This is a genomic window from Marisediminitalea lipolytica (genome assembly GCF_001758465.1).
Classification (GTDB): Bacteria; Pseudomonadota; Gammaproteobacteria; order Enterobacterales; family Alteromonadaceae; genus Alteromonas; species Alteromonas lipolytica.
The window spans coordinates 1-57,671 of the sequence record NZ_MJIC01000015.1 but is presented as its reverse complement, the minus strand read 5'-3'; the positions used below and the strand labels follow the sequence as shown (position 1 = coordinate 57,671).

53 protein-coding genes and 1 rRNA gene (1 of these 54 running past the window's edge) are annotated in these 57,671 nt (G+C 47.2%); 19 read left to right on the top strand and 35 right to left on the bottom strand.

The genetic code is table 11. From position 1 onward, the window contains the following. The 13 genes from BFC17_RS14755 to rpmH all read right to left on the bottom strand — a co-directional run. On the bottom strand, positions 1–769 hold the 5' portion of the coding sequence (locus BFC17_RS14755; protein ID WP_070177265.1) for a ParB/RepB/Spo0J family partition protein. Its footprint begins 107 nt before the window's first position; only the first 769 of its 876 coding nucleotides appear in the window; the start codon lies at positions 767–769; its stop codon lies beyond the left edge, outside the window. Between the two features lie 30 nt (positions 770–799). Beyond that, positions 800–1,594, bottom strand: coding sequence for a ParA family protein (locus BFC17_RS14750; RefSeq protein ID WP_070177940.1), 795 nt, complete (start codon positions 1,592–1,594; stop codon positions 800–802). Positions 1,595–1,606: 12 nt separating this feature from the next. After that, the gene (gene rsmG, locus BFC17_RS14745) at positions 1,607–2,245 is read right to left on the bottom strand and encodes a 16S rRNA (guanine(527)-N(7))-methyltransferase RsmG (protein ID WP_070177264.1); all 639 of its coding nucleotides are present in this window, start codon (positions 2,243–2,245) and stop codon (positions 1,607–1,609) included. Further along, a complete protein-coding gene (gene mnmG, locus BFC17_RS14740; protein WP_070177263.1) occupies positions 2,246–4,147 on the bottom strand; it encodes a tRNA uridine-5-carboxymethylaminomethyl(34) synthesis enzyme MnmG in 1,902 nt (633 codons plus the stop codon). It abuts the gene before it with no gap. Between the two features lie 697 nt (positions 4,148–4,844). Further along, on the bottom strand, positions 4,845–5,666 hold the full coding sequence (locus BFC17_RS14735; protein WP_070177262.1) for an ATP-binding protein: 822 nt from the start codon (positions 5,664–5,666) through the stop codon (positions 4,845–4,847). 2 nt (positions 5,667–5,668) lie between these two features. Next, complete coding sequence (locus tag BFC17_RS14730) at positions 5,669–6,328, bottom strand: DnaT-like ssDNA-binding domain-containing protein (protein ID WP_070177261.1); 660 nt, start codon at positions 6,326–6,328, stop codon at positions 5,669–5,671. Next, entirely contained in the window at positions 6,329–6,769 is a 441-nt protein-coding gene (gene mioC, locus BFC17_RS14725) for an FMN-binding protein MioC (protein ID WP_070177260.1), read from the bottom strand. A gap of 105 nt (positions 6,770–6,874) precedes the next feature. Continuing rightward, positions 6,875–8,257: a tRNA uridine-5-carboxymethylaminomethyl(34) synthesis GTPase MnmE gene (gene mnmE, locus BFC17_RS14720; RefSeq protein ID WP_139142094.1), complete on the bottom strand. Its 1,383-nt coding sequence runs from the start codon at positions 8,255–8,257 to the stop codon at positions 6,875–6,877. 17 nt (positions 8,258–8,274) lie between these two features. Continuing rightward, on the bottom strand, positions 8,275–8,757 hold the full coding sequence (locus tag BFC17_RS14715) for a YajQ family cyclic di-GMP-binding protein (protein WP_070177259.1): 483 nt from the start codon (positions 8,755–8,757) through the stop codon (positions 8,275–8,277). 69 nt (positions 8,758–8,826) lie between these two features. Further along, positions 8,827–10,491, bottom strand: coding sequence for a membrane protein insertase YidC (yidC, locus tag BFC17_RS14710; RefSeq protein WP_070177258.1), 1,665 nt, complete (start codon positions 10,489–10,491; stop codon positions 8,827–8,829). Between the two features lie 11 nt (positions 10,492–10,502). Next, a complete protein-coding gene (gene yidD, locus BFC17_RS22310) occupies positions 10,503–10,775 on the bottom strand; it encodes a membrane protein insertion efficiency factor YidD (RefSeq protein WP_083271762.1) in 273 nt (90 codons plus the stop codon). After that, the gene (gene rnpA / locus BFC17_RS14705; protein WP_070177257.1) at positions 10,739–11,098 is read right to left on the bottom strand and encodes a ribonuclease P protein component; all 360 of its coding nucleotides are present in this window, start codon (positions 11,096–11,098) and stop codon (positions 10,739–10,741) included. The genes yidD and rnpA overlap by 37 nt, the downstream gene beginning before the upstream one ends. 15 nt (positions 11,099–11,113) lie before the next feature. Continuing rightward, positions 11,114–11,248 (bottom strand): 50S ribosomal protein L34, encoded by a 135-nt coding sequence (gene rpmH / locus BFC17_RS22305; RefSeq protein WP_014290886.1) that lies wholly within the window; start codon positions 11,246–11,248, stop codon positions 11,114–11,116. Between the two features lie 569 nt (positions 11,249–11,817). On the opposite strand from rpmH, the gene dnaA reads away from it, so the two are divergent. From dnaA to gyrB, 4 genes are all read left to right on the top strand, one after another. Next, positions 11,818–13,326 (top strand): chromosomal replication initiator protein DnaA, encoded by a 1,509-nt coding sequence (dnaA, locus tag BFC17_RS14700; protein ID WP_070177256.1) that lies wholly within the window; start codon positions 11,818–11,820, stop codon positions 13,324–13,326. 31 nt (positions 13,327–13,357) lie between these two features. Then, positions 13,358–14,461: a DNA polymerase III subunit beta gene (dnaN, locus tag BFC17_RS14695; protein ID WP_070177255.1), complete on the top strand. Its 1,104-nt coding sequence runs from the start codon at positions 13,358–13,360 to the stop codon at positions 14,459–14,461. A 109-nt stretch (positions 14,462–14,570) separates the two neighbouring features. After that, the gene (gene recF, locus BFC17_RS14690; protein WP_070177254.1) at positions 14,571–15,662 is read left to right on the top strand and encodes a DNA replication/repair protein RecF; all 1,092 of its coding nucleotides are present in this window, start codon (positions 14,571–14,573) and stop codon (positions 15,660–15,662) included. 6 nt (positions 15,663–15,668) lie between these two features. After that, on the top strand, positions 15,669–18,089 hold the full coding sequence (gene gyrB / locus BFC17_RS14685; protein ID WP_070177253.1) for a DNA topoisomerase (ATP-hydrolyzing) subunit B: 2,421 nt from the start codon (positions 15,669–15,671) through the stop codon (positions 18,087–18,089). A gap of 88 nt (positions 18,090–18,177) precedes the next feature. Here the strand turns inward: gyrB and BFC17_RS14680 are convergent, their stop codons facing one another. After that, a complete protein-coding gene (locus tag BFC17_RS14680; protein ID WP_175439579.1) occupies positions 18,178–18,525 on the bottom strand; it encodes a PilZ domain-containing protein in 348 nt (115 codons plus the stop codon). 72 nt (positions 18,526–18,597) lie between these two features. Next, the gene (locus BFC17_RS22595) at positions 18,598–18,894 is read right to left on the bottom strand and encodes a flagellar brake domain-containing protein (protein WP_070177251.1); all 297 of its coding nucleotides are present in this window, start codon (positions 18,892–18,894) and stop codon (positions 18,598–18,600) included. 273 nt (positions 18,895–19,167) lie between these two features. Between BFC17_RS22595 and BFC17_RS14670 the strand changes: the two genes are divergently transcribed. Continuing rightward, positions 19,168–21,876, top strand: a complete 2,709-nt coding sequence (locus BFC17_RS14670) for a M14 family metallopeptidase (RefSeq protein WP_308421365.1) — start codon at positions 19,168–19,170, stop codon at positions 21,874–21,876. 83 nt (positions 21,877–21,959) lie between these two features. Here BFC17_RS14670 and BFC17_RS14665 read toward each other — a convergent pair whose 3' ends face one another. From BFC17_RS14665 to glyQ, 3 genes are all read right to left on the bottom strand, one after another. Further along, a complete protein-coding gene (locus BFC17_RS14665; protein ID WP_070177249.1) occupies positions 21,960–22,400 on the bottom strand; it encodes an early set domain-containing protein in 441 nt (146 codons plus the stop codon). A 67-nt stretch (positions 22,401–22,467) separates the two neighbouring features. Further along, entirely contained in the window at positions 22,468–24,537 is a 2,070-nt protein-coding gene (glyS, locus tag BFC17_RS14660) for a glycine--tRNA ligase subunit beta (protein ID WP_070177248.1), read from the bottom strand. Between the two features lie 3 nt (positions 24,538–24,540). Continuing rightward, positions 24,541–25,446 carry a glycine--tRNA ligase subunit alpha gene (glyQ, locus tag BFC17_RS14655; protein ID WP_070177247.1) on the bottom strand — a complete coding sequence of 302 codons (906 nt, stop codon included), beginning with the start codon at positions 25,444–25,446 and terminating at the stop codon, positions 24,541–24,543. Positions 25,447–25,631: 185 nt separating this feature from the next. Between glyQ and BFC17_RS14650 the strand changes: the two genes are divergently transcribed. Continuing rightward, the gene (locus tag BFC17_RS14650) at positions 25,632–26,213 is read left to right on the top strand and encodes a DNA-3-methyladenine glycosylase I (protein ID WP_070177246.1); all 582 of its coding nucleotides are present in this window, start codon (positions 25,632–25,634) and stop codon (positions 26,211–26,213) included. On the opposite strand, the gene BFC17_RS14645 is transcribed toward BFC17_RS14650, so the two are convergent. The 4 genes from BFC17_RS14645 to BFC17_RS14630 form a co-directional block, all read right to left on the bottom strand. After that, on the bottom strand, positions 26,183–26,662 hold the full coding sequence (locus tag BFC17_RS14645; protein ID WP_070177245.1) for a DUF2489 domain-containing protein: 480 nt from the start codon (positions 26,660–26,662) through the stop codon (positions 26,183–26,185). The two genes, BFC17_RS14650 and BFC17_RS14645, sit on opposite strands and share 31 nt — an antisense overlap. 2 nt (positions 26,663–26,664) lie before the next feature. Then, a complete protein-coding gene (gene yihI, locus BFC17_RS14640; protein ID WP_070177244.1) occupies positions 26,665–27,156 on the bottom strand; it encodes a Der GTPase-activating protein YihI in 492 nt (163 codons plus the stop codon). A 64-nt stretch (positions 27,157–27,220) separates the two neighbouring features. Next, positions 27,221–27,763: a class I SAM-dependent methyltransferase gene (locus BFC17_RS14635; RefSeq protein ID WP_229680934.1), complete on the bottom strand. Its 543-nt coding sequence runs from the start codon at positions 27,761–27,763 to the stop codon at positions 27,221–27,223. A 428-nt stretch (positions 27,764–28,191) separates the two neighbouring features. Then, complete coding sequence (locus tag BFC17_RS14630; RefSeq protein WP_070177242.1) at positions 28,192–28,815, bottom strand: c-type cytochrome; 624 nt, start codon at positions 28,813–28,815, stop codon at positions 28,192–28,194. Positions 28,816–28,986: 171 nt separating this feature from the next. Here BFC17_RS14630 and yihA point away from each other — a divergent pair, with 171 nt between their 5' ends. Continuing rightward, positions 28,987–29,619: a ribosome biogenesis GTP-binding protein YihA/YsxC gene (gene yihA, locus BFC17_RS14625; RefSeq protein WP_070177241.1), complete on the top strand. Its 633-nt coding sequence runs from the start codon at positions 28,987–28,989 to the stop codon at positions 29,617–29,619. 456 nt (positions 29,620–30,075) lie between these two features. On the opposite strand, the gene polA is transcribed toward yihA, so the two are convergent. Next, the gene (polA, locus tag BFC17_RS14620; RefSeq protein ID WP_070177240.1) at positions 30,076–32,856 is read right to left on the bottom strand and encodes a DNA polymerase I; all 2,781 of its coding nucleotides are present in this window, start codon (positions 32,854–32,856) and stop codon (positions 30,076–30,078) included. A gap of 394 nt (positions 32,857–33,250) precedes the next feature. Here polA and elbB point away from each other — a divergent pair, with 394 nt between their 5' ends. Both elbB and BFC17_RS14610 read left to right on the top strand, forming a co-directional pair. Further along, positions 33,251–33,904 (top strand): isoprenoid biosynthesis glyoxalase ElbB, encoded by a 654-nt coding sequence (gene elbB / locus BFC17_RS14615; protein ID WP_070177938.1) that lies wholly within the window; start codon positions 33,251–33,253, stop codon positions 33,902–33,904. 93 nt (positions 33,905–33,997) lie between these two features. Beyond that, positions 33,998–35,449, top strand: a complete 1,452-nt coding sequence (locus tag BFC17_RS14610; protein ID WP_070177239.1) for a TrkH family potassium uptake protein — start codon at positions 33,998–34,000, stop codon at positions 35,447–35,449. A 21-nt stretch (positions 35,450–35,470) separates the two neighbouring features. Here the strand turns inward: BFC17_RS14610 and BFC17_RS22295 are convergent, their stop codons facing one another. From BFC17_RS22295 to def, 10 genes are all read right to left on the bottom strand, one after another. After that, the gene (locus tag BFC17_RS22295; protein WP_083271758.1) at positions 35,471–37,003 is read right to left on the bottom strand and encodes a C1 family peptidase; all 1,533 of its coding nucleotides are present in this window, start codon (positions 37,001–37,003) and stop codon (positions 35,471–35,473) included. A 41-nt stretch (positions 37,004–37,044) separates the two neighbouring features. After that, the gene (locus BFC17_RS14600; RefSeq protein ID WP_083271757.1) at positions 37,045–38,391 is read right to left on the bottom strand and encodes a transglycosylase SLT domain-containing protein; all 1,347 of its coding nucleotides are present in this window, start codon (positions 38,389–38,391) and stop codon (positions 37,045–37,047) included. 20 nt (positions 38,392–38,411) lie between these two features. Then, positions 38,412–38,999 (bottom strand): LPP20 family lipoprotein, encoded by a 588-nt coding sequence (locus tag BFC17_RS14595; protein WP_070177237.1) that lies wholly within the window; start codon positions 38,997–38,999, stop codon positions 38,412–38,414. Positions 39,000–39,020: 21 nt separating this feature from the next. Then, positions 39,021–40,037, bottom strand: coding sequence for a hypothetical protein (locus tag BFC17_RS14590; protein ID WP_070177236.1), 1,017 nt, complete (start codon positions 40,035–40,037; stop codon positions 39,021–39,023). A gap of 90 nt (positions 40,038–40,127) precedes the next feature. After that, positions 40,128–41,090, bottom strand: a complete 963-nt coding sequence (locus tag BFC17_RS14585) for an LPP20 family lipoprotein (RefSeq protein WP_070177235.1) — start codon at positions 41,088–41,090, stop codon at positions 40,128–40,130. Continuing rightward, entirely contained in the window at positions 41,083–41,868 is a 786-nt protein-coding gene (locus BFC17_RS14580; protein ID WP_070177234.1) for an ETEC_3214 domain-containing protein, read from the bottom strand. The genes BFC17_RS14585 and BFC17_RS14580 overlap by 8 nt, the downstream gene beginning before the upstream one ends. 172 nt (positions 41,869–42,040) lie before the next feature. Beyond that, positions 42,041–43,420: a Trk system potassium transporter TrkA gene (gene trkA, locus BFC17_RS14575; protein ID WP_070177233.1), complete on the bottom strand. Its 1,380-nt coding sequence runs from the start codon at positions 43,418–43,420 to the stop codon at positions 42,041–42,043. Positions 43,421–43,453: 33 nt separating this feature from the next. Next, positions 43,454–44,758: a 16S rRNA (cytosine(967)-C(5))-methyltransferase RsmB gene (rsmB, locus tag BFC17_RS14570; protein WP_070177232.1), complete on the bottom strand. Its 1,305-nt coding sequence runs from the start codon at positions 44,756–44,758 to the stop codon at positions 43,454–43,456. 2 nt (positions 44,759–44,760) lie between these two features. Further along, positions 44,761–45,720: a methionyl-tRNA formyltransferase gene (gene fmt / locus BFC17_RS14565; RefSeq protein ID WP_070177231.1), complete on the bottom strand. Its 960-nt coding sequence runs from the start codon at positions 45,718–45,720 to the stop codon at positions 44,761–44,763. Positions 45,721–45,732: 12 nt separating this feature from the next. Then, on the bottom strand, positions 45,733–46,242 hold the full coding sequence (def, locus tag BFC17_RS14560; RefSeq protein ID WP_070177230.1) for a peptide deformylase: 510 nt from the start codon (positions 46,240–46,242) through the stop codon (positions 45,733–45,735). Positions 46,243–46,437: 195 nt separating this feature from the next. On the opposite strand from def, the gene BFC17_RS14555 reads away from it, so the two are divergent. From BFC17_RS14555 to BFC17_RS14525, 7 genes are all read left to right on the top strand, one after another. Then, the gene (locus BFC17_RS14555) at positions 46,438–47,523 is read left to right on the top strand and encodes a LysM peptidoglycan-binding domain-containing protein (protein WP_070177229.1); all 1,086 of its coding nucleotides are present in this window, start codon (positions 46,438–46,440) and stop codon (positions 47,521–47,523) included. A 44-nt stretch (positions 47,524–47,567) separates the two neighbouring features. Beyond that, the gene (gene dprA, locus BFC17_RS14550; RefSeq protein WP_070177228.1) at positions 47,568–48,659 is read left to right on the top strand and encodes a DNA-processing protein DprA; all 1,092 of its coding nucleotides are present in this window, start codon (positions 47,568–47,570) and stop codon (positions 48,657–48,659) included. A gap of 281 nt (positions 48,660–48,940) precedes the next feature. Next, on the top strand, positions 48,941–49,417 hold the full coding sequence (locus BFC17_RS14545; protein WP_070177227.1) for a DUF494 family protein: 477 nt from the start codon (positions 48,941–48,943) through the stop codon (positions 49,415–49,417). A 26-nt stretch (positions 49,418–49,443) separates the two neighbouring features. Then, entirely contained in the window at positions 49,444–50,010 is a 567-nt protein-coding gene (locus BFC17_RS14540; RefSeq protein WP_070177226.1) for a DNA topoisomerase family protein, read from the top strand. Positions 50,011–50,020: 10 nt separating this feature from the next. Further along, positions 50,021–50,584 (top strand): L-threonylcarbamoyladenylate synthase type 1 TsaC, encoded by a 564-nt coding sequence (tsaC, locus tag BFC17_RS14535; RefSeq protein WP_070177225.1) that lies wholly within the window; start codon positions 50,021–50,023, stop codon positions 50,582–50,584. Between the two features lie 2 nt (positions 50,585–50,586). Beyond that, positions 50,587–51,510 (top strand): oxygen-dependent coproporphyrinogen oxidase, encoded by a 924-nt coding sequence (gene hemF, locus BFC17_RS14530; RefSeq protein ID WP_070177224.1) that lies wholly within the window; start codon positions 50,587–50,589, stop codon positions 51,508–51,510. 151 nt (positions 51,511–51,661) lie between these two features. Beyond that, a complete protein-coding gene (locus BFC17_RS14525) occupies positions 51,662–52,345 on the top strand; it encodes an OmpW/AlkL family protein (RefSeq protein ID WP_070177223.1) in 684 nt (227 codons plus the stop codon). A 78-nt stretch (positions 52,346–52,423) separates the two neighbouring features. On the opposite strand, the gene BFC17_RS14520 is transcribed toward BFC17_RS14525, so the two are convergent. Next, the gene (locus BFC17_RS14520) at positions 52,424–52,876 is read right to left on the bottom strand and encodes a group II truncated hemoglobin (RefSeq protein ID WP_070177222.1); all 453 of its coding nucleotides are present in this window, start codon (positions 52,874–52,876) and stop codon (positions 52,424–52,426) included. On the opposite strand from BFC17_RS14520, the gene aroE reads away from it, so the two are divergent. Further along, entirely contained in the window at positions 52,875–53,690 is an 816-nt protein-coding gene (gene aroE / locus BFC17_RS14515) for a shikimate dehydrogenase (RefSeq protein WP_070177221.1), read from the top strand. The genes BFC17_RS14520 and aroE overlap by 2 nt on opposite strands. Before the next feature lie 15 nt (positions 53,691–53,705). Here aroE and BFC17_RS14510 read toward each other — a convergent pair whose 3' ends face one another. Then, on the bottom strand, positions 53,706–54,248 hold the full coding sequence (locus tag BFC17_RS14510; protein WP_070177937.1) for a gamma carbonic anhydrase family protein: 543 nt from the start codon (positions 54,246–54,248) through the stop codon (positions 53,706–53,708). 288 nt (positions 54,249–54,536) lie between these two features. Here BFC17_RS14510 and BFC17_RS14505 point away from each other — a divergent pair, with 288 nt between their 5' ends. Continuing rightward, a complete protein-coding gene (locus BFC17_RS14505) occupies positions 54,537–55,577 on the top strand; it encodes a UDP-N-acetylglucosamine 2-epimerase (RefSeq protein WP_070177220.1) in 1,041 nt (346 codons plus the stop codon). A gap of 509 nt (positions 55,578–56,086) precedes the next feature. Further along, positions 56,087–57,619 (top strand): 16S ribosomal RNA (locus BFC17_RS14500). The last annotated feature ends 52 nt before the right edge of the window (positions 57,620–57,671 follow it).

Here is a 57,671-nt window from a genome sequence, read left to right as displayed (position 1 = left end):
GATTGTCAGACAGTTTATTTACCAGACTTTTCACATCAGGATCGATTTCTTTGGCAGGTTTGGGTTCGGCAGGCTCGAGAATTTTACGCACCAGTTTTTCGGTATCACGAACGGTCAGCGCCTTGCCAGACACAATTTGTGCAGCATCAGACTGAGATTCACCTTCCAGTGCAAGCAGGGCACGCGCATGACCCATTTCGATATCACCGTGTTCAACCAGTAGTTTTACGTCCTCGTTGAGGTTATTCAATCGCAACAGATTGGTTACCGTTGTCCGTGACTTACCTACGGCTTCAGCGACTTCCTGATGGGTCAGTTCGAATTCGTTCATCAGACGGTCAAGTGCCTGAGCCTCTTCCATTGCATTGAGATCTTCGCGCTGAATGTTTTCGATTAACGCTATCGCCACCGCGGCTTCATCGGCCACTTCTTTAATCAGACAGGGCACAATATCAAGCTGCGCCAGTTGAGCCGCGCGCCAGCGACGTTCACCAGCAATGATTTCGTATTTGTCAGCACTTACTGACCTGACAACAATTGGCTGAATTACTCCCTGAGAACGAATAGAAGACGCAAGTTCCTCTAACGCTTCGGGTGACATGTCTTTACGCGGTTGATACTTACCAGGCTGCAAAAATTCGATTGGGAGTTTTTTTAATTCACTGTTTTGTGAAGTTGTGGCGTCGCCATCGTCGTTGCGGGAGGCAGACTGACTGGTAGCTAACAGCGCATCCAATCCACGTCCTAATCCTCTTCTTTTTGCTGACATAATATCCTCAATGCCTGAATGTTCTTTTTATTAACTTGCCTTGGCGGGCATTTCTGATGTTTTGTCCCGGCGACGTAAAATCTCACCGGCCAGTGCCAAATAAGCTTTGGCGCCGGTAGAGGATTTATCGTAATACATCGCAGGCGCTCCAAAGCTGGGCGCTTCGGCAAGGCGCACATTGCGCGGAATAACCGTACGGTAAACCTGTTCGCCAAAATGACGTTTTAACTGCTCAGAAACATCATTGGCCAGACGATTGCGAGGATCATACATTGTCCGCAGCACGCCTTCTATTTTTAATTGTGGATTTACCACCGACGCCAGCTTCTGGATAGTATCCATCAGTGCAGTTAAGCCCTCCAATGCATAATATTCACACTGCATAGGCACTAAAATCGAATCGGCGGCCGCCAGTGCATTCACCGTCAGCAGGTTTAACGATGGCGGACAATCAATAAAGATAAAATCGTAATAATCGCGCACCGATTGCAACGCATTACGTAACCGCACCTCACGGGCAAACTGCTCCATTAGCTTAATTTCAGCCGCTGTCACATCACCATTTGCCGCGATCAGGTCATATTTGCCTGAGGTATTTTTGATGATGACTTCATCAACCGGCTTGTCTTCAATCAGCATTTCATAGCTGGTTGCATCTACTTCGTACTTGTCGACACCACTCCCCATGGTGGCGTTGCCCTGGGGATCCAGGTCAATCAGCAACACTTTACGCTTAGTGGCAGCCATTGACGCAGATACGTTTACCGCCGTTGTAGTTTTACCCACACCGCCCTTTTGATTTGCGATTGCAATTACTTTAGCCACGTTTGATCCCAACTATGATTTTTGAACCGTCAGCAGATGACGTTCGCCCTCGAGGCCCGGTACAAATAACTCTACAGATGATTCCAGAGTAAAGGTATCAGGAATTGCAGCGATTTCGTCGGTCGGATACTGGCCTTTCAATGCCAGAAACTTACCTTGAGAATCTACCAGATGCTGACACCAGTGCAACATATCTTTTAGCGACGCAAAAGCACGACTCAATACTGCATCATAGTACTGCTCAGGGATGTGTTCCTCAACCCGACTCTGAATTGGCGTGACATTCACCAGTTTCATCTCATAGGCACATTGTTTCATAAAACGCACCCGTTTGCCCAAACTATCGAGCAATGTGAATTGTTTATCCGGGCAGGCTATAGCCAGTGGGATCCCCGGTAAACCAGGACCTGTACCAACATCGATATAGCGTTGCCCGGTCAGAAATGGCGCCACAGCCAAAGAGTCCAGGATGTGTTTAACCATCATTTGCTCGGGGTCGCGCACCGAGGTTAAGTTAAACGCCTTGTTCCACTTATGAATGCGTTCAACATAGTCAAGCAACAGTGTTTGTTGTTCCTCAGACAGCACCAATGACATGGCATCAATACCGTCACTCAGGATGGTAGCTAATTTTTCTCGATCAAAACTCATTTAGGCAGACTGCTTTTCGTGTTTGCGTAACATGCCGTGCTTTTTCAGATAAACCAGCAACAGCGAAATTGCCGCCGGCGTAATACCTGAAATACGTGCGGCCTTACCGATTGTCTCCGGACGAGCATCGGTAAGTTTGGCAACCACTTCGTTGGATAGTCCGGATATTTTACTGTAATCAAAGTCAGCAGGTAACAGGGTATTTTCATGACGCTGGGTTTTCGCTATTTCATCTAACTGCCGTGCAATGTAACCCGCATATTTAATTTGGATTTCTACCTGTTCTGCGGCAATCGGATCGGCAAGGCCCGGCCCTAACGACGCAATGCTCATCAGTGACTCGTAGGTCATTTCAGGTCGACGGATCAGCTCTTCCAGTGAATGCTCGCGGCTTACCGGATTCTTGAGCAGCGTATTTAACTCAGCTACCGCTGCATGTTCCGGATGGATCCACTGTCCTCGCAGACGCTGTTGTTCCTGTTCAACCGCTTCCATTTTGGTATTAAACGCCTGCCAGCGTGCATCATCCACCAGCCCGATATCCCGACCAATAGCCGTTAAACGCATATCCGCATTGTCTTCACGCAATAACAGACGATATTCAGCGCGGCTGGTAAACATCCGATAGGGTTCTTTGGTACCCATGGTTGCCAGATCGTCGATCAACACGCCCATGTAGGCCTGATCCCGACGCAGGATCAAAGGATCCTTCTGCTGAATTTGTAACGCCGCATTTGCTCCCGCAATTAAACCTTGGGCTCCCGCTTCTTCGTAACCGGTTGTACCGTTGATTTGCCCGGCAAAAAACAGGCCCTTAATAAACTTGGTTTCCAGAGTTTGTTTCAGGTCGCGCGGGTCAAAGAAATCATACTCTATGGCGTAGCCAGGGCGAATGATATGGGCATTCTCAAAGCCATTAATGGAATGAATCAGCGCTTCCTGAATATCAAAAGGCAGGCTGGTCGATATGCCATTTGGATACACTTCTATGCTATTGAGACCTTCTGGTTCAACAAAGATCTGATGCGAATTTTTATCCGCAAAACGTGTGATCTTATCTTCGATACTTGGGCAATAGCGTGGGCCAACCCCTTCAATCACACCGGTAAACATGGGCGAACGATCCAGCCCGCCGCGGATAATATCGTGGGTCTTTTCATTGGTATGCGTGATATAACACGGGATCTGCCTTGGGTGCATATCACGGCTGCCCATAAACGAAAATACCGGTTCTGGTGTATCACCAGGTTGTGGCTGCATTACATCAAAATTAAGTGAGCGGATATCCAGACGTGCAGGCGTACCGGTTTTTAAGCGATCCACTCTGAATGGCAATGCACGCAAACGCTCGGCTAACGCGATAGACGGCGGATCGCCTGCGCGACCGCCACGGTAGTTTTCCAGACCGATGTGAATAGTGCCACCAAGGAAGGTACCCACAGTCAGAACAACAGATTTAGCCCGGAATTTAAGCCCCATCTGGGTAACTACGCCGCATACCCGATCGTTTTCGACAATCAGATCATCACAGCTTTGCTGGAATAAAGTCAGGTTTGGCTGGTTTTCTACGATATTGCGGATCGCTTGTCGGTACAGACTGCGATCGGCCTGTGCACGAGTAGCTCTTACCGCCGGGCCCTTACTGGAATTAAGGGTTCTGAACTGGATACCGCCCTGATCAATTGCCAGTGCCATGGCACCACCTAAAGCATCGATCTCTTTTACCAGGTGGCCTTTGCCGATCCCACCAATGGCTGGGTTACACGACATCTGACCGATAGTTTCGACATTGTGGGTAAGCAGCAGAGTCCGCACGCCCATGCGCGCAGCAGCAAGTGCAGCTTCAGTGCCAGCGTGACCGCCGCCGACTACAATGACATCATAATCCTGCTGATAAAACATAGTTACCTCACTAATACGAAAGCGTTTAGCCAGTGGAGAAAAAAGGGCGCGTATTTTAGCTGAGTTCTTGGCTAATGAAAATGGTTAAATTTTCTACATTTTACGCCAATGCGGGAAAAGTTGATCGGCTTATTAATATATAGGATCTATGTAGATCTTTTATTTTTATATTTATTAGGGATCGCAAGATCTGTGAGTAAGTCATTTTTCCTTATTTAAAACATCAAATTACGCGATCAATAAGATCTGGATGACCCCGATCATAACCGTTATGGGATCCTGTGTATAAGGCCCTGTTTTATCCACATAGCAATATCGACCGGATCTTATCAAAACAGAGATCAAAGCTTGTACACAGCTACTTCTAAGAGGTTATGCACAGCAGTGATCTAGCTTTGATCTAGCTGGGGATAAGTTGTTTAATAGATCCAGGATCCGATCGGTTGTTACCGCATATTATAAGGCTTATAGCGCTATTTTACTGTGGAAAAGAGTTATTCAGATCGCACGGGGATAAGATCCAGTGATCACATTAGCTAAGTGATCATAAAAATTGAAAAGAGCGTGTGCGAGTACATAAATGATAAAGCGGTCTGCGCTAAGCGGTAAAAAATAGCCGGGATTAGTTACCCGACACAACATACAAAAACGCCGTACAAAGCAGTGTACGGCGTTTCAGACACAAACTGACGTTGTATTAACGTACCTGATTAGGTTGATAGCGTGGCGCTGCTGCGACCTGATCTTCTTCGTCCAGAATAAGTCCTTTACGGCGACTCGGTCCGGAAAACCGCACTTTGTAGGTATCGTATTCTTTGATCGACTCAAAACAATAGCGGCCCAGAGCGATCTCCAGATCGCCAAGGTTATGGTTAGTGATCAGAATACAATTTTTCTTGTTGACCAAACGTTGACGCAGCAGATTACCCAGCCAGCTTTGTGAGTTTTTCTTTAACACGGTCTCGTTTACACAGACTTCGTCGAGAATTAGCATATCGACATCCAGCAATTCCTGATGCGCTTCGCGAAACTTCTGGCCGGCGTTGTCCTGAGAACCGAAGTCATAAGCAGAGTGACGCATTTCCAGCAGTGTCGACAGCTGGCGATAAAGTACAGTTACTTCAAACTGGTCAATAAGCTGATGGGCAATGGCGCCGGCAATATGGGATTTACCACGGCCGTAATCGCCATAAAAGATCATCATGTGAGAACCGGCATCACGCCAGGCTTTGTCCTCGTGCGCAGCGATAAAGGATTGAGCAATGCTTACCGCTTCTACTACATCATCGCTGTCTTCAATGAGGTTAGCGAAGGTCCAGCGAGGATTAAGATCAGAACGGCCATGCAGCATTTCGATTCGCTGCTTTTTGGTTTGTTGCTGTAACTGAGCAATTTCTTTATTGGCCTGGGTTTCATATTGCTTACGTAAGGTCTTGTAATCAATATATTCAGATTCATTAGGTACGGCTTTACCCAGGGTTCTGGCCAGTGAATTGAGTTTATCTTTGAATGAATCCATGATTAATGGTTACCCGGTTTAGTGGCGTATTTAGCAACAAGTTTACGGGCATTATCATCTGCTTCTATGCCAGGTTCAACTTTCACTACCTGATTGCCGACTTTTTTGGTTGCCTGATAGCCCTTGGCAGTACGTCTGTTTTTAAGGGCGTAGGTGAATTTTTGTGTCCACTGGTAATTACTGAATACGGCTTCAGGTCTGCCCAGCCAATAGGCGACAAACTCGCCAATGTCCTGTTCTTCGTAGCTTTTGTCGATCAACCCTATCAGGCTGGCGATATCTTCAAACAGCTGGGATTCTGGCTGCCAGTCGCGGTGCATTGAGTAATGCTGTTGATGAAATGGCTGGTAACTTTTAGCGGTGTTTATTAAGGGTAACAACAGCTGTTTACCGTTTAATGAGCTGTCCAGACTAAGCGATTCAGGTATGGTTACCAGACCCGCCTGGGCCAGTTCGTCTATTAGTGGGTTTATTTCCCTGCCACGGCTAACCGGATTCTGTTGGGGATCGCCGTTTATTAGTGCCATGATTTCTTTATAGAGCAAGGGTTTGGACAACAGCGTGTCCTTATTGGCGTCCGGACGCAGCAGCAGACAATAAATAACCCTTGCCGCGTTGCTTAGGGGCGCGGTAAGGGCATTAAGTTCGGCCTGGGTAAACATTTAGTCCAGCGTATCTAGGATCGGTTCCAGCCATTCTACGGCGCGATCTTCCGGAATAGGGTGGTGTAATACATCAATATGCAATGGTTCAGCCATTAGTTTAGCCCCACCTTTGGTTAACAACGTTTCCATGGCGATAGCACCATAGCAGTAGGTGTCGTAGCTACTGTCGCCAAGACCCACAACAAAAAATTCGATGTCGCTAAGGTCTTCACCTTCGAGCTGTGCAGCAAAGGGCTTAATATTGTCTGGTAACTCACCGGCACCATGGGTTGAGGTGCAAATAAACCAGGTTGAATCTTCGTCAATATCGGCAATGTCTGGCTGGGTGAGAATGGTAGCTTTATAACCACGGGCACGCAGCGTTTCAGCTATGGCGTCAGCGACATATTCACTGGCACCCAGCACAGAACCTACTAGTAACGTAAAGTGACGATCCATATTACTCCGGATAAACCAATTGGCAGTTAAACAAAAGTGGCAGCATTATAGCAATAATCACTGCCGGGTAATATGTTTAGTCTTACTACCGGTTTATAAGATGGGTTATTTACCAATACAGAACGAACAAAAGATGCGCCCCAGCAGATCGTCGGAGGTAAATTCGCCGGTAATCTCCGTAAGTGCCTGATGGGCAAGACGGAGTTCTTCAGCTAATAGTTCGCCGGCGAGGTTGTCGTGCAGTTGTTGCTCGCCAATTTGCAGGTGCTCCAGTGCGGTATCAATAGCATCGATATGACGTCGCCGGGCAATAAACTGACCTTCGGTGGTGGTATCCAGTCCGATACTGGCGGCCAGATGTTCCCGTAATACATCAACACCGGCACCGGTGCTGGCAGACAACGAAATAGTAGTAAAGGTACCGTGGGCGGATGAAACCTGCTGAAGCTGAATATCATCACCGGTTTTATCTGCCTTATTGCGGATCACCGTAACGGGCATACCCGCTGGTAATTGCTGCATAAATTCAGGCCAGATCAGGTAAGGATCGATGGCTTGTGACTCGGTACTGTCAACCACAAACAGCACCCGGTCGGCCTGATTTATAGCCTCCCAGGCGCGGGCGATGCCTATTTGTTCCACCTTATCGGGACTGTCGCGCAGGCCTGCGGTATCGATAATGTGTAATGGCATACCGTTAATGTGGATATGTTCTTTGAGTACATCACGAGTGGTACCGGCGATATCGGTAACAATGGCACTTTCGCGACCGGCCAGTGCGTTCAGCAGACTCGACTTTCCGGCATTAGGCTTACCGGCAATAACTACCTGCATGCCTTCACGGAGTAAGGAGCCTTGTTTAGCCTGACCTCTTACCTTGTTCACCTGAGTGAGAATAGCTGTGAGATCATTACTGACTTTACCGTCGGATAAGAAATCGATCTCTTCATCGGGAAAATCGATAGCAGCTTCAACATACATTCGTAAATGAATAATCGCTTCGCTGAGATAATTTATTTGCGCCGAAAACTCACCTTGCAGTGACCGCAGAGCGCTTTTGGCAGCCTGTTGTGAACTGGCATCAATTAAATCAGCAATGGCTTCGGCCTGGGCCAAATCCAGTTTGTCGTTCAAGAATGCCTGTTCACTAAACTCGCCCGGTCTTGCCAGGCGAACGCCTGGTACAGCCAGGATAGCCTCTAACAGCATGTCGATAATGACCGGTCCACCGTGGCCCTGAAATTCAACGACATCCTCACCCGTAAAAGAATGGGGATTGTTAAAATAGATGGCGATGCCCTGATCGATTATATCGCCCTCGCGATTATAAAAGTCGGTATAAGTTGCCTGGCGTGGTGAAAGCGGAACTCTCAGCAATGACTCAGCCACGGTTAACGCCAGTGGGCCGGAAACCCTCACAATACCAACGCCGCCCCGTCCGGGAGGGGTAGCTTGTGCAACAATGGTGTCGGTGTGGCTGATAGTCATAAATACGGCCTGTGCGATTAATCTCTGAAGTTATTAAACTGGAAAGGTTGGCCGAGTTCGGCTTGTCTTACCAACTGCATGACTTCCTGTAAGTCGTCACGTTTTTTGCCAGTGACACGTAACTGATCGCCCTGAATCGCAGTTTGTACTTTGATTTTGGCGTCTTTTACCAGTTTTACAATTTTCTTGGCCACAGCTTGTTCAATACCTTCTTTAAAGGCAATAACCTGACGGTAGTTCTTCCCTGTTACGGTGTGCGGTTTACAATCAATGGCTGAGGTATCCAGATTGCGTTTTGCACAGGCGCTACGAAACATGGATTCCATCTGTTGTAACTGGAACTCTGCCTGGGCTGCCATCAGTACGGTTTTTTCCTTGTACTCAAAGCTGGCTTCAACACCACGGAAATCAAAACGGGTCGACAGTTCGCGGTTGGCGTTTTCCGTCGCGTTACGGACTTCTTCCATATTTATTTCTGAAACAATATCAAATGAAGGCATGGTTGTGCTCTCCTGTTAACAAAAGCCCGCATGAATGCGGGCTTAAAGACTTGTGTAAATCGTTATTAATTACTTAATGCCGCGCTTTTCCATTGAGGCATAAATCATTTTCGCCTGCACCAGGGTAATCACGTTACTGATAAACCAGTACAGTACCAGACCGGCCGGGAACCAGATGAAAAAGATACTCATTGCTACTGGCATCCATTGCATGATTTTTTGCTGCATCGGGTCGGTCATGGTAGTGGGTTGCAGCTTTTGCAGCATCCACATACTTGCACCTGTTAATACCGGTAATACGAAGTAAGGGTCCATTACCGACAGGTCAGTGATCCACAGAATAAAGTCAGCGTGACGTAATTCCACACTTTCCAGCAGTACCCAGTAAAGGGCCAGGAAGATTGGCATTTGCAGCAGAAGCGGGAAGCAGCCACCCATCGGGTTCACCTTTTCCTTCTTGTAAAGCTCCATCATGGCCTGAGACATTTTTTGACGATCATCGCCAAACCGGTCTTTCAGCTGCTGCATCTTAGGTGCCAGATTACGCATTTTAGCCATTGATTCGTATTGCTTTTTGGTTAGCCAGTACATGGCACCCTTAACAATAATCGTAATCAGGATAATGGCTAAGCCCCAGTTGCCTACCAGACCGTGAAGGAACTTAAGTAAGCCAAACAGCGGCTTGGATATCCACCATAGCACGCCGTAATCAACCGTTAGATCCAAACCGCGAGCCAGTTGTTCCAGCTTATCCTGATCCTTGGGACCCAGATACAGTGTACTGTTTAATTCAATTGCCTTGCCGGATTCTACGCTGGTTGCTTCGCCGGTATAGCCAATAATGGCATACTGACCACCGACTAAGCGGCTATACAGTGAGTTAGTTTCACTTTGTGGCGGTACCCAGGCCGAAATAAAGTAATGCTCCAGCATACTTACCCAGCCACCCACTGTGTTTTCACGCAGCGGATCATCTTCGATATCACCAAAAGAGTATTTATTGTAACGATCATCTGCTGTACCAAATGCCGCACCGCGATAGGTTGGCATAAACATGTTGCCGCCTTTTTGCTCGGCAGTGGTTTGCTTAAGCTGAGCATATTGCTGGAACTGCGCAGTCTGACCAGAGTTGTTAGTAATGGTGTAGCTAACTTTTACATCGTTGTGGTCACGGGTGAAGATAAAGGTTTTGGTAACGCTGATACCGTCATTGCTAGACCAGGTAATTGGCACTTGCAGGGTGTCGCCGGTAAGTTCATAAGAAGATGCCGCGGCCTGATATAACGGACGTCCCTGAGGGCTGCCATCCGGACCGTTTGCACCGACTAAACCACTTTGCGCAACATAAAGACCATTGTTTGCACGTAATAAGCTAAAAGGTTCATCAGAACCCTGAGTCACTGGAAATTTGACCAGGTCCGCATGGATAACGTCACCGCCCACCAGGCTGATAACAACATTCAGCGTATCGGTTTTAACCGAAATACTTTGTTGTGTGTTGTTAGACGCTGTCGCCTGCGGCAATGTGTCACTTACCGCAACAGGGACATCTTCGTCAGTGCCGTTGGCCGTGGTTACCGGGGAGGCTGAAGGTACGCCTGCGGGTACGCTATCAGCCATGTCCTGTGATACAGGCTGCACAGGTTGTGGTCCATAGGCTTCATGCCATTGTTGCCAAAGCAAATAACTAACAAATGCTAAGGCAATAATCAGAATACTTCGTTGCGATTCCATACTGGTCTCTTTTAATTTGAGTGTTTATTGTCTTGTTTATGTTCGGGTACCGGATCGTATCCGCCAGGGTGCAAAGGGTGGCATTTTAATATGCGTTTGATAGATAACCAACCGCCAATTAGCAATCCGTGCGATTTTAATGCATTTAATGCATAAACCGAACAACTTGGATGAAAGCGACAACGCTGGCCGAGCACCGGTGAGATAAATAACCGGTAAAAGTAAATAAGTCCCAGAGGCAGTGCAATTAGCCCGTAGTGCAGCGCTTTTCGAGCTTTTTCCATAACTTTTCCAACGTGACAAAGACTTCTTCATTCGACAGTTTATCGGCGCCGGTTTTACCAACCACGATAATATCGATACTGGGTAGCTGTTGTGCGCGATGTCGAAAGCTTTCGCGAATTAAGCGTTTAATACGGTTGCGCTGGTTCGCTTTGCGAATGCGTTTTTTGGCTAAAGTTATGCCAATACGAGGATGGTTTAGCTGATTATGTCTGGCGAGAACCGTAAAACACGGTGATACTGCAGGAGTAGCGTTATCAAAAACATAGGTAAAGTGGGAGGGAGTAAGAAGCCTTAACTCCCGGGAAAACTGGTTTTCGCCCACTTTTGGTAAATACCATTAAGCAGAAAGGCGAGCACGACCCTTTGCACGGCGAGCGGCTAGTACTTTACGACCGTTTTTAGTCGCCATACGAGCACGGAAACCGTGAGAGCGTTTACGCTTTAGGTTACTCGGTTGAAACGTTCTTTTCATGACCAAAGTCTCACTTTTACGTGGTTAAACATACTTATTGTAACTGCCCAATAATAGACGCGCTACAAAAGGACGCTGAATTCTAGAGATCTCTTAGGGCGATGTCAATGGCAAAGGCATTTAAACCCCTTATAAATATTAAAAATCCGCCAGAACACCGGATTATTTTATTTTGTGCTGTGAATAAATTTTTTCATAAATAATATTTATCCACAGTTTATCGTTGGATCCACCAAAAATTAGCTTTGTCAAGCATATGATCGGTTACTGATCGCCTATACAGGATCCTTGATCACGCTATTGAGATCTCGTTATAGCTTTATGTTTTTTCCTTTATAAACATTATATTAAGGTTTTTTCGATGGGCTTTTTTCGTGATCCCGATTTACTTTGGATCGAATAAGTAAGATAATCCACAAGCTAAATGGTCGATCAGCTGATTACTGTCAATTTACCCATTTTCTGTCGGTTTGTTACCTAAAGCCAGCCGCCGCTTTTTTACTCAATATAAAACAATAACAATAATAATAAAAATAAGGCCTCGAGCCATTACGGAGCATAATAATAAGATGTCTTTATGGAATCAGTGCCTGGAGCGTTTGCGTCAGGAACTCCCTACACAGCAGTTTGTTATGTGGATAAGACCACTAACGTCAGAACAAAATCAGGATGCTGTAACACTTTATGCTCCGAATCGATTCATTTTGGATTGGGTAAGAGAGAAGTACCGCGACAAGATCAATCAACTCTTTGTTGAGTTCAGTGCTGGCCAGCAAGCGCCACAGCTGCGTTTCGAGGTTGTTCAGCGGCGTAGTGCGGCGGTTCATACAAACAGTGTTGCCAGTGATCCCCAATTCGATCCGAACAGAGGATCATTGCGCGGATCCTCACCGGTTTCTACACCGCCACCTGTGGAACAGCAGCCGCCAGCGCCTAATTTCACCAGTCATAGTACACCCGCGGTCGAAAAACCAGCGGTTCGTGCTACTGTCAGTCAGCCGCCGGTGGTCAATCAAACGGTAAATAAGGTGATCCCGATCCCGGAAGGGGTGAGCCATAAAAGCAATATCAATCCGACATACCAGTTTGATAACTTTGTTGAGGGTAAATCTAACCAGTTAGCCCGGGCTGCGGCCAGTCAGGTGGCAAATAATCCCGGTGGCTCATATAACCCACTATTTATTTACGGTGGTACTGGTCTGGGTAAAACGCACTTACTGCATGCAGTGGGTAACGGGATCCTCAATACTAAACAAAACGCTAAGATCATTTATATGCATTCTGAGCGATTTGTTCAGGATATGGTAAAAGCATTGCAGAATAACGCTATTGAGGACTTTAAGCGGTTCTATCGTTCTGTTGATGCCTTACTTATCGATGATATTCAGTTTTTTGCTAATAAAGAACGCTCTCAGGAAGAATTCTTCCATACCTTTAACGCTTTGTTAGAAGGTAATCAGCAGATCATTCTTACCTCGGATCGCTACCCAAAAGAAATAGACGGGGTAGAGGATCGGTTGAAGTCCCGTTTTGGCTGGGGTTTAACTATAGCGATTGAGCCACCGGAATTAGAAACCCGGGTTGCCATTTTAATGCGTAAAGCGGCAGAAAATAATATTCAGTTACCCAACGAGGTTGCCTTCTTTATTGCTAAACGCTTACGGTCTAATGTTCGTGAGCTGGAAGGTGCACTCAATCGCGTTATTGCTAACGCCAACTTTACCGGGCGGCCTATTACTATCGATTTTGTCCGTGAAGCACTACGGGATCTTCTTGCGCTGCAGGAAAAGTTGGTTACCGTAGACAATATTCAAAAAACCGTTGCTGATTATTATAAAATCAAAGTATCTGATATTCTCTCAAAACGCAGGAGTCGTAGCGTAGCTCGGCCTCGTCAGGTTGCCATGGCATTAGCCAAAGAACTGACCAACCATAGTTTGCCGGAATTGGGCAATTTATTTGGTGGCAGAGATCACACGACAGTGCTCCACGCATGCCGTAAAATAGAGCAGCTAAAAGAAGAAAGTCATGATATAAAAGAAGACTATAAGAACTTGATAAGAACACTGTCTTCTTAATAGTAACCAACACAGGTGAGAAAAGAATTCGATGAACTTTACCATCAGCCGGGAAAACTTTTTACAACCACTACAACTCGTATCTGGGGCCGTAGAGAGACGACACACCCTGCCGATATTATCTAACGTTTTAATTAAGGTTAGTGAAGGCGCACTATGGTTAACGGGTACTGATTTAGAGGTAGAACTCATTTCCAGTACTCAATTGGAAGGGGATTTTGCCGAAGGTGAGATTACCGTTCCTGCCAAAAAGTTGTTTGATATCTGTCGTGGTTTATCTGACGGTACTGAAATCAATTTTTCCCTGGACGGCAATAAAGCGGTTATTCGCGCAGGCCGTGGTCGCTACACTTTATCTACGCTTTCTGCCAGCGATTACCCTAATCTCGAAGATTGGGAAGGCGAAGTCGAATTTGAAGTTTCCGGTAGCAATCTCAAGCGTCTGATAGATAGTGTTCATTTTTCTATGGCGCAGCAGGACGTTCGTTATTACCTCAACGGTATGTCTCTGGAAACCGAAGAGAACCTGGTAAGAACTGTCGCAACAGACGGCCATCGTCTGGCCTTGTGTCGACTGGATTACACCGCTGCGGCATTGCCTGCTCGCCAGGTCATTATTCCTCGTAAAGGTGTACTGGAAATTTCTCGTTTAATCGAAGACGACGAAAAGCTACTGAAGATTCAAATTGGTGCTAACCATATCAGAATGTTCTCAAGCGATTTTATTTTTACCAGTAAATTGGTTGATGGCCGTTTCCCTGATTATCGTCGGGTCTTGCCAAAAGACGGTGATAAAGTCATTTTAGCTCGCAAAGATATTTTGAAAGATGCTTTCTCCCGTGCCGCTATTTTGTCTAACGAGAAGTTTCGTGGTGTTCGGTTAAACATCTCTTCGGGCGAGTTAAAAATTACCGCGAATAACCCAGAGCAGGAAGAAGCTGAAGAAATTGTTGATATCGACTATCAGGGCGATTCGCTGGAGATCGGTTTTAACGTTGCTTACCTGATTGATGTGCTCAATTCAATCGGCTCAAATAATGTTAAAATAAATCTGATGGATGCTAATTCCAGCGCTCTGATAGAAGACGCCGATGACAGTGCCGCGCTTTACGTTATTATGCCGATGCGGTTGTAATTTATTTGCCTGCTATTAGACGTTTTCACCAATTGCCGAATACTTGTATTCGGCATTGTTGATTTTAACCCCTGCATTTTTATGTCATTTTGACGTTAAGTTCGCTTTTATGATTTTGAATAAGGTACAGCTGACTAAGTTTCGAAACTTCGAATCTGTACAATTCAGTCCCTCACCATCCCTGAGCATTATCACCGGCAAAAACGGCAGCGGTAAATCGTCTCTCCTCGAGGCGTTGCATTATCTTGGCTACGGCAGGTCATTCAGGACATCTAAACATCAATCTGTGATCAAGCACGATAACGATGCTTTCACTATCTTCGCCAGCTGTAAAAACGATGATGATAAGGAATTCCGAATTGGTTTATCCAGAGGTATCGGCGAACAGTTTAAATGTAGTGTGAATGGCGAACATTTTAAGCGTCTAAGTGATTTAGTTAGCTTACTGCCGATACAGTTATTTACGCCGCAAAGTACCGATTTAGTGATTGGTTCGCCATCTGAGCGAAGACGATTTTGCGATTGGGGGTTGTTCCACGTGGAACAATCTTATTCTGAGTTAATTAAAAACTACAGTAAGGTACTTAAGCATCGCAATGCGCTGCTAAAGGACTATAATGGACAATCAGCTCAACATAATACGGATTACTGGGATCAACAATTAGTCTCGTTAGGGGAGCGTATAGATGCCCTACGCAGCGATTACGTGACGCGGTTAGTGCCAATATTTGAAAGCACTTGTTTGCAATTTCTACCTGAGTTTTCCGTGGAAATTTCGTATTATAGGGGCTGGGAAAAAGACAGTGAATTGTTGCAGGCTCTGCACAAGAAACTGCCTTACGATAGAAAAATTGGATATACCTCTGCGGGACCGCATAAAGCAGATTTGCGTTTTAAGGTGAACAAAAACCAAGCCCAGGAAGTACTATCGCGCGGTCAACTAAGAATGGCCGTGGCAGCATTACAGCTAGCGCAAACCAAACTGTTTACGCTGGAAACCAACAGACACAGTATCTTTTTGCTTGATGATATTGGTGCTGAGTTAGATGCAGAAAAAAGAGAACGATTCATTGATGGTTTGCTCGAAACGCAAACGCAAGTGTTTGTGACAGCCATAGAGCTGGAGCAACTTGAATTCGTAAATAAATATAAAGACAAAAAAATGTTTCACGTGGAACATAGCAGCGTGAACGAGGAGTAAAACTGAATGTCAGAACAGAACAATTATGATTCTTCCAGTATTAAAGTTCTGAAAGGATTGGACGCAGTACGGAAGCGTCCCGGCATGTACATCGGTGATACCGATGATGGAACCGGCTTACACCACATGGTGTTCGAAGTCGTAGATAACTCTATTGACGAAGCGCTAGCAGGTTACTGTTCTGAAATTAATGTTCAAATTCACACCGACGGTTCGGTTTCTGTATCAGATAATGGCCGTGGTATTCCTACTGCTATGCACCCTGAGGAAGGTGTTTCTGCAGCAGAAGTAATCATGACGGTACTGCACGCCGGTGGTAAGTTTGACGACAACTCTTATAAAGTTTCTGGTGGTCTTCACGGCGTAGGTGTATCCGTGGTAAACGCACTGTCACGCAAGTTAAAGTTGACTATCCGGCGTGAAGGTAAGACCCACGAACAAGAGTATCAACACGGTGTACCTCAACAGCCACTAGGTGTAATTGGTGATACTGATAAGACCGGTACTGCAGTACGGTTTTGGCCGAGCACAGATACTTTCTCAGACGTTGAATTCCACTATGAAATTTTGGCTAAACGCCTTCGTGAACTGTCGTTTCTTAACTCTGGGGTGTCGATTAAATTAAAAGATGAGCGCGATGGCAAAGAAGACCACTTTCACTATGAAGGGGGTATTCAAGCCTTTGTTGAGTATCTGAACCGCAACAAAACGCCCATTCATCAAAAGGTATTTCACTTCTCAAGCGAAAGAGAAGATGGCATCTCTGTTGAAGTATCCATGCAATGGAACGATGGTTTCCAGGAAAACATTTACTGCTTTACCAACAATATTCCACAGCGTGATGGTGGTACCCACCTTGCAGGCTTCCGCGGAGCTTTAACCCGTACCCTGAATAACTACATGGAAAAAGAAGGGCTGAACAAAAAGGCCAAAACAGCTACCAGCGGTGACGATGCTCGTGAAGGTCTTACAGCTGTTGTATCGGTAAAAGTGCCTGATCCTAAGTTCTCTTCTCAGACTAAAGACAAGCTGGTTTCCTCAGAAGTACGCCCGGCAGTAGAGTCTGCAATGAACGAAAAACTGGCTGACTATCTTTTAGAGAATCCAACAGAAAGTAAGATTATTGCCAGCAAGATTATTGATGCAGCACGTGCCCGTGAGGCCGCTCGAAAGGCTCGTGAAATGACGCGCCGAAAAGGGGCTCTGGACCTGGCAGGTTTGCCAGGTAAATTGGCTGACTGTCAGGAAAAAGATCCTGCACTAAGCGAGCTGTACATAGTGGAGGGTGACTCTGCGGGTGGTTCAGCCAAGCAGGGTCGTAACCGTAAAAATCAGGCTATCCTGCCACTGAAAGGTAAGATCCTGAACGTTGAGAAAGCACGCTTTGATAAAATGCTGTCTTCTCAGGAAGTAGCGACCCTCATTACGGCATTGGGTTGTGGTATCGGCAGAGACGAGTACGACCCAGAGAAGCTGCGTTACCACAGCATTATTATAATGACGGATGCCGACGTAGACGGCTCACACATTCGTACATTGTTGCTGACTTTCTTTTATCGTCAAATGCCAGAAATCATTGAGCGTGGTTATGTGTATATTGCCCAGCCGCCACTCTATAAAGTGAAAAAAGGTAAGCAAGAACAGTATTTGAAGGACGACGAATCCTTAACAAAATACCTCACTGCAATCGCAATTGACGGGGCAGAGTTGTACACAACAGAAGACGCCTTACCCATTAAAGGGGTAGCGCTGGAAAGTCTGGTACAGCAATATCAGGGAATCGAGAAAATGATTTCTCGTATGTACCGCGTGATGCCTACCAGTCTTTGGTACAAGTTAATCTATACCAAAACGCTGTCTACCGACGATCTCACTGACGAAGCAAAACTGGCTTCATTCGCTACTGAATTTACCACAGCACTGGAAACACAAGAAACAGACGGTGCACTGTATAAGTATGAAATTAAACGTGATGCAGAACGCAGTGAGTACTACATTGCGATTATTATGCGTATGCATGGTATCGACTACGAATACAATCTGGGCCGGGACTTCATTGAGTCGGCAGAATATCAGCGTATTAAAGGCTTAAACGAAGCCATTAATGGCATGATGGAAGAGGACGCTTACATTAAACGTGGTGAGCGTAAAGAGTCTGTTGCTCAGTTTAAAGAAGCTCTGGACTGGTTAATGGGTGAAGCCAAACGTGGTCAGTACATCCAGCGTTATAAAGGACTGGGCGAGATGAACCCTGACCAGCTGTGGGAAACCACCATGGATCCGGAAAGTCGTCGCATGCTACAGGTAACCATCGAAGATGCGATTGCTTGTGACCAGTTGTTTACTACCTTGATGGGTGACCAGGTAGAGCCTCGTCGAGCCTTTATCGAAGCTAACGCACTTAACGTAGAGAACCTCGACGTATAGTCATTGGCTGAATTCCAGCTAGCATATTGAAAGAGAAAAGCCCGCTTAACAAAGCGGGCTTTTTGTTAGGACAAGAAGAAAAGAGGGATTACACAATTGCCAGTGTTGTTAGAAATCGGATTAATACCTCATCTTCTTCGAAAGACAATCCCAGTGAAAATCGACCGTCGTCGATTTGATGTTGATTTCGAATTAGCCCTTTAACAATAGTAGGTTCGTCAAAAGCGGTATTGATTTTAAGATAAACCGGCCCGGCTTTTATACTGGTACCCTGATGTTTTGCATCAACCTCGACCCGGCAACCGCTAGCGGAAATATCCTTGATAAAGCCAGTTAAGTAGGATTTTGATTCAAACACTGCCGTTGCCATCACACTGCTATTACGGTTACCAACACAAACCGGAATCTTGGGTATTACCCGGTTATCCTTGCGCAACGAAATACTCTCTACTCTTTGCGGAAATGAAATATACAGGATGTATCTGGGCCGGGAAGGGCTGGCAATAATCTAACTCTTAAAAGCAATACACTGACCAGCCTCGCCTTCAATTAGCATGCGGGCCACACAAATAGTACCGGATTTTAGTGGTGCTGAATGTTCAACGAACGCGGAAAGTGGCAGGGAAATAATGACAAAATTACTCTCGTCGTATCCAAGTAGTATTGTTTTGAGCCTGATTGGGACGACATCTGGACGAATCTGGAGATCGACTTGGTCTCCGGGCTTGAGGTGCTTAAAAGTGGCTATAACTTCAGCCCGTTGCTTGGCTGCCACATCTTGATCCGATACTTCTTTGGGTGACATCAGGTGTATCCTCGATACACAACACTTAAACCTTGGTTTACAACAACAAAATACCCGGATTTTCATTGTAAAACAATAAATTGGCGGATTTTTGATAAGGCTAAAGATACCCGTTGTGGGATACAGTCTGAATTCACGACTAATAACCAGCCTATTGAGATAATGAACCCTGCCAACCAATAGCACCAACCAGAAAGGCATGCTTTAATAAACATGACAGAGATTGATCAATCCATTTTCAGAATAAGAAAATAACACTACTTGGAAAGCAAAGTGACAACGACTAAAAATAAGAAACGCACGGGCCTTGTGGCGCTCGGATTACTGCTAAGTTTAACTACCACTGTTGCTACAGCCGCAACAGATGAAAATACCTCTGGCCCGGCAATGTGGCCCACCGCGGAATATGCCGCTGGCATTCCAACCGCGAAGGAAGTGCTTGGCTATGACCTGGGGGAACGGATCACCAGTCACGGTGATACGCTTAAGTATTTTTATGCACTTCAGCAAGCCGCACCCAAAAACATAAAGGTCATCGAGTTTGGTAAAACCTGGGAAGGGCGTAAGCTAATTTATGCCGTTATTGGTTCGGCCGAGAACCTGAGCAGACTGGAAGCCTTTGCCGCAGACATGAACAAACTGGCCGACCCGAGAAAAACATCAGCCAGCGAAGCTAAGCAACTCATCGCGAAATTACCTTCCTCAGTTTGGTTAGAGCACGGTGTGCACGGTAATGAAATATCCAGTACTGATGCATCCATGATGACGGCTTATCATTTGTTGGCAGCGACTAATCAACCAATGGTAAGCAATATTCTGCAAAACACCCTGGTGTTTATTGACCCCATGCAAAACCCTGATGGGCGCATGCGTTTTATCAATCAATATTACGCCACTGTCGGTATGGAACACAGTGCTGACAGACTAAGTGCGGAGCATAACGAGCCATGGCCCCGGGGACGTTCTAATCACTATTTGTTTGACATGAACCGTGATTGGCTGGCAATTACTCAGCCAGAAACGAAAGCCCGGGTCAGGGTACTAAACAAATACAAACCAACGGTAGTCATTGACCTGCACGAAATGGGCGGCGATTCCACTTACTTTTTTGTCCCCGCTGCACAGCCTATTAACCCCCATATGCAAAAGGAACAGTTAGACAACAACGTTGCTATTGGGCGCAATAATGCAAAGTACTTTGATGAGTTTGGCTTTAGCTATTACACCAGAGAAGTCTTTGATGCGTTCTATCCGGGTTACGGTGACAGCTGGCCAACTTTCTATGGTGCATCAGCAGCAACCTATGAAGTTGCTTCTTCGCGCGGAGAGCGATTTGAAAAACTGGACGGCAGTATGCTGAATTACCGGGATACTGTACAACGTCATTTTGTTGCTTCCATGGCTACGGCTGAAACTACAGCGGTTAATCGGGAAAAAATCCTGAACGATTTTTACCTGTATCAGCAAAAAGCGATCGCTGCCGGTAAAGATGACGATGATGAGCGGGTATTTATATTGCCAAACGAGCTGGACAGAGCGGCAACGCATCGTTTAGCGACTTTAATGGCCGAACATGGTGTAGAGGTTAAACGCGCCTCAGAGAGCTTTAAAGCCTGTGGTACCAAGTATAACGAAGGCGCCTATATTATCGATACTGCGCAGCCGCGCGGTTTGTTTGTAAAAACCACATTCACCGAACAGGTTGATATGGATAAGGCTTTTGTAACCGAGCAGGAGCGTCGTCGGGCCAATAAACTTAACGACCAGATTTACGATGTAACCGGGTGGTCTCTGCCGCTTATGTTTAACGTCGATACCGACAGTTGCGGACGCGCGGTTTCTGTAAACGGTGAGATGATATCTGCGGATACGCCGTTACAGTCAGAACTGGCTAATGGCGATGCAAAAGTGGCTTATGTTGTGCCCTGGGGCGATATGTCCGCCGGACGATTTTTAACGGCAGCACTACAAGCGGGTATTAAAGTGAAAAGTGCTGACCTGCCTTTTAAAATGGCAAGCGGTAGCTATCCTGCTGGAACCCTGATTATTGAAGTTGCTAATAACCCCAAGGACGTTGCTGATCTGGTTGCAAGCATTGCAACGACTACGGGGGCAAAAGTCGTTGGCGTAGATACCAGTTGGGTCGAGGAAGGCCCAAGTTTTGGCAGTGAAAATACCGTAACCATCTCAGCGCCTAAAATTGCGATGGCCTGGGATGAACCCACCCGATCACTCAGTGCGGGCGCAACCCGCTTTGTTATAGAAAGACAGTTTAACTATCCGGTAACCGCTATCCGGGCGGGGACAATGGCATGGGCTAACCTGAGTGATTACCAGGTTATTATCCTGCCATCGGGAAATTACGCTCGTCATCTTGGAAAAGGCGGTGCTGAAAATTTGCAGGACTGGGTGAAAAAAGGCGGTGTACTGATCACGATAGCCGATGCTACTCAGTGGGCTGCCAGTGAAGCCGCTGGTTTACTCGATGTAAAACGAGAATATGCCTTAAGTAAAGACGGGGTGAAAGCGGCCGGCGACGGCGATGTGGTGGACGGTACCAGCATCAAAGACAAAGCTGGCTTTCTTAATGCTATCGAAAACGAGCAGGACATGCCTGACTATGTTGCGGGTATTCTGACCCGGGTTGAAGTTGATCAGGAACACTGGTTAACGGCAGGGGTAAATCCTGAAGTGGTCGCTATGGTCACCGGTAACGATATCTACAGCCCGATTAAACTAGCTTCTGGTAAAAATGTAGCGTGGTTTAAAGGCAAGGATGATGTCATGGCGAGTGGGTATATCTGGGATGAATTTAAAACTCAGGCTGCTTATAAGCCGTTTCTGATCCATCAGCCTGTGGGTCGTGGCATGGTGATTGGTTTTACTCAGGAACCAGCAGCGCGGGCTTATCTGGACGGACTGAATGTAATGCTAATGAATACTATCTTCCGTGCAGCAGGGCACGCGTATCCATTACGTTAACGTGCAGGCAAAACCTGACTTAAGTTAGTACGTGGCGAGCCTTAACGGCTCGTCGCGCTTCTCTCCAGCCAAATCACTTTCAGCTATAAAGCAGTAATGCTCAGCATTAAACTGCTGTTTGGGCTGCCCTTAACCGCAAATCTATAGGTTGCGGTACGCGGCGGCGTAAAGCGCATATTTTCTGCATTTGCTCCACACAACATAGACATCGACTGTTTAAGGCTAATGGCCAGGCCCTTGTAGCTGGCGCCGCAGGTTTGATCTGTGGTCCAGTTCACATTAGAAAACTTGAAGTCATAGGGCTGACCATCCGCAATCAGTTCAACATCCACATACCAGCGGTCATTTTTCTGTTTTAGCTGATAAGCGGGTTTTGCTTCCCACCAGTTAAACACGCCGCGTAAATACCATTGTGAAAAAACAATTTCTGGTTGCTCTTGCTGCTGTAAAACAAACGAACCAGTCTGTGCACAGCCACTAAGAAACAGCAACAATAACGAAAGTGCGAACCTACGTTTTTGCATGATTGACCCCAAAAATAAAAACAAAAAAGGGCACTTAAAAGTGCCCTGATAAAGATAACATACCTTATTACTTAGCGAGTAATGAGATATCAGCCGTAGTGATAAACAGGCTACGGAGTAACAAGAGCAGCGCCAGACGGTTAGTTTTCACCGCGGCATCGTCAGCCATTACCATCACGTTGTCGAAGAATGCATCGATACTGGGGCGCAAGGTCGCCAGTTTAGTCAGTACTTCGGTGTATTCACGATCGGCTGCAAAGCGATGGATATCATCCTGAATTGCTTTAATATCGTTATACAACGCAATTTCAGCCGCTTCAGACAACAGACCTTCGTTTACGCTCTGATCGCCTTCAACGTTATTTTTAGCCAGAATGTTAGCAACCCGTTTGTTGGCAGCGGCCAGCGCTTCAGCGGCTTCATTTTGCTTAAAGGCTGCAACTGCATTAACCCGCGCCAGATAATCCGTTGGCTGGGTTGGACGGCGAGCTGACACGGCCTGAATAACATCGGTTTCGATATTCTGATCGTGCAGTAATGCGTTAAAACGGCCAAGGACAAAATCCACAACCTGTTCGGCAGTGTCTTTGTTGGTTAACTTATCGCCATAAATAGCCACGGCTTTGCTAACGACATCTTCCAGATCAACTACCAGCGATTTCTCGGTAATTATACGTAACACACCAATCGCAGCGCGACGCAGGGCAAAGGGGTCTTTGTCACCTTTAGGTAGCTGACCAATACCAAAGATACCTACCAGAGTGTCAAACTTATCCGCCAGGGCAACCGCAGCACTTTCTGGTGCTTCTGGTAATACGTCACCGGCGAAACGTGGCAGATATTGCTCATACAACGCGTTAGCGACTGCTGCTGGTTCACCGTCATGGAGAGCATAATATTTACCCATAACACCCTGTACATCAGGGAATTCCATCACCATGTTGGTCATCAAATCGGTCTTAGACAGCAATCCTGCGCGTTCTGCGTAAGCCTTATCGGCACCGATAATGCCCGCTAGGTATCCGGATAGCTCAGCAATACGATCAGATTTATCTTTTAAGGTTCCCAGCTGTTTTTGGAACAATACACTTTCCAGCGACGCTAAACGTGAATCCAGCGTTTGCTTTTTGTCGGTATTAAAGAAGAACTCCGCGTCGGCCAGGCGAGGGCGGATAACCCGCTCGTTACCGTGAATAATCTGGCTCGGATCATGACTTTCGATATTAGTCACAAACAAAAACTTGTTAGACAGGGAGCCGTCTTTATTCAGCAGTGGCACATATTTCTGATCGCCTTTCATGGTGTAGATCAGAGCTTCTTTGGGTACTTCAAGGAAAGCTTCATCAAATCCGGCTTGTAACACTACTGGCCATTCAACTAGAGCTGCAATCTCATTAAGCAAGCTTTCATCGTAGTCTGCTATCAGGCCCAGTTCTTCGGCTTTGGTGTTCAGGCCTTGTGCAATACTGGTTGCGCGACTGGCAAAATCAGCAACAACATAGTGCGCTTTAAGTGCAGTCAAATAGTTATCGGCGTGATCAAGCTCGAAGGTTTTCTCACCATGGAAACGGTGACCCTGAATGGTTCTGGCGCTGGTTAATCCTAACGCAGAAATATTAATAAGTTCGCTGCCATAAAGTGCACACAGAGTGTGTACAGGGCGGATAAACTGCGTGGTGTAATTGCCCCATTTCATTGGTTTGGGGATAGGCAGTTTAGCGATTGCCTGGCTAACAATGTCTTCCAGCAGTTCGCTGATGCTCTGGCCTTTTACTTCGGCCTTGTACATCAACCATTCACCCTTGTCGGTGACCAGGCGGTCAGCTTCTTCAACGGTGATACCATTGCCACGGGCCCAGCCCATGGCTGCTTTAGTCGGGTTACCGTCGGCATCAAATGCCGCCGCAACAGCAGGGCCGCGTTTTTCAACGACCTTATCCTGCTGGGTCTCGGCCAGTTCTGATACATAAACGGCCAGACGACGAGGAGCGGCATACCACTTAATGTCGGTAAAATTAAGTTCCGCTGCGCTCAGCGCATCCCTGATGTTGTCTGCAAAACTCGAACCCAGTTGGATAAGGGCTTTCGGGGGAAGTTCTTCACTACCCAGTTCAACTAATAAATTTTCGCTACGCACCTTTTACTGCTCCTTCTTACACAGCGGGAAGCCGAGCTCTTCGCGGGCTTTGTAGTATGATTCGGCTACGGCCTTGGCAAGGGTTCTTACGCGTAAGATATAACGTTGTCTTTCCGTCACCGAGATAGCATGACGTGCATCCAGCAGGTTAAACGCATGGGATGCTTTCATTACCTGCTCATAGGCAGGTAGTGGCAGATTCTTTTCAATCAGCATCTGGCAGGTTGACTCACATTCATCAAAGGTTCTGAACATAATATCAACGTTGGCATATTCAAAGTTGTAGGTGGATTGCTCCACTTCGTTCTGATGGAACACATCGCCATAGGTAACTTTACCCATTGGACCGTCGGTCCAGACCAGGTCGTAGATGCTGTCGACGCCCTGGATATACATGGCCAGACGTTCAAGACCGTAGGTGATTTCACCGGTGACCGGCTTACATTCAAGGCCGCCTACCTGCTGGAAGTAAGTAAACTGAGTTACTTCCATACCGTTTAGCCAGATTTCCCAGCCCAGACCCCAGGCACCCAGCGTAGGTGACTCCCAGTTGTCTTCCACAAAACGGATATCGTGAACCAGTGGATCAAAGCCCAGCTCTTTCAGTGAGCCTAAGTACAGTTCCTGAAAGTTGTCAGGAGACGGCTTAAGCATTACCTGGAACTGGTAATAATGTTGCAGTCGGTTGGGGTTTTCGCCATAACGACCATCAGTAGGACGGCGGCTGGGTTGCACATAAGCACTGCTGATTGGCTCTGGTCCCAAAGAACGCAGAAACGTCATTGGGTGGAAAGTACCTGCGCCCACTTCCATATCCAGTGGTTGAATAATGACACAACCTTGTCTGGCCCAGTAATCCTGTAAGGCAAGGATCAAGCCCTGAAATGTTTTAATATCGTACTTGTGCATACATTAACGACTATAACTGACTGATGACTAAAAGAGGTGGCTTAGTATACAGTCTGTAGGGCGAAGACTGTAGGCCTAGCGCCGCTTAATTGCCCGTTGTGGACTAAAAAGTCCGGAATAATTTAACAAATAGTGCAATCCCACACGGCTTATCCCGATGACATTGCCAATACAGGAGAAAGTAAATGAGTGAAAAGCGGAACCGCTGTGGCTGGGTGTCGGATGATCCTCTCTATCAGCATTATCATGATACGGTGTGGGGAAGGCCGGAACTCGACTCGCAACAGCTATTTGCTAAATTGTGCCTGGATGGCCAGCAAGCAGGTTTGAGCTGGATTACCATTCTTAAAAAACAAGCTGCGTTTGAAGACGCCTTTTACCATTTTGACCCGGTTAAAATCGCTAAAATGACAGAAGCAGATGTCGAGCGGTTAATGCAGAACGCTGGGATCATCCGTAGCCGCGCTAAGATAAACGCTATTATTACTAACGCCAGAGCTTATCTTAAACTCATCGAAACGCAGTCTTTCAGTGATTTTATCTGGCAGTTTACCGGCCATAAAACCATTGTGAATGAATGGCGTGATTATCGGGATGCACCCACCAGCACGGCTGAATCAAAGGCCATGGCTAAAGCGCTTAAAAAGGCGGGCTTTAAATTTGTTGGGGAAACCATTTGCTATGCGTTTATGCAAGCGGTGGGTATGGTCAACGACCATACCCTGGATTGTCACTGTTATAGCAACGTCTGTGAATTAGCAAAGTGAGGATAACGCTGTTCACAGTAGGCGATAATAGCCGGCAGTTCTTTTAACACGGTTGATTCATGCTGCTCTTCCAGCGCTTCGCGGGCTTTATCTTCAGCATGGCGTTGGCTTTTGCTCAGTGCTTTGCGATCTTCCAGAATCGCAAAACCACTGACCTCGGTAAACAGGGTATGAATGGCCGGATACTGTTCAGCGTAATCCTTCGCTTCTTCAGGAAGGGCTTTAAGCAAACGACAAATCCGGATTGTGCCTTCGGATACATTGCACTGCTGTTGTTGCATGGCTCTGGCAATGGTGTGAATACTTTCAAACATCACCACCAGGCGTTGCTCCCGGGCAGCTTTCTGCCGGGCATTTTGTTGCTGCAACTGAAAAACCAGTTTGCCAGCATAGACGCCCAGTGCAGCAATAATCAGTAAACCGACACTAACCAAAATAATCCACAACATAACTACTTCTCGTAATCGTCGAGTTTTAATGCATCCAGGGCAGCAAAATCGTCGATGTCGTCTTCTTTTTCCTCGTCACTGATACCCATCAGCTCACACAGGATTTTATGGCGGGCCATTTTTGTTTCTACGTACTGCTGCTGTTCTTTACTGATAGCCTTGCCGGCATCAAGCTTGTCCAGCAGGCTGGCTAAACGATCATCCGCCTCAATCGCGGCAAGCTCTTCAGCTGGCGTAGCGTACTTACGCTTTTCGATATTCGTCGTGGCGGCTGCTGCTTTTACTAAAGGCACCGGCTTCTTACTGCCATGACGAGGATCTTTATTAACACTTACCGTTGTTTTGTCCGCCTTTTTTTGCTCGACGTTGTGGCGGCTACCCGGGGCTTTGCCTTTATGTTTTTTTACTCGTCCTGATGACGTGGAATGCACAAAGTCGGGGTCTTTACGGACGCCGATAAGGCCTACCTTTCTGGATTTTCTACTCTTTGCCATATTATCTTATTGAGCTCCTGCGCTCTGGTATGCTTTGACCAATTCCTACCATTATAACGCGTTATTACGCGAGCTTCTGCATCAATACAATGTCACGGTCAGGAAAGATCACATTAAACCGGTACTCGCGTGCCAGCCAGGTAAAGGTTTCAACCGAAAAGAAGCTAACGTGGGTCGGATCGTTTTTGTAATGCCAGTTGGCAAACTTATCCGCACTTAAAACACGCTTGGTCATAATGGCCAGCCAGCCATGGGGATTGAGTAATTCCATCCAGCGCTGCCATTCTTGTTCCGGCTTGTGAAAATGCTCAATGGATTCGGTTGCCGTTATCACATCGTAATGCGCTGCAGAAATTGTAGTGGGACCAAAAAAAGGGTCATAGCAGTCAATGTTAAAACCGGCATTACTGAAAAGGTGCGCTAAGGCCGGGCAGGGACCACTGCCGTAATCCAGTATTTTAGCGTCGGCGCTTAAGTGGGGCGTGATGCATTCGACCAGACGATTCAGATAACTAAGGTAGCCCTCATCCTGCAACGAGTTCTGATGCAGCTGATATTCTGCATGCTCTTGTTCGGGCGTTGGTAAAGCCTCAGGATCGACAAACACTAGCAAACATTCGTTGCAGCGCAGATAAGTCCGTTTTTTATCCTGGTGAAACTGTACGTATTTTCGAGACTGGCAAAGTGGGCAATTGAACATATTTTACTGCAATAAAAAAGGTGATGGTATCGCACCATCACCTTGCTAATTGAGTGTCAGATGACACCTCTCCCGTTAGTGCACTTCTCTGTGCGGCTGGCTTCCTGCAGTGCTCCCCTTATTTTTGTTTTTAACAGAGCATTTTGTTGTTCTGGGTCTTCCTGACAGCTTTATTAATTCTTCCTGAGACTGTTTTTTATTGTTGTTATTTGAGTCGGACTGTTTCACAACAGGTTACGCGACGTTCATCAGCTTACACTAATTGAACTAAAAAACAACTCTGGATGTTACATTTTGTTAACATCCAGGTGTTAAAAACGCTCAGCCAGAGCTAATTAATGCAGACCTGCAATGTAGTTAGCCAGGATTTCGATGTCTTCGTCAGTAAGTTTAGAGGCTACATCGCGCATCATGCCGTTCATGTCATTATGACGCTCACCGGCACGGAAAGCTTTTAACTGTGCAGTGGTGTAGGCTACGTGCTGGCCACTGATATCAGGGAAACCAGCCAGTTGCATGCCGTTGCCGCTAGGACCATGACAAGCGATACAAGCTGTTACACCGCGGTCGGCATCACCACCACGATATAATGCAGCGCCAGCTTCTACGAAGTTTTCAGGGGTTGCACCTGGTTTCGCTTCCTGACTTGAGAAATACGCTGCCAGGTCGGCAATGTCCTGGTCGCTTAAAGGAGCTGCCATACCGTTCATCACGGCGTTATTTCGGCCTTCTGCGCCACCAGTAGAAGAGGCCAGACGGAATTCGGTTAATTGCTTGGCCAGATAGTTTGCATGCTGACCGGCAATTTTGGGGTTCATGTCGATCATACTGTTTCCATCAGGTCCGTGACAGGCAGCACAGACAGCTGATTTTGCTTTACCAGCTTCCGGGTCTCCTTCAGCAGTAACAGAAGCAGTAAACCCAAGGGTTAAACAAACCAACAAACACAGTTTTTTCATAATTTTTCTCTTACAAGGATCCAACGGCTGATGTGATATACGTGATATCATGCGTATTTTACACATTTAACGCGTCAGAAAAACCTATTCCATGCTAAAACTATGGAATTACATCGGTTTAATATTGAACTACGACTAATGTAGCAGACAAACTGACATTATGAGTGCCTAATGAGTTATTACAGCAAAGCAAAATTTTTTATCAGCGCCCCGGACATTAAACATCTTAAAGATGACAGTGGTATTGAAGTGGCTTTTGCCGGGCGGTCGAATGCCGGTAAGTCGAGTGCCTTAAATACCCTGACCCGTCAAAAAAACCTGGCCAGAACCAGTAAAACACCTGGTCGTACCCAGTTAATTAACGTGTTCGAGCTGGAAACCGATAAGCGATTGGTGGATTTACCAGGCTATGGCTACGCTAAAGTGCCCATTGCCATGAAACAAAAATGGCAGCGCTCGCTGGGCGAGTACCTGCAGCAACGTAAGAGTCTGAAAGGTCTGGTGGTGTTAATGGATATTCGCCATCCCTACAAGGATATCGACCAGGATCTTATTCACTGGGCAGTTGATGCGGGTATCCCGGTGTTAGCACTGTTAACCAAAGCCGATAAATTAAAGTCAGGAAAGCGCAAGGCGCAGTTACTCATGGCGCGCGAAGCTGCCCTGGCGTTTTGTGGGGATGTCACAGTCCAAACCTTCTCGGCTCTCAATAAACATGGTTTGCCGGAGTTTGAGGCAGTTCTGAATCAGTGGTTTGGCTTAAATAAAGACGAAGACGTCGCTGAGGACAGTGCAGGCGAATAATCGCGGCTGCCAGATAAAAAATAACCCCATTCAATGAATGGGGCTAAGGACTGAGAGAAAACACATAAAAAAACCGATTATAAGAGTACGTAATCGCAGCAAAAGTTCAGAAAAAAGTTAAAAAAATTAAATTAATTTTTTTGTCTTTATTTTTCAATGTATTAGAAATTGAAAGTAGAGCGGTTTGATAGAAGTGACGATTTATTTCGGATACTTTTGATGGCCGTGAGACCCGCGTGACAAGTTATTCCAGACATAAAAAAAGCTCCGGCAAATGACCGGAGCTCAAATCAAAGGTTTGAAAAATGATTTCTCACCTCTGTACCCTACATTGGCAAGACTACCTAAGCGAAACGAAAACAGCAAGTCAAAAATGTAATTTTATTACTTTAAGTGGGGCGAATATGCCGGATTTTTCGCCGCCTTCCTGCTTTATTTTGTAAGCTAATTACCTTTTTAGTGCGCTTCTTCCCAATTATCACCCTTTCCGGCTTCTACTTTCAGGGGTACAGCTAATACAGCGGCCTGTTCCATAAGCTCGACAATTTTATCGACCTTGCTATCGAGAACATCCTGTTTAATTTCAAACACCAGTTCATCGTGAACCTGCATAATCATCACCACATCATCGTTATCTGCCTGACGTATCCAGTCGTCTACCTGGATCATGGCCATTTTAATAATATCAGCGGCAGTACCTTGCATTGGCGCGTTGATAGCGGCCCGCTCTGCACCTTTGCGTCGCGCACCGTTACTCGATTTAATTTCCGGTAAATATAAGCGGCGGCCAAAAACGGTTTCTACATAACCGTTTGCTTTAGCGAATTCCCGGGTACGGTCCATATAGTCGAGTACGCCCGGATAGCGTTTAAAGTATAAGTCCATGTATTCCTGAGCTTCGCCACGGCTTACATGCAGCTGCTTGGCCAGACCAAAGGCTGACATACCGTAAATCAGGCCAAAGTTGATGGCCTTAGCACTGCGGCGTTGATTATCGGTCACCTCATTTTCCGCTACATTAAAGACTTCGGCAGCAGTGGCGCGGTGAATATCCTTGCCGTGAGCAAATGCGTCGAGTAACCCTTTATCGCCCGACAGGTGCGCCATAATCCGCAGCTCGATTTGTGAGTAATCGGCGGCCACGACTTTATAACCATCCCGGGCAATAAAGGCTTTGCGAACGCGGCGGCCTTCCTCATTGCGAATTGGAATATTCTGCAGGTTTGGATCGGTAGAGGACAAACGACCGGTCGCAGTTACCGCCTGATGATAAGAGGTATGCACACGACCTGTCCGGTGGTTGGTCATTTTGGGCAGCTTATCGGTATAGGTATTCTTAAGTTTGGTCAGGCCGCGGTATTCCATAATCAGTGCTGGCAACGGATAGTCCAGCGCGAGTTCCTGTAATACTTCTTCAGATGTTGAAGGTGCACCCTTAGGCGTTTTCTTAATAACCGGCAGCTCCATTTTTTCAAACAGGATGGTCTGTAACTGTTTGGTGGAACCTAAATTAAAACTCTCGCCGGCCATGTCATGCACTTCTTTTTCCAGCTCGACGATGCGGGTAGCCAGCTGCTGGCTTTGTTGCAGCAGTTGCTGACTGTCAATTAACACGCCTTGCTGTTCCATGCGGGACAAAATAGAGGCCAGCGGTACTTCTATTTCCAGCAAGATTCTTTTAAGCGTATCTTCGGCCTGAACTTTCGGCCACAGCACCTGGTGCAGGCGTAGCGTGATATCGGCGTCTTCGGCGGCATAAAACGCGGCCTGCTCCAAATCAATCTGATTAAACGTAAGCTGCTTAGCGCCTTTGCCGGCTATCTCCTCATAGTGCACGGTGCGATGATTCAGGTAATTCTGTGCCAGAGTATCCATGTCATGGCGACTACCGGTACTATTGAGTACGTAGGATTCCAGCATGGTGTCAAAACCAATACCATCCAGTACGATATCGTAATTAGCCAGCACATTTTTGTCGTACTTCAGGTGTTGCCCGACCTTGATTTGCGATGCACTTTCCAGCCAGGGTTTGAGTTGTTCCAGCACCCAGTCGCGGGAAAGCTGCTCCGGCGCGCCAGGGTAGTCATGCGCCACTGGTAAATAAGCAGCCACGCCAGGCTCCATACAAAAAGACATGCCTACCAGCTCGGCTTCCATATAATCCAGACTGGTGGTTTCGGTATCAAAGGCAACCAGTTCGGCCTGCTTAATTATATCAAACCACTGGTTAAATGTGGCTTCATCCAGGATCGTAGTGTAATTCACTTCGATATCTTCAGCGGCGGTTACCGGGGCTTCGTCTGTATTTTCGGTTTGAGCTGGTGTTGTCTCAGCGGCAGTTTGTGTTGCTGCCTGACTGCTGGTGACTTCAGTATACCAACGCTTAAATTCGTATTCGCTGAACAGATCGGCCAGTTTTTCGTTATCGGCCTGGGTTGGTGTCAGGGTTTCAGGGGCATAATCCAGCTTCAGATCAACGTCAATCGTGGCAAGCCGATAAGACAATCGGGCTTGCTCTTCAAATTCAGCCATCTTTTTGCCCAGGGTTTTCGCACCACGAAAATCCAGTCCGGCAATTTTATCCAGGTTCTCATAGATCGCTTCAATGCCGCCAATACCGTTCAGCAAGCCTTGTGCACTTTTATCCCCAACGCCTGGTACACCAGGAATGTTATCAACCTTGTCGCCCTTCAGCGCCAGAAAATCAATGATGAGCTCAGGGGGAATGCCAAATTTATCGTTTACGCCCTGCACATCCATAAGCTGATTGTTCATCGTGTTGATCAGTGTGACATGCTCATTAACTAACTGCGCCATATCTTTATCGCCGGTACTGATCAGTGTATCGATACCTTGCTCACCGGCCTGACGAGCCAGGGTACCGATAACGTCGTCGGCTTCAACGCCTTCTTCAATAATCAGCGGTAACCCCATGGCCTTGATGATTTCATGCAGCGGCGCTATCTGTGAGCGTAACTCTTCAGGCATTGGCGGACGATTGGCTTTGTACTCAGGATAGATATCATCTCTGAAGGTTTTTCCTTTGGCGTCGAAGACCACTCCGATGTGGGTAGGATTATACTGTTTGATCAGGCTTTTCAGCATATTGATCACACCATAGATCGCGCCGGTATCCTGGCCTTTAGAGTTTGTTAGCGGTGGCAATCCGTGAAAAGCTCTGAACAGATAAGATGAGCCATCAACGAGGATAAACGGGGGCTTTGAAGGGGACGACATGATATAAAATTCTCTTGCTTTAATCTGTGCTGAAGGATGCCACACGCAGCAATTATTGGCTACCGTTGCGATCCGCAACGTTGTGGATAACTTTGTGATCTAATGTGATCAATGTTTTTCTGAGCGCGATCCGATCTCTGCGATGATCGTGTCAGATATAATTGAAATTAAAGGGAAAAATAAAAGTTTTGCAGACTCTATCCTGCTTTATTATTTCCATATATTATTGTGGATAACCGAAGTGGCTAATATTTGGCCAGTTGCCAGCGCACCAAGTAATTTAGCATATACCGGTAGAAATCCCAGTTTTGGTTGATACAATTTTGGACGGTTTATTGTGATTAATAAAATCAAATTGCATAAGCCTTGATTAACAAAGTATGGAGACAAGATGATGAAAAAAGTAGCAGTAATTCTGAGTGGCTGTGGTGTTTATGATGGCGCAGAAATTCATGAGTCGGTGTTAACCCTGTTAAGCATTCTTAAACATGGAGGTAGTTACCAGTGTTTTGCTCCGGACAAGCCACAACTGCATGTTGTTAATCACCTTACTGGCGAGGTGGTTGAAGGTGAATCCCGCAATGTACTGGCAGAATCTGCGCGTATTACCCGTGGTAAAGTAAAACCCGTTACCGAGTGTAATGCAGACGATTTTGATTTGCTGATTTTACCCGGTGGCTTTGGAGCGGCTAAGAACCTGTGTACCTTTGCGATTGACGGACCGGACTGCCAGTTTGATGAAGATGTCCTTAGCGTTTGTAAAGCGTTTGCAGAAGCCGGTAAACCTGCTGCCTACGCCTGTATTGCCCCGGCATTGGCGGCTAAGGTATACGGTACCAGCGTAAACTTAACTATTGGTAATGATGAAGGTACCGCCAGCGCGCTGGAACAATTTGGTGTTAAACACCAAAACTGCACTGTGACCGACGTGGTTATTGACCAGGATGCCAAACTAGTGACTACACCTGCATACATGTTGGGTCAGAATATGTTAGAGGTTGCCGAGGGACTGGACAAAATGGTTCAGGCAGTCTTTGCATTAAAGTAGTAATTGCAAGTGTTTACTTGGTTGTGTGCAGCTTTCGCTATATAGTGAAGGTTGCACCAATTTAATAACAAAATAAAAAGCTAACCACTTAAAATGCATTATCGCGCCATCATTCGTATCCTGGGCCTTCTGGTTGCATTGTTTTCAGTAACCATGATCCCGCCAGCGATCGTTTCTCTGATTTACGAAGACGGTAGTGGCTTGCCATTCTTTTTAGCTTTCATCCTCTGTATTCTTACCGGCTGCGCGTTTTGGTATCCCTACCGTTCTCATCGTCAGGATCTGCGGGCCCGGGAAGGGTTTTTAATTGTTGTGCTGTTCTGGTCGGTACTGGCCAGTTTTGGTGCCATTCCATTTATTCTCCTCGAACAGCCCTCGATGACTGTTACCGATGCGTTTTTTGAATCGTTTTCCGGATTAACCACAACCGGCGCAACGGTGATAGAGGGGATCGACTTTTTGCCTCACTCTGTCCAGTTTTATCGCCAGCAGTTACAGTGGCTCGGCGGTATGGGGATCATTGTATTGGCCGTAGCCATTCTGCCTATTCTGGGGGTTGGGGGCATGCAGCTGTACCGGGCTGAAACGCCGGGGCCCGTGAAAGACTCTAAAATGACCCCGCGGATAGCCGATACTGCCAAACATCTTTGGTATATCTATTTATCGTTAACCTGTGCCTGCACCCTGGCTTATTGGTTTGCGGGTATGAACTGGTTTGACGCAATCTGCCACTCATTTTCGACCATTGCCATTGGCGGTTTTTCCACTCACGATGCCAGCCTGGGCTATTTTGACAGTCCGGTGGTAAACGCTATCTGCGCGCTGTTTTTAATTATTGCCGCGTTTAACTTTTCTTTGCATTACGCAGCTGCCAGTGGGCGTACGTTAAAAGGGTACTGGCAGGACCCGGAGTTAAAAGCGTTTTTGTTTATTCAGGCGGCGCTGATCAGCGTTTGTTTTTTGGTGCTGGTTTTTCATAATCACTTTAGTAATGCAGAAGAAGCGCTGGATCAGGCTGTTATTCAGGCCGTATCCATTAGCACCACTGCGGGTTTTGCTACGACTGATTTTGCTAACTGGCCATCGTTTTTGCCCATATTACTGATTTTTTCCAGTTTTATTGGTGGCTGTGCCGGGTCTACCGGTGGTGGTCTTAAGGTGATCCGGGTTTATCTGCTCTTTTTACAGGGGAAGCGGGAGATTGATCGGCTCATCCATCCTAAAGCAGTGTACTCGGTTAAGCTGGGTGAAAGGGCCATGCCTGACCGCGTGGTAGAAGCTGTGTGGGGGTTCTTCTCGGCTTACGCGATTGTGTTTGTTGTGATTATGATAGGCCTGATTGCCACCGGCCTGGATAACATCTCTGCCTTTACCGCAACCGCTGCTACGCTGAATAACCTGGGCCCCGGGTTAGGCTCTGTGGCAGGCACCTTTGCCGATGTCAGCGACAGCGGCAAATGGTTACTCGTGGTTGCCATGTTGTTTGGTCGTCTGGAAGTCTTTTCTTTACTGGTCTTGTTTTCGCCCACTTTCTGGCGCGGCTAATTACCACGCCAGCGAACTGAATTATTCAACAAAACTCACCTGGTCTATGGCGGTGAGCATGCCCTTTGTCTGATTGTCAGGGTAAGGCCTGATCAGGTTATCCTCCATCCACTGTTCGGTAAGACAAGCGTATCCACCTGCACCATAACCTTCGCCCCAGCTGTTAGCCATAATGGCGCAATAGCGTCCTTCGTCGGCACGCATTGATTCGGGCAACACGATATACCCAATTAACAACATAGCATGACCTGCCGCGTGCATGCCGCCGGCCGCTTTTTGGTTAACCGGATCTTTTGCTCTGACCAGGCCATTGGTGCGCATATAGCTTTTAGTGAGCGTAAATCCGGCGGCTACTGGTCGGTTTGCCCGAATATGCTTCAGAATATCCGGGATGGTGAAATCCTGATGTATGCCCGTTACCCGCAATAGCCCTTGGTCTTCTTCTAAGCAGGAATTGGTTAGTGGTGTGTAAGTCAGATTATCTGCGTTACTAACCGGAATGTAAGGGCAGGCCTGTTCTCGCCTGATGGCAAAAACCGGGTGAGACTCCTTCGACAGTACAAAGCCTACATCAAAATCAGAGCCGTCACTGGACTTAACATTGTTACAGGCCTTATCAATACAATCCGGGCGGCTTATCCAGTAGAAGTGTTGCTCAGATAAATCCAATTCATATTGCAGATATTGCGGATGTTCCGCCAGTAATGTCTCTACTGCGCGAATACCGGTAAAGGCGGCGCAGGTTCCCCGGCGCTCCTGATTGCGAATTGGCACTTCCATCGCTGACGGGATAACGTAAAAGTCGCCGGGCTCCATATTGGCTAAGGGGTCGTCCGAAGGCCTGGACTGTAATGATGCGCTACCCTGCAACGTCTGTCCCATCGAGGCCAGATCAAAGGTGGTTTCGAGATACTGTTTCTCCTTGCGATTATATTCTCGTTTGGCGATCCCCCATTTGCGTACAATTTTATTGTAGTCATCGGTCCAGCGATCAACGGTGTCGCGATAACTCTTTTTAAAATTCTTCATCATGTCATTCATGCCTGAATAGACATTATTGGCGTAGCCTTTTTTCTTTGGTTCTGGCTCAGGTTCAGGCTGCGGCTCAGGTTCAGGCTGCGGCTCAGGTTCAGGCTGCGGCTCAGGTTCAGGCTGCGGCTCGGGTTCAGGCTGTGGCTCAGGTTCAGGCTGCGGCTCGGGTTCAGGCTGTGGTTCGGGTTCAGGCTGTGGTTCGGGCTCAGGCTGCGGCTCAGGTTCAGGCTGCGGCTCAGGTTCAGGCTGCGGCTCGGGTTCAGGCTGTGGCTCAGGATCGGGCAGGGGCTCCGGAATAGGCGCAGGCTTACGTTTTTCTTCGTCTATTGCTTGCTCTTTTTCTGTCTCGTCGAGACTTAAGCCCATTTCGCCGAGCAATTTTTGCATTACAAATGAGCCGTACTGAGTGATCTCTCCGGGTTTACCTTTGTCGGCAGGCGACACGGTGGTTGCCGCCTGTGCTCCTAAAGTTATACCTAACAGCGTTAATACAGCGATTCCTTGCGCAGATAATTTGTCCATTTTGTCACCATTAGTAAGCTGGCCGCCGCAAGTAGATAACCTTAAATATTGCGGTATTTATCCATCCGGGTGCGGACCTTTTTTAAATACTTTCGGGTTTCTTCGTAAGGCAGTTTTTCGAGTAACAGTTCGTAGGCCTGTTGTGGCTCCATAGCATTAATCTCGGCAGCCACTGAGTCACTCATTTTGGTTGTTTGTCCGGAGGTAAATGCTCTGGTGACATTGCCAACCCCGGTATTGTAAGCGGCAATAGCACAATATAACCGTGTTTGTGGATTAGATATTTTGGCCAGATAGCGGTTATTCAGTAAATGCAGATAAGCCGAACCTGCTTCTACATTCTGATCAGCAATAAACAGATAGTCTTTCTTCAGAGGCTCTCTTTTGCTATGCAAAAATTCGTTTACATCAATGCCGGCAGAGGTAGGGACTACCTGCATCAGGCCGTAGGCCGGAATGTGGGATACCGCCAGCGGATTAAAGCTGCTTTCGGTATGAATCATAGCGACAATCAGCGGAACCGGTATCTCTAATGCTGCAGAATACTGCTTGGCATAGGGGGTTACTTCGGCAATACGATCCTGTAATTCCTTTGGCTTTATGGCAATAGTAAGCCGGGTAATTCGCTTGTTCTTAAGCGCATCAGCGTTTCTGCTGCGATCGCGGTTTACCTTGTTAATTGATATTGAGTGGCTTTTCTCGGACTGGCTTAATACCTTGGACTGCACTTTGTCGGCTCCGGCCGGGGAGCTGAGTTTGTCGGCCATCATGTCAAAAGCCATGGCATCCTGCTGCTGGCGCGACTCAAAGGCCTGATTTTCTGCTTCCAGATCTTCTTCGGTGATTTCTGGCTGTTCAATCACAATTTCGGCGTTATTGACCAGTTTGTCCAGGTCATCAAAGGTATCATTGGCCGCGTAGGACTTCAGAATGTTAATGGCCTCACCTTTGCCGTCTTCTGGTTCTACACTTTTGAGTTGTTCCAGCGCCTTAACCACGCGCTCTTTATCGAGCGTTGCGTTGGCATCATGGAGTACGCTGACAACAATTTTCTTTTCTTCATAATCGACAACCGTTTTGACTTCCGGTTCGGGATAGACCACCACGGTGTCTTCATCACTAACGTCGACTTCGCCCCATTGTTCGAGTAATTTGGCCCGAAAAGATTCCAGTTTGGCATTATAACGGGCTTTAAACTGGGCAAACTGTTGCATTCTTTTTAATTGAAACGCGTCTAATTCCTTTTGTCGGCGTTCCTTAAAGGCTTGTTGTTCTGCGGTTAACTTGGTTTGAGCTGCGGCTTCTGGTAAACCATTTACATTCACCAAAAATGCCACACTCAGTGCGGTCAGCAACTGCTTCCTAACAAAAAAATTCCTTGTTTTCATAGCCTTTTCACTTCTGTTGATTACTGAACTTTAATCATCGACATCAAGCGTTCACGCGCCTGCTCGTTTTCAAAAAGCTGCTTAATTTCAGCATCTTCGTCTTTCAGCGCGGCAAACACTTTGTCCTGATTGGCTTTGTAAGTCGCTTCGTCCATGGCGATCAGAACATACTGGCCGCCACTGGGGCTGGTCATGGTGCGTACGGTACGGGTACCAAATAACGTCATTGATGACACCGTTTCTCTTACCATGTCGGTATCAATAATGTGTTTGGCGGCTTCTTCGGTTTCCAGTGATTTTTGATACTGGCTAAACAGATCTGACACCATGGTGGCAAAGTAAGACGACATTTTCGCCCGTGCATCCGCTGACGCCGCAGAGGTTGTCATGCTTGCTGAAGGTTTCTTTTCCGAGAAACCCACCTGGGTTAACGCATAGCCTTCAACCGGTACACCACATATCCACAGTGGGGCGGATTTTTCCGGAGCATCCTGATAAACACAATCTGGAGTAAGTAGTGTTTCCTGTTTAGTGCTAATACCATCTGAGGTCGAACTACAAGCGCCTAATCCAAATAATACAGGTAAAACAATCGCGAGTTTTTTCATTGCTATTCCTTGGAGTGTCGTTTAGTTAAATGAATTCTTTAAGCTTTTCATAAGACCAGTGCTACTGCCGGTAGAACCCGCACGCATCATCTGATCCATAAATGATTGCTCGAAGAAGGTTTTGGCTACATCGCCTTTTTTCAGTTGTCCTTCGGCTTCTTCATCAATAATGACCCAGGCGCTGTTGGCATCGATCATGTCAGACACGACACCTTCAAAATCATAATCAAGGGCCATAAGTGTGCTCTTGCCTGTGGTGTGGTCTGCTTTAGCGTGCATGGTTGCAAACTTAATTTTTTGACCTTCCCTTAGCTTTTGGCTGGTGCCCAGCGTGATATTTACCAGATGCAGATCACCACGCTTACGGTATTCCATAACGTAACCGGTCTGGCTAAAGTTTTTCTGAACTTCTGGTAAAATATTGTATACACCGTTACCGGAAGCCTGTGATGCCAGGCTGTAGGCCATGTCCTGACTAATCGGGCAGCTTGAGTTGTTAATGCTCAACGAGCTGGATGCATCGCCTTTAAAGTTAAGGGCTTCGGTTTGGGTCAGCTCTGGTAATTGGTAAAGCTTTAAGTTGCCGGTGACTACCGCTTCGTAGCTACACTTTGCTGGTGTGTAGTGCTTTTTACCGTCATCGTCGGTATAGCTCGAAGCTGGTGAGAATGACTTAGAAATGGCAACGTTGTGGATAGTAGGCAAAATGGCCGTATCGGCAACATCAATACCCGCGCCTGAGAACTGGCCGGTGGCTTCATAGGCCAGAATCTCGTCACCCAGTTTTGATGCCAGGCTACGGTCAACGATTTCTGCGCCAGCATCATTAAGCCCATTTTCCAGTTCTGATGAAATTTCACGTACAGCACCAGTCTCAAAGTTTGCGTTGCTGTCAATTTTAACCGGCAATACTACAACGGACTTTTGTCCGCCCATTAGTTCTGCTTTGGAAGGCATAAATTGCGATTCAGGCAGATTAACGATGTAACTGGGATTGGTAATTACATCTACTTTATTCTCAACTTTCGTTGTGTTCATACAACCAGACAACAACACCGTCGATACAGCGGCAGTTAGAATTCCATTCTTAAAAAGTGCTTTCATAGTTTATGACCTAATTTAAAGTGACTACTGAGTTAATAGGCTAGTTAATATTGCGCCGTCATCGGATTCTATTTTTGTTATCAAACGCTGATAGGCGGCTTCACGGGCGTTGGCCTGGCTCTGTATAGAGCGACCAGACTCGTTTACGATTTCAGATGCAATAGGTTGTTTGTTTTTATTCAGTTTTACATCTAAAGAAAGGCTGGCTACATGTTGCTTAAACAGCTCCTGTAGCTTAATTTTGTCGGTCAGGGTGAGGGTAAATTCGCACCCTTTGTTGTCTGCATTCAGCCCCTGTGATAACACCAGCTGACGAAAGGCCAGACTGAGGTTTTCGTTTTTGTGGGGTTGCACGTACAGACAAACATTGCTTTGAATATCGTTGAGCTGAGTTTCTATTTGTGACAGCAGGGTTTTGTATTTATCCGTGGGCTGAGACAACACATCAAGCACCTCTATATAACGCAGGTTGGTACCAAACTGTTCCAGCAGCTGGGGTTTGTTCTGTACCCACCATTCTAGTTTGGACGCTACGGCATTTTGCTGACGCAAGGCTTTACTTAACTGATAGAAATTACTGGTGAGTTCGCTGCGAAACGTATCTGCAAGCTGGGCTTTTTCAACCGATACCAAGCTAAAAAAGGTGTCATCTTCCTGGTGGTTTTTCAGCTTTTTATACTGACTGATAGGCAGCGACTCGATAGAGCTGGAAACCGACTGATTGATATACTCGGCAAATGCATCGTTTACCAGACTTTGCTGCTGACTGAAGCCGCCGCTGATACGGGTTCTTAGCTGGCCTAGAATGTTTTTCAATGCAATATCATTAGCCTGTTGCAAGGACTTGCCCTCGCCAATAGCAAACAGCTCGGTGTCACTGGAAGGCGGGAATAATATCCATTCCGGTAACTCAGCCCGGCTGGTGTGGGCAAACAGGATGATGGCAGCACTAAGAAGTGCCTTTACAAGAACGCGGACTTTAATCATGGGCACCTCCAAAATAGGTTTCAAATTCAACGCGAGTTAACAGTGATTCCGTTACCAAACTTGGTTCCAGCTCGGTAAACGCATAAAAATTAGCCGGGTATTCTTCGCGAAAGGCGGTGATGCCCTCTATCAGCTCATCATCTTCGCCACTTTCTAAAAACTCGTTAAGTACCAGAATGTCGTCAAGAATAAGACTGGGATCAATGATGGCATCGTTAAGGGAAAGCTCCAGGCCACCGTACTCAATAAAACCGACGATTCGCTGCAAGAAGAGATATTGTTTACCCATGTCTTCGGATTCGGCGTAATAGATCAGGTTGCTGGCGTCGAGATACAGGCCTTCCTGCCCACTGCTGACCTTACTGATAGTTTCTCTGGCCAATGGGAAATCCTGGTAGGGCAGGGTTGGGATAAAGTCTTCACTCAGCGGAATAATAACAAAGCCTGCAACACGGCCGTTATTGTTAAAAACGGTGATGATCGCTTTTTCAATGTTGTAATACTGAAACCGAATATCCGGCTGAAAACTGGACGTCTTAATAACCTCCGGCGGGCCGAAGGTGGCTTCAATAAAGGGAATGGTGCGCCCGATGCTTAATGACTCTAACTGTTCGTACTGAACTTCGTGAGTAAAGGCGGTTTTTATATCTTCGTAAGTGGCAGATAACAGCTCTTTGGTGTCGTTAAACTGGCCGATCGAAATCAGGGTAAGCGCTACACCCACTATGATGCGATAAATACCGGCTCGACGGCCTTCTTGCTGGTTGGTATCCGACATTGACTTCCCTGTATACATGCGGATTGGATAAGATGAGAGTTACGCGCGACAATATCCGTCGACGACCCTCGATGATATTAAGATAGCATATTTCTTAAATTAGCACAGGGCTGAATAAAGCTAAAGAATTCTTTGTTTGAAAATCGTACAGAAGCTGTGGCTCTGCAGGTCACTAGCCAAAAAAGAAAGCACTTGGCTGGAATAGCTTTTCCACGTCATTGATATATTTCTTATCAACTAAAAACATTATTACGTGGTCGTTGGCTTCGATAACCGTGTCGCTGTGGGCAATGATCACCTGTTCTTCCCGAACAATCGCACCAATGGTGGTGCCCGGGGGCAGTTTGATATCGCCAATTTCACGGCCTACCACTTTCGAGGTGTTTTTGTCGCCGTGGGCAATGGCTTCTATGGCTTCCGCCGCTCCGCGGCGAAGTGAGTACACATTAACTATATCGCCCCGGCGCACATGGGTAAGCAAAGCTGAGATGGTGGCCTGCTGTGGCGAAAAGGCAATGTCGATCTCACCGCCTTGTACCAGATCCACATAGGCACTGCGCTGAATCAGCACCATGGCCTTTTGGGCGCCCATTCGTTTGGCAAGCATGGCCGACATGATATTGGCTTCGTCGTCGTTAGTAACGGCAATAAAGGCATCAACCTGTTCTACACCTTCTTCGCTCAGCAACGTGGAATCGGAGGCATCCCCGCTGAACACAATGGTTTTATCCAGGTGAGCCGACAGGTATTGGGCCCGCTCCGGGCTGTATTCAATAAGCTTAACGTTGTGATTGTGTTCCAGGCGTTTGGCCAGTCCCGCGCCAATCAGGCCGCCTCCGGCAATCATAATACGCTTGTAACTGGACTCCAGCTTTTGCAGTTCGCTCATCACCGCCCGGATATGCTTGGTGGCAGCAATGAAAAACACTTCGTCATCGGCTTCGATTACGGTGGTGCCAAGTGGCCGAATGGGCTTACCTCGGCGGTAAATGGCCGCTACCCGGGTTTCCACATTTGGCATGTGCTCTTTAAGTGCCGATAGCGCGTGGCCTACCAACAGGCCGCCATAATAGGCTTTTACGGCAACCAGACTGGCTTTGCCTTCGGCAAATTCCACCACCTGCAGCGCACCAGGGTAATCAATCAGTCGTTTAATCGACTGGGTTACCAATTGCTCCGGGGCGATAATATGGTCTACCGGGATATCCTGCTGTTTATACAGCTGTTCCTGATAAATGATGTACTGTTCGGAGCGAACACGGGCAATTTTAGTGGGGGTTTTAAACAAACTGTAAGCAACCTGACAAGCCAGCATGTTGCTTTCATCACTGTTGGTTACTGCAATGAGCATGTCCGCGTCTTCCGCTCCGGCTTTGCGTAACACATCCGGATGGGAGCCAACGCCACTAACAACCTGCAGATCGAGACGATCCTGCAATGCACGCAGAATAACGGGGTCAGAGTCAATGACCGTAATTTCGTTTTTTTCGCCAACCAGGTTCTCGGCAAGTGTACCGCCAACCTGTCCTGCGCCAAGGATGATTATTTTCATCGTCGTTGTTAAAAGGCTTTTTAATCTTGGTTATTAAGACTTTAGCAGTCTCGCATAATAGAAACCATCCATTTGTTGCTCGCCGGGCAAAATTTGCCTGCCGGGACGCTCGGGCGTTTCTTCCTGATATATGGGCATTAAACTGGCATCACTGTGTTCACTTAAAAAGCGACTGACCTGTCGGGTGTTCTCATTGGGTAATATGGAGCAGGTTGCATAAACCAGTGTGCCGCCCGGTTTTAGTGTACGCCACAACTGAGTGAATATCCTGTATTGCAGCGTTTCCAGTGTTTCAATATCAGCTGCTTTTCGCAGCCAGCGAATATCCGGGTGTCTGCGAATAACGCCGGTGGCAGAGCAGGGAGCATCCAGTAAAATGCGGTCAAACAGGTTACCATCCCACCAGTTTTCGGGAGCCGCTGCATCGGCGCAGACTAATTCTGCGGACAATTGCAGACGGGTCAGGTTTTCGGTCATGCGCTTAAGTCGCGAGGCTTCGCTGTCCAGCGCAATAAGGTGGTTAAGGCCAGGTGTGCGCTCCAGTATATGGGCGGTTTTGCCGCCGGGGGCAGCGCAACAATCCAGTACTCGCTCGCCAGCCTGAGCTTCCAATAGTGGCGCGGCTAGCTGTGCGGCGCCGTCCTGAACGCTAAACCAGCCCTCATCGTAGCCGGGTAAGGAGGTAATCGGGGCCCGATCAATTAAAATAACCGCGTCGGGATGGCTTTGGGACTCACTAAAGCGAATGTTTGCAGCGGCTAAAGCCGCGCAATATGCCTGTTTGGTGCATTGCTGTTGATTTACCCGCAGCCAGATAGGGGCAGGCTGGTTCATTCCCGCCAGAATGCTATCGAGCTGCTCTGGGTAGGCACTGGCAATGCGCTTATAAAGCCACTTGGGTAATCCGGAGCGGATGATAGGGTCTTCACTGAGCTGTTGCGCGAGTTGTTTACGCTGGAAATTGCGCAATACAGCGTTAATTAACCCTTTCAGACCCTTGCCGCCCAGTAACTCCGCTGCATTAACGGTGGCAGACACCGCTGCATGATCCGATACCCGGCTGTAAGCCTGCTGGTAAAAACCCAGTAAGATCAAATGTTCGAGAATCTTCTTACTGCCTTTGAGCGGCTGATTAAGCAGTTCTCTTAACCACAATTGCAGCTGTGGCAAATGCCTGAATACGCCCATGGCCATTTCCTGTAACCAGGCGCTGTCTTGCTTACTGTGACGGGCTTGCGCCAGAGCCAGAACTTCGCGGGAGGATTTACCCTGTTCCAGCACCTGAAAAATAACCCAGGCCGTATCGGCGCGTAGATCGACCCTGGCTGGCAGTTTCATGTCTACTGCTCTGGTTTGCAGGGTAAAAGACTACCTACCGCAAACCAATCCTGGTAACCATTGAGTACGTCTTTTGCTGCCATGGGCTTTTTACCAGGCAACTGAAGTAGTTTTATACACAACGCCTTATCGCTGGTGGCCACGACAATGCCGGATTTATCGGCCGCCAGGATGGTACCGGGCGCTTTATCAGCAACATTGTGTTCGCTAACAGCAGCTTGCCAGACTTTGATATTTAAACCATTAACCTGACTCCAGCAGATCGGCCAGGGGTTAAATGCCCTGACATTACGGCTAAGTTGTTCTGCCGGTTGCTGCCAGTCTAAAAAGGCTTCTTCTTTACTTAGCTTCTGCGCATAAGTTGCCAGTTCGTTGTCTTGTTTTTCGGCGTTCAGGGTGTCGAACTCATCGAGTACCTGCACCAGTGCCTGAGGGCCAATTTCAGCCAGCTGGGTGTATAAACTTGCACTGGTATCTTCAGCTTCAATCGGGATGCGGGAAATATGAAGCATGTCACCGGTATCAAGCCCTATGTCCATTTGCATAATGGTGACACCGGTTTCACTGTCTCCGGCCCAGATACTGCGCTGGATGGGGGCGGCACCGCGCCAGCGGGGCAGAATAGAACCATGCACGTTGATGCAGCCTTTTACCGGAATATCCAGCACGGCCTGAGGTAGCAGCAGCCCATAGGCAACCACTACCATTACGTCTGGTTTTAATGCAGCCAGCTCCTGCTGAGCTTCGACGGTTTTCAATGATGCAGGCTGATACACTGGCAGGCCGTGTTCCAATGCCACCTGCTTGGTGGCACTGGGCATTAATTTTTTACCGCGGCCAGCCGGACGGTCAGGCTGGGTATAAACAGCTACGACATTATGCTGACTGTTAATCAGATGGGTAAGATGAGTAGCAGCAAATTCCGGCGTACCGGCAAACACAATATTCAGAGGTTTTGTCACAGGGTTTTACTCTTAGTCTTTTGCTGCCAGTCGGGCTTCTTTTTCAAGCTTTTTGCGAATACGCTGACGCTTTAACGGTGACAGGTAATCCACGAACAACTTACCCTTGAGATGATCTAATTCGTGCTGAATACAAATCGCCAGTAAACCTTCTGCTTCAAGCTCAAAAGGTTTGCCATCAGCGTCGAGCGCTTTAACGGTCACTTTTTCTGCGCGATCTACCTTGGCGTAGTTACCGGGCACCGACAGACAGCCTTCCTCACTGATGGTAGAGCCTTCACTGCTTACAATTTCGGGATTAATAAAAACCCGGGGTTCGTTCTGTTCTTCGGAGACGTCCATGACCACCAGGCGTACATGACGATCAACCTGTGTTGCTGCCAGGCCAATGCCTTTTTCATCACGCATGGTTTCAAACATGTCTGCAACAAGTTGCTTTATTTCACCATTCACTTCAGCAATAGGCTTGGCTACGGTGCGAAGGCGCTCGTCCGGAAATTGTAATACGTCTAATATTGCCATCTGTCGATATTTACACTCTTTCTGTATTAAGAATTATACGCTTAGGCCGATGAGGCTATTTAACCTGCGTTAACTCGCAGTATTCTAGCCTATAGCACGTTTTCATGCAGTATTAATCACTTCTATACTGAAATATTGGGGATTGTGATCTAATAATACAAGCTATGCTGGCCGCAAAGCGTTTGAGGCGAGGGGATGAAAAGAATGTTAAAACACCTGAGTAAGTGGGGCACCGCAATAGCGGGTCTGCTTTTTTTATGCCATGCGAGTTTAGCACTGGCGTTAGAATTAAAGCCTGATGCGCCTGCGCGTTATACAGTAAAAAAGAATGATACCCTGTGGGATATTGCTGGCTTGTTTCTGGATAAGCCATGGTTATGGCCAGAGTTGTGGCGCAATAACACCCAGATTCTCAATCCTCATTTAATTTACCCCGGCGATGTGCTGGTATTAAAAATCGTTAATGGTGAACCTGTTCTGGAAATGGTGCGTCAGAAAACTCAGGTCGCCTTGTCACCGAATGCTACCCGCACCGTAAAGCCTTACGAGCCCATAAGTGTCTTACCCTGGTCGGTTATCGAGCCTTATATCCAGCATCACGAAATATTAGACGTCGGTCAGTACGAGCTTCTGCCGCATTTGCTGGGCGATAAAAATGGTTCTATGCGGTTTGTCGACGAAGATTTGGTGATGAGTCGTCGCAACGGCCGTGCCAAGGATCAGTATCGCGTTATTCGCATGCAATCTACAATCGAAGACCTGGAAGGTAATGAGTTAGGCGTGCAAATTCATCACATCGCTGATGCTTCGATGGTAGAAGATCGTGCAGAAGGCGAGTGGCTGGTAAGGATTGCAGGTTCTAATTCAGAAGCCAAACGGGGCGACAAATTACTGTTCGGCCAGCCTAAAACCGCCGGTGATATGGAATTAAAACCCGCCACAGCAGAGCAGCGCGCTTTTGTGGTGGGCAATTTGCACCAGTATGAGTTACTTGGCAAATATGATGTGGTCATTGTTGATTTAGGGGCTGAGGAAATAGAGCCCGGCACGGTAATGGGGATTTATCAGCAGGGTCCAATTATTATCGATGGCGAGGAACCTAAATACGCCACCGAAAGTAAAGTGGTGATCAGCGTATTTGACGATGGTTCAACGGTGCATCAACCCGCTCTTAAGGTGGGCGAGTTAATTATTTTCAGTACCTTTACCAATGCCAGCTACGGCATTATCACCCGCGCCAGTGACATGGTACGAACCGGTAATATTGTCGCCCAGCCTTAATCATCACACTGGCACTTCCCTGCCAGTGTGACAGGGGAGTGCGAATGCAAAATCAACTATCTACGGCGGCCAGCCAATGGTTGCTGCTAAGCCAGATCAAGAAGCGGTCTCCGGCATTTTGGCTGGCGCTGCTTGAGCACTTTAAACTGACTCTTGGCGAGCTTTTTGCGCTGTCTCCCCAGGAGTTAAGTCTCTGCGGTCTTAAACCCACGGAAATTGCACAGCTCGGTAATACAGACGTCGTCGACAGAATCAATAGCTGGCTGGCCGCCGCGCCACATCATCAGATTATGGTGATAGGCGATACAGCTTATCCTTCGCGATTGATGCAGCTTGATTCACCGCCTTTGGTGCTATTTTGTCAGGGTGATAGCCAACTGCTTAATGCCGTGCAGATAGGGATTGTTGGTAGTCGTAAGGCTACGTTACATGGGTTAAATACGGCACGACGGTTTGGTCAGGCGCTGGGCGACAAAGGCATTACGGTCACCAGTGGTCTGGCACTGGGGATTGATGGTGCGGCCCATCAGGGGGCCTATGCCACCGCCGGGAAAACGGTTGCTGTATTGGGCGGTGGTATCAACACCATTTATCCGCGTAGCCACAGTAAGTTAGCGGCTGATATCGTGGCCCACGGCGGCTGTGTGGTGACGGAGTTTCTACCCTGGGAAGAAGTCCGGCCTTATCATTTTCCTCGTCGCAACCGGTTAATCGCCGCATTGTGCCGTGGCATTCTGCTGGTGGAGGCCAAAATTAAAAGCGGTTCGATGATAACTGCTGCACTGGCGGCAGAGCTGGATACTGAGGTTTTTGCGGTACCGGGAAATATCAATAACCCCTTAAGCGAAGGGCCGCATTATCTTATTCAGCAAGGGGCCGGACTGGTAACCAGTATTGACGATATTTGTTACGAACTAGGTTTGGAGGTCTTAGCGTTACCCGGGGGCGATGAGGCGGAGTCCGACCAGGATACCAGACATCCGCCGTTGCTTAAGGAACTGAGCGGCGAAGCGGTCAGTATCGACTATCTGATGGCGAAAACGGGGATGCCGGTTCATCACTTAATGCAAAAACTGACCGAGCTTGAAATAAGCGGTAAGGTGTTGGCAGTACCGGGGGGCTACATTCTTGCCTGAATTTTGCGCAGTACATATATTCGACGGATCGCATTTATTTTGTAAGCCTGTCAACCGTTTGCTTTAGCAATCTGCTGCCGGGTAAAAAAAATGTCGAGCCAAAGCTTGGCATTGTCCGTATTTTTAGATAAGTTGAACTCAGATGCTTTGATTTTTTGCATCGACACCGTACGCAACGACTGGTCTTGAGACTTGAAAAAAGACCAGACCACTACAATAGAGTTTGCGAGGTTTGGTAGTCACCCTTTTAGTGATTGCCTCAAATTGAGGGGGAAAATGCTATGTTCGATATCCTCATGTATCTCTTCGAAAACTTCATCCATAGTGAAACCGAAATTCGCGTCGATCAGGATGAGTTAACCGAAGAGTTGGTCCGCGCAGGATTTCATCACGATGAGATATATAAAGCGCTTGCCTGGTTGGAAAAACTCGCCGCGCTGCAAGAAACCGATATTAACCCCTACTTCTGTAAAGGCATCTCCAGCAGCCTGAGTCGTATTTATACGCAACAGGAACAAATGCGTCTGGATGTTGAGTGTCAGGGATTTTTATTGTTCCTTGAACAGGTGGGTGTACTGGACGCAACCACTCGTGAGATGGTGATTGACAGAGTGATGGAGATTGATTCGCCTGAATTCTGTCTGGAAGACCTCAAATGGGTAGTGTTGATGGTGCTGTTTAACGTGCCGGGTAAAGAAAATGCCTATGCACAGATGGAAGATCTGTTATTCGAAGAGCATGACGGTATACTTCACTAATCTTATCGATTACGAAGTGTAGGTTAGTGTCCAAGATAGATCATTCTCTGTTCGAAGCGCATGAGCATGCCCTTGAGCATCAGTACGGACCATGTCCGGACTGTGGTAAAGAGCTGCGCATCCGAAACAGCAAATCAGGACCTTTCATTGGGTGTAGTGGCTATCCACAATGCCACTACGCCAAGCCCCTGCACGACAATCACACTACCACGCTAAAAATAATAGAAGACAGCCACTGCCCGGATTGCGGCTCGCCCATGGCCATTAAAAAAGGCCGTTATGGCATGTTTATTGGCTGTACTAATTTTCCGGCCTGCCACCATATCGAAAACGCCAAACCGCAAACCGACACCTCTGTGACCTGCCCAAAATGCCACGAAGGGCATTTACTTGATCGCACCAACAAATACGGCAAACGCTTTTTTGCCTGTAATCGTTATCCTCAATGTCGTTATGTGGTAAATTTCGCCCCCTTTGAGAAAACCTGTCCGGACTGCGGTTGGACTATACTGGTCGAGAAAAAAGGCCGGTTGGTATGTCCACAGCCTCTGTGTGGCTACAAAGAACCAGACAGCGACGAAAAATCAGAGTAAGAGGTAGTGAATGAGCGTTGAGTCGGTACATCAGGATGCTGATATTGCAGCGTTTGAGAGTGGCAAATTATTGGTTTACCCCACTGAAGCCGTGATGGGGATAGGGTGTGACCCGGATAACGAAGAGGCGGTACTGGCACTATTAGCGTTAAAACAGCGCCCCGTCGAAAAAGGACTCATTCTGTTAGCGGCCAATTATTCTCAGTTGTTGCCTTATGTCGATGACAACGCAATACCCCAGGACAAGCGATTTAGCATTTTTTCCTGTTGGCCTGGTCCAGTTACCTGGTTATTGCCCAAATCGGCAACCGCAGCCAAATGGCTGACCGGCGAACACGATGCCATCGCTGTGCGGGTAACGGCCCACGCCGGGGCCCGAGCGTTATGCGATAAACTGGGGCGTCCTATAGTGTCGACCAGCGCTAACCTTACCGGACAAGAACCGGCCAGAACGCCAGAACAAGCCAGACAATATTTTGCCGACAGTGTTCATTATGTTGACGGCGTTGTTGGTGGTGCATCACAACCTTCTACTATAAAAGACGCCCTAACCGGCGCCACTATTCGGAACTAATCATGAATGTCACTCCTTTAAAGGATACGCCCCAGGCTATTGAATCGGTTAAAGCGTTTTTATTAGCGCTGCAAGACAGCATTTGCCACACCCTGGAACTGGCCGACGGCAAAGGGCATTTTGTTGAAGATGCCTGGCAACGTGAAGAAGGCGGCGGTGGTCGCTCCCGGGTGATCAAAAATGGCGCGGTTATCGAACAGGGCGGGGTTAACTTTTCCCATGTGAGCGGCGCGCAAATGCCAGCTTCAGCTACGGCATCACGGCCTGAGCTGGCCGGACGCAGTTTTCAGGCCATGGGGGTTTCGTTAGTTATTCACCCACGCAACCCTTATATCCCAACGTCACATGCCAACGTACGCTTCTTTATTGCAGAAAAAGAAGGTGAAACACCTATCTGGTGGTTCGGCGGCGGTTTTGACTTAACGCCATTCTATCCGTTTAAAGAGGATGCGCAGCACTGGCATAATACGGCTAAGAAACTGTGCAAGCCCTTTGGCGAAAACGTCTACGCCGAACATAAGAAATGGTGTGATGAGTACTTCTACCTGAAACACCGGAATGAAACCCGCGGTGTCGGCGGCTTATTTTTTGATGATCTTAACCAGTGGGACTTTGAGCAATGCTTTGCTTATATCCAGGCGGTGGGCAATGGTTATCTGGACGCTTATGTGCCAATCATTGAGCGTCGTAAAAATATGGCCTACGGCGAACGTGAGCGTCAGTTCCAGCTGTATCGCCGTGGACGCTACGTTGAGTTTAATCTGGTTTACGACCGTGGCACGTTGTTTGGTTTACAAACCGGTGGACGCACCGAATCTATTCTTATGTCCATGCCGCCAATGGCCCGCTGGGAATACTGCTACGAAGCACCGGCAGGCTCGCCTGAAGCAAAACTACAAGAGTGGCTTACACCGACTGATTGGTAAAAGCGAGCCGGATCGCCGGCTTCCTTTGACGTAGATCAACCTTAATTCGCAGATTTTTAAACGTATTTTCAAACTTGTTTTAGATCAAATTTTTATTTGTCAGGAAGCGTACATTAGCCTCCATTGATTTAAACGAATGAGAAAATACACAATGAAAAAATCAGCTTTAGCTACACTAGTTCTTGCCGCACTAGTATCTGCGCCTTCAGCATTTGCCTATGAAGCCGGTGACATTATCGTTCGCGCAGGTTTAACCTCAGTTAGCCCTAACGACGACTCAAGCAACGTTAATGTAGACGCATTAGGCGGCAACGTTGGTATGGGTGTTGAAGTAGATTCAAACACTCAGCTTGGCCTTAACCTGGTTTACATGCTGGATTCAAACTGGGGTATCGAAGTACTTGCAGCAACGCCTTTCACTCACGACGTTAAGCTGGTAGATACCGCCGATAACGGTCTGGGTCTGGGCGATGGCAAACTGGCCGAAGTTACTCACTTACCACCTACTATCAGTGCTGTTTACTTCTTTGATACTAACAGTGCTTTCACACCTTATATCGGTGTTGGTGTTAACTACACCATCTTCTTTGACGAAGACTTTACTGGTGCACGTGAAGATCAAACTTTTACTGATTTAGACCTGGACAGCTCTTTTGGTCTGGCAGGACAAATTGGTTTCGATTATCAAATCGACGAAAAATGGTTAATTAACGCATCTGCTCGTTATATCGCTATCGATACAACCGCTGACTTCACCGTTGCAGACGTAAAAGGAAGTGTAGATGTTGATATCGACCCTTACGTATTTACCGTTTCTGTTGGTTACAAATTTTAATTAAACGATTTATCAGTTTCACCTTGTGTTTTTGCACTGCCTGTTGGCCCTTCTTTTGAAGGGCCTTTTTTTTACCTGTTATCCGGCAGTTGGCTCGTCATCACGGTTAATCATATGATTGGCCAGTTGGTCCAGCGCTTTTAGCAACTGATCGGCTACATTCATATCGCTAACACATTCATACATTGCCTTGCGCATACAGTACATCCACTGCGCTTTTAGTTTTGGCGTTACCGTAAAGGGTAAATGCCGGGCGCGAAGACGCGGATGGCCTCTTTCCTGTTCATACTGATTAGGCCCGCCTAACCACATGGTGAGATACAAATAAAAAACATGGCGAATGTTATCCAGCGGTAACGGATGAATTGCCAGCAGTTCAGCCGCCAGCGGATCGCGCTCCATGATGTCATAAAAGCGATTGGCCAGTTTCTTTACGGTTTTTTCGCCACCTATTGCTTGATAGGGCGTAGTAACACCAGTATTGTTGTCCGAAGTTTTCTTTCCCATACCTAATTTCGATAATAATCCCATGAAAAAGTTTGCCGTATTTGGAAATCCAATTGCTCAGAGTTTATCACCAACCATTCATCAAATGTTTGCTAAATCCTGTGGTGAGTTAATCCAGTACGACAAAATCGAGGCGCCACTGGATGCTTTCGAAGATAGCATCAATCACTTTTTTGCCGATGAAAATACGGTGGGATGCAATGTCACTGTTCCGTTTAAAGAGCGGGCATTTGCCATGGCGCAGCATAAAGATGCTGCCGTTTGCCTCGCTAAAGCCGCCAATACACTGATGTTAAATCCACAAGGCGAGTTATGCGCCTATAACACCGACGGAATCGGCCTGGTTGCCGATCTTAACAACAGCGGTCTTACTTTAGCTGGCGCAAAGGTTTTGTTGCTTGGGGCTGGTGGCGCTGCTCGCGGCGTGGTACACCCGCTTTTGAGTGCCGGAGTAACAACGCTGCATATTCTTAACCGTACTGTTGAGAAAGCGCAGGCCATAGTCAACGATGCAAATAATCAACATGTTACCGCTGTAAGCCAGCAAGCATTACTGGCTCAGTATGATGTTGTGATTAATTCCACTTCAGCCAGTTTGTCGGGGACTTTACCTGCAGTACCCGATGCTATCCTGGCCAACTGCCAGCTCGCTTATGACATGGTGTATGCAAAAGACAGCGGTAGCACGGTATTTATGACCCATGCGGCAAAGCTTGGCGCGGTACAACAATTGGACGGATTGGGAATGCTGGTGGAACAAGCCGCGGCGGCGTTTGCTATCTGGACTGGCAAACAACCCGCAACGGCTGAGGTTATAGAATACTTACGTAATCGCTAGTGGTGCGACTGGGGTTTATTCTGCTTCCGCCAGGTATTCTTCTTTTAGTTCTACGTAGTTGATTGCCGACTGTTTTAAAAAGGCAATTTCGTTTTCTTTGAGCGGGCGTTTTTGCACCATCGGATTACCTACGTACAGATAACCACTTTCCAGACGCTTATTGGGTGGTACCAGGGTACCAGCGCCAATAAATACATCGTCTTCTACTACGGCACCGTCCATAACAATGGCGCCCATGCCTACCAGGATTCGGTTTCCCAGAGTGCAGCCATGGAGCATACATTTATGCCCAATGGTAACGTCGTCACCAATGATCAGAGGATTCCCTTGCGGATTGCCGGCAGATTTACGAGTGACATGCAGAACGGTGCCATCCTGCACATTACTGCGCTCGCCTATGGTTATATAGTTCACATCGCCGCGAGCTGCGACCATATGCCATATACTGCTATCTGCGCCTATTTTGATTTCACCAACCAGGCGAGAGGAGTCTGCTATATACACGCCATCACCGATTGTTGGCATGATCCCTTTAAAGCTACTTAATGGTTGTTGCATAAAACACTCTGAGAAATTGTGGGTGTCACCAGTAACAGCCGGGTTAATCTGAATGCATAACGCGGCGCTGGTCACTTTTTAGGTGGCCTTTATTTAAACATGTTACGGCTAAAGTTTCGATAATCGCAGAGGTATCTTAAGCATGGAAGTCGCAATACAGAGTGCACATACAAATAATAAAGGCGATTTGCAGAACAGAATTTATAACGCGATGGGACAACCTTATTATTAACCGTGTTAATGCTGGTAAACTATTAAACTAATTCGTCTTGTTGTCAGGGAATTCCAATGCCTAAACGCTATGTGTTATTTACTTCATTATCTTACGCCTACTCGATATTCAGACCATTACAAAAGGCAATTAAGCAGAGAGGTGATGAAGTTGCGTGGTTTTTAGAAGAGGGGTGTCCTGATCTGTTAGATGATGATGAGAAACGGTTACACACAATTAAGGATGTCATCGAGTATGATCCGCTGGCAATATTTGCCTGCGGTAATCTTATCTATCATTTTTTACCTGGCATAAAAGTCTCGGTGTTTCATGGTTACCCCATTAGTAAGCGAGGGGAGAAAAGCCAGGCCAAAGACGACCATTTTGCGATTAGGGGATGGTTTGATATGTACTGTACTCAGGGACCAAGCAGTACAGAGTATTTTAAGACGCTGGAGCAAAAGCACGGCTACTTTAAGGTATATGAAACCGGATGGTGCAAAGTTGACCCTTACTTCGCGCCATATGAGAAGCAATCTGATAAACCCACTATTTTGTACGCGACCACGTTTAGCAAAGGAATATCATCAGCCCCCTTACTGCTTGATACCATTACAGCGCTGGCTAAAACCAGAGACTGGCAATGGCGGCTAACTTTCCATCCAAAAATTAAGGATCAGGAACTGTTAGCCAGATATCGACAGCTAGCCAGTGAACAGAACAATGTCGAGTATATAGATAACGTTCGTTTAGAGGATTTTCAGCAGGCAGATGTCATGCTGTGCGACAGCAGCTCTATCATTCTGGAATTTATGCTGATGGATAAACCTGTAGTGACCCTGCGAAACACAAATCCCGGACCACATTTATTAGATGTGAATGACCCACAGGAAGTAGAAGGGGCATTAGAAACCGCCTTAACCAGATCAGAAGCCCTGTTAAAACAGGTACAGGACTTCGCAAATCACCACGAAGCACACCGGGACGGACACAATTGCGAACGGATATTAGACGCTGTAGACGATTTCTATGTTCATCACCGTAATACAATAAAGACAAAACCCGCCAATTTGTTACGCAAATTCAAGCTGAGAAAGAAGCTTGGCTACTGGAAATAGCGCGGAAATTGCGCAAATAAAACAAATAATGAGCGAACAAACCAAATGTGACACTTTTTTTAAAATAACCGTTGACGTGTGGTCTTAACTCTCTATAATGCGCCCCACTTCAACGGGGAACGCCGAAAAGCGACTACCCGGCAATAACGCCACAGGCCTTATTGGAAGCGGGTTTCAGAGTTTTGTGAAGCAATAAAAAGTTTCAAAAAAACATTGACACTGACTCCCGAAAGCGTAGAATGCGCGCCTCACTTCAACGAGGTCTGAACGACAACGTTGATGTGGTTTGAAGTTTCAACCCTTCGAAATTAAGTTTCAAAAAGTGGTTGACACTGAAAACGAAAAGCGTAATATACGCATCCCGCTTCGGGGCTAAACACAAAAGTCTGAAGCCGCAAAGTCGAGTTAAATCAACGCTTTGCACTGTTCTTTAACAATTTATAACAAGACAATCTGTGTGGGCACTCATTAAGAGTGTCAACAACGACAATTCAAAATTTCGATATATTTAATTGAAGAGTTTGATCATGGCTCAGATTGAACGCTGGCGGCAGGCCTAACACATGCAAGTCGAACGGTAGCAGGATGTGCTTGCACATCGCTGACGAGTGGCGGACGGGTGAGTAATGCTTGGGAACTTGCCTTTGCGAGGGGGATAACAGTTGGAAACGACTGCTAATACCGCATGATGTCTTCGGACCAAAGGGGGCTTCGGCTCCCGCGCAAAGAGAGGCCCAAGTGAGATTAGCTAGTTGGTAAGGTAAAGGCTTACCAAGGCGACGATCTCTAGCTGTTCTGAGAGGAAGATCAGCCACACTGGGACTGAGACACGGCCCAGACTCCTACGGGAGGCAGCAGTGGGGAATATTGCACAATGGGGGAAACCCTGATGCAGCCATGCCGCGTGTGTGAAGAAGGCCTTCGGGTTGTAAAGCACTTTCAGTTGTGAGGAAAGGTTGGTAGTTAATACCTGCCAGCTGTGACGTTAACAACAGAAGAAGCACCGGCTAACTCCGTGCCAGCAGCCGCGGTAATACGGAGGGTGCGAGCGTTAATCGGAATTACTGGGCGTAAAGCGCACGCAGGCGGTTTGTTAAGCTAGATGTGAAAGCCCCGGGCTCAACCTGGGATGGTCATTTAGAACTGGCAGACTAGAGTCTTGGAGAGGGGAGTGGAATTCCAGGTGTAGCGGTGAAATGCGTAGATATCTGGAGGAACATCAGTGGCGAAGGCGGCTCCCTGGCCAAAGACTGACGCTCATGTGCGAAAGTGTGGGTAGCGAACAGGATTAGATACCCTGGTAGTCCACACCGTAAACGCTGTCTACTAGCTGTGTGTGAATTTAATTCGTGCGTAGCGAAGCTAACGCGCTAAGTAGACCGCCTGGGGAGTACGGCCGCAAGGTTAAAACTCAAATGAATTGACGGGGGCCCGCACAAGCGGTGGAGCATGTGGTTTAATTCGATGCAACGCGAAGAACCTTACCTACACTTGACATGCAGAGAACTTTCCAGAGATGGATTGGTGCCTTCGGGAACTCTGACACAGGTGCTGCATGGCTGTCGTCAGCTCGTGTCGTGAGATGTTGGGTTAAGTCCCGCAACGAGCGCAACCCTTGTCCTTAGTTGCCATCATTTAGTTGGGCACTCTAAGGAGACTGCCGGTGACAAACCGGAGGAAGGTGGGGACGACGTCAAGTCATCATGGCCCTTACGTGTAGGGCTACACACGTGCTACAATGGCAAGTACAGAGGGAAGCGAGACAGTGATGTGGAGCGGACCCCTTAAAGCTTGTCGTAGTCCGGATTGGAGTCTGCAACTCGACTCCATGAAGTCGGAATCGCTAGTAATCGCAGGTCAGCATACTGCGGTGAATACGTTCCCGGGCCTTGTACACACCGCCCGTCACACCATGGGAGTGGGATGCAAAAGAAGTAGTTAGTCTAACCTTCGGGAGGACGATTACCACTTTGTGTTTCATGACTGGGGTGAAGTCGTAACAAGGTAACCCTAGGGGAACCTGGGGTTGGATCACCTCCTTACGTAAAGTCGTTGGACGACTTGATGTAGTGCCTACACAGATTGTTTTGTTAT

Excerpts from the sequence above, each read along its gene's own strand:
- polA (WP_070177240.1), bottom strand. The coding sequence starts at position 32,856 with ATGTCGTCCCCTTCAAAGCCCCCGTTTATCCTCGTTGATGGCTCATCT.
- BFC17_RS14595 (WP_070177237.1), bottom strand. The coding sequence starts at position 38,999 with ATGAAAAAACTCGCGATTGTTTTACCTGTATTATTTGGATTAGGCGCT.
- BFC17_RS14505 (WP_070177220.1), top strand. The coding sequence starts at position 54,537 with ATGCCTAAACGCTATGTGTTATTTACTTCATTATCTTACGCCTACTCG.
- mnmE (WP_139142094.1), bottom strand. The coding sequence starts at position 8,257 with ATGACTATCAGCCACACCGACACCATTGTTGCACAAGCTACCCCTCCC.
- BFC17_RS14585 (WP_070177235.1), bottom strand. The coding sequence starts at position 41,090 with ATGATTAAAGTCCGCGTTCTTGTAAAGGCACTTCTTAGTGCTGCCATC.
- mioC (WP_070177260.1), bottom strand. The coding sequence starts at position 6,769 with ATGGATCGTCACTTTACGTTACTAGTAGGTTCTGTGCTGGGTGCCAGT.
- BFC17_RS14600 (WP_083271757.1), bottom strand. The coding sequence starts at position 38,391 with ATGAAAACAAGGAATTTTTTTGTTAGGAAGCAGTTGCTGACCGCACTG.
- dnaN (WP_070177255.1), top strand. The coding sequence starts at position 13,358 with ATGAACTTTACCATCAGCCGGGAAAACTTTTTACAACCACTACAACTC.
- BFC17_RS14510 (WP_070177937.1), bottom strand. The coding sequence starts at position 54,248 with ATGCAACAACCATTAAGTAGCTTTAAAGGGATCATGCCAACAATCGGT.
- def (WP_070177230.1), bottom strand. The coding sequence starts at position 46,242 with ATGGCAATATTAGACGTATTACAATTTCCGGACGAGCGCCTTCGCACC.
- rpmH (WP_014290886.1), bottom strand. The coding sequence starts at position 11,248 with ATGAAAAGAACGTTTCAACCGAGTAACCTAAAGCGTAAACGCTCTCAC.
- rsmG (WP_070177264.1), bottom strand. The coding sequence starts at position 2,245 with ATGAGTTTTGATCGAGAAAAATTAGCTACCATCCTGAGTGACGGTATT.
- BFC17_RS14630 (WP_070177242.1), bottom strand. The coding sequence starts at position 28,815 with ATGAAAAAACTGTGTTTGTTGGTTTGTTTAACCCTTGGGTTTACTGCT.
- BFC17_RS14545 (WP_070177227.1), top strand. The coding sequence starts at position 48,941 with ATGTTCGATATCCTCATGTATCTCTTCGAAAACTTCATCCATAGTGAA.
- glyQ (WP_070177247.1), bottom strand. The coding sequence starts at position 25,446 with ATGCACAAGTACGATATTAAAACATTTCAGGGCTTGATCCTTGCCTTA.
- dnaA (WP_070177256.1), top strand. The coding sequence starts at position 11,818 with ATGTCTTTATGGAATCAGTGCCTGGAGCGTTTGCGTCAGGAACTCCCT.
- dprA (WP_070177228.1), top strand. The coding sequence starts at position 47,568 with ATGCAAAATCAACTATCTACGGCGGCCAGCCAATGGTTGCTGCTAAGC.
- BFC17_RS14735 (WP_070177262.1), bottom strand. The coding sequence starts at position 5,666 with ATGGATTCATTCAAAGATAAACTCAATTCACTGGCCAGAACCCTGGGT.
- BFC17_RS14730 (WP_070177261.1), bottom strand. The coding sequence starts at position 6,328 with ATGTTTACCCAGGCCGAACTTAATGCCCTTACCGCGCCCCTAAGCAAC.
- hemF (WP_070177224.1), top strand. The coding sequence starts at position 50,587 with ATGAATGTCACTCCTTTAAAGGATACGCCCCAGGCTATTGAATCGGTT.
- yihA (WP_070177241.1), top strand. The coding sequence starts at position 28,987 with ATGAGTTATTACAGCAAAGCAAAATTTTTTATCAGCGCCCCGGACATT.
- BFC17_RS14665 (WP_070177249.1), bottom strand. The coding sequence starts at position 22,400 with ATGCAAAAACGTAGGTTCGCACTTTCGTTATTGTTGCTGTTTCTTAGT.
- BFC17_RS14520 (WP_070177222.1), bottom strand. The coding sequence starts at position 52,876 with ATGGGATTATTATCGAAATTAGGTATGGGAAAGAAAACTTCGGACAAC.
- BFC17_RS14650 (WP_070177246.1), top strand. The coding sequence starts at position 25,632 with ATGAGTGAAAAGCGGAACCGCTGTGGCTGGGTGTCGGATGATCCTCTC.
- trkA (WP_070177233.1), bottom strand. The coding sequence starts at position 43,420 with ATGAAAATAATCATCCTTGGCGCAGGACAGGTTGGCGGTACACTTGCC.
- BFC17_RS14555 (WP_070177229.1), top strand. The coding sequence starts at position 46,438 with ATGAAAAGAATGTTAAAACACCTGAGTAAGTGGGGCACCGCAATAGCG.
- yihI (WP_070177244.1), bottom strand. The coding sequence starts at position 27,156 with ATGGCAAAGAGTAGAAAATCCAGAAAGGTAGGCCTTATCGGCGTCCGT.
- gyrB (WP_070177253.1), top strand. The coding sequence starts at position 15,669 with ATGTCAGAACAGAACAATTATGATTCTTCCAGTATTAAAGTTCTGAAA.
- rsmB (WP_070177232.1), bottom strand. The coding sequence starts at position 44,758 with ATGAAACTGCCAGCCAGGGTCGATCTACGCGCCGATACGGCCTGGGTT.
- yidD (WP_083271762.1), bottom strand. The coding sequence starts at position 10,775 with ATGGAAAAAGCTCGAAAAGCGCTGCACTACGGGCTAATTGCACTGCCT.
- elbB (WP_070177938.1), top strand. The coding sequence starts at position 33,251 with ATGAAAAAAGTAGCAGTAATTCTGAGTGGCTGTGGTGTTTATGATGGC.
- BFC17_RS22295 (WP_083271758.1), bottom strand. The coding sequence starts at position 37,003 with ATGGACAAATTATCTGCGCAAGGAATCGCTGTATTAACGCTGTTAGGT.
- aroE (WP_070177221.1), top strand. The coding sequence starts at position 52,875 with ATGAAAAAGTTTGCCGTATTTGGAAATCCAATTGCTCAGAGTTTATCA.
- yidC (WP_070177258.1), bottom strand. The coding sequence starts at position 10,491 with ATGGAATCGCAACGAAGTATTCTGATTATTGCCTTAGCATTTGTTAGT.
- tsaC (WP_070177225.1), top strand. The coding sequence starts at position 50,021 with ATGAGCGTTGAGTCGGTACATCAGGATGCTGATATTGCAGCGTTTGAG.
- recF (WP_070177254.1), top strand. The coding sequence starts at position 14,571 with ATGATTTTGAATAAGGTACAGCTGACTAAGTTTCGAAACTTCGAATCT.
- mnmG (WP_070177263.1), bottom strand. The coding sequence starts at position 4,147 with ATGTTTTATCAGCAGGATTATGATGTCATTGTAGTCGGCGGCGGTCAC.
- BFC17_RS14610 (WP_070177239.1), top strand. The coding sequence starts at position 33,998 with ATGCATTATCGCGCCATCATTCGTATCCTGGGCCTTCTGGTTGCATTG.
- BFC17_RS14525 (WP_070177223.1), top strand. The coding sequence starts at position 51,662 with ATGAAAAAATCAGCTTTAGCTACACTAGTTCTTGCCGCACTAGTATCT.
- BFC17_RS14580 (WP_070177234.1), bottom strand. The coding sequence starts at position 41,868 with ATGTCGGATACCAACCAGCAAGAAGGCCGTCGAGCCGGTATTTATCGC.
- BFC17_RS22595 (WP_070177251.1), bottom strand. The coding sequence starts at position 18,894 with ATGTCACCCAAAGAAGTATCGGATCAAGATGTGGCAGCCAAGCAACGG.
- BFC17_RS14645 (WP_070177245.1), bottom strand. The coding sequence starts at position 26,662 with ATGTTGTGGATTATTTTGGTTAGTGTCGGTTTACTGATTATTGCTGCA.
- BFC17_RS14715 (WP_070177259.1), bottom strand. The coding sequence starts at position 8,757 with ATGCCTTCATTTGATATTGTTTCAGAAATAAATATGGAAGAAGTCCGT.
- BFC17_RS14590 (WP_070177236.1), bottom strand. The coding sequence starts at position 40,037 with ATGAACACAACGAAAGTTGAGAATAAAGTAGATGTAATTACCAATCCC.